Annotated in this window: 50 protein-coding genes, 1 rRNA gene and 1 pseudogene (1 of these 52 only partly in view); 14 read left to right on the top strand and 38 right to left on the bottom strand. The window is 73.3% G+C overall.

Features of this window, described 5'->3' with window-relative positions:
* From AB0M99_RS08075 to AB0M99_RS08065, 3 genes are all read right to left on the bottom strand, one after another.
* On the bottom strand, window positions 1-735 hold the 5' portion of the coding sequence (locus AB0M99_RS08075; protein WP_365917835.1) for a S1 family peptidase. The gene continues 150 nt to the left of window position 1, outside the view; only the first 735 of its 885 coding nucleotides appear in the window; the start codon lies at window positions 733-735; its stop codon lies off the left edge, out of view.
* A gap of 159 nt (window positions 736-894) precedes the next feature.
* Window positions 895-1,713, bottom strand: coding sequence for a DUF1684 domain-containing protein (locus tag AB0M99_RS08070; protein WP_365917834.1), 819 nt, complete (start codon window positions 1,711-1,713; stop codon window positions 895-897).
* 78 nt (window positions 1,714-1,791) lie between these two features.
* Window positions 1,792-3,072, bottom strand: a complete 1,281-nt coding sequence (locus tag AB0M99_RS08065) for a DUF5685 family protein (RefSeq protein WP_365917833.1) — start codon at window positions 3,070-3,072, stop codon at window positions 1,792-1,794.
* Window positions 3,073-3,356: 284 nt separating this feature from the next.
* Here AB0M99_RS08065 and sepF point away from each other — a divergent pair, with 284 nt between their 5' ends.
* Window positions 3,357-3,806 carry a cell division protein SepF gene (gene sepF, locus AB0M99_RS08060; protein ID WP_365917832.1) on the top strand — a complete coding sequence of 150 codons (450 nt, stop codon included), beginning with the start codon at window positions 3,357-3,359 and terminating at the stop codon, window positions 3,804-3,806.
* Between the two features lie 43 nt (window positions 3,807-3,849).
* Here sepF and AB0M99_RS08055 read toward each other — a convergent pair whose 3' ends face one another.
* The gene (locus AB0M99_RS08055; protein WP_365917831.1) at window positions 3,850-5,019 is read right to left on the bottom strand and encodes an acyl-CoA dehydrogenase family protein; all 1,170 of its coding nucleotides are present in this window, start codon (window positions 5,017-5,019) and stop codon (window positions 3,850-3,852) included.
* Between the two features lie 125 nt (window positions 5,020-5,144).
* Between AB0M99_RS08055 and AB0M99_RS08050 the strand changes: the two genes are divergently transcribed.
* Window positions 5,145-6,557 (top strand): SMI1/KNR4 family protein, encoded by a 1,413-nt coding sequence (locus AB0M99_RS08050; protein WP_365917830.1) that lies wholly within the window; start codon window positions 5,145-5,147, stop codon window positions 6,555-6,557.
* Here AB0M99_RS08050 and AB0M99_RS08045 read toward each other — a convergent pair.
* Entirely contained in the window at window positions 6,531-8,174 is a 1,644-nt protein-coding gene (locus AB0M99_RS08045; RefSeq protein ID WP_365917829.1) for an MFS transporter, read from the bottom strand. The two genes, AB0M99_RS08050 and AB0M99_RS08045, sit on opposite strands and share 27 nt — an antisense overlap.
* Window positions 8,175-8,476: 302 nt before the next feature.
* Between AB0M99_RS08045 and AB0M99_RS08040 the strand changes: the two genes are divergently transcribed.
* Together AB0M99_RS08040 and AB0M99_RS08035 are read left to right on the top strand one after the other, a co-directional pair.
* A complete protein-coding gene (locus AB0M99_RS08040) occupies window positions 8,477-9,586 on the top strand; it encodes a glycosyltransferase family 39 protein (RefSeq protein ID WP_365917828.1) in 1,110 nt (369 codons plus the stop codon).
* 196 nt (window positions 9,587-9,782) lie between these two features.
* Window positions 9,783-10,826, top strand: coding sequence for a phosphatase PAP2 family protein (locus AB0M99_RS08035; protein ID WP_365917827.1), 1,044 nt, complete (start codon window positions 9,783-9,785; stop codon window positions 10,824-10,826).
* A 286-nt stretch (window positions 10,827-11,112) separates the two neighbouring features.
* Here the strand turns inward: AB0M99_RS08035 and AB0M99_RS08030 are convergent, their stop codons facing one another.
* On the bottom strand, window positions 11,113-12,093 hold the full coding sequence (locus tag AB0M99_RS08030; RefSeq protein ID WP_365917826.1) for a YafY family protein: 981 nt from the start codon (window positions 12,091-12,093) through the stop codon (window positions 11,113-11,115).
* A 188-nt stretch (window positions 12,094-12,281) separates the two neighbouring features.
* Window positions 12,282-12,974 (bottom strand): transglycosylase family protein, encoded by a 693-nt coding sequence (locus AB0M99_RS08025; protein ID WP_365917825.1) that lies wholly within the window; start codon window positions 12,972-12,974, stop codon window positions 12,282-12,284.
* A 297-nt stretch (window positions 12,975-13,271) separates the two neighbouring features.
* Here AB0M99_RS08025 and AB0M99_RS08020 point away from each other — a divergent pair, with 297 nt between their 5' ends.
* Window positions 13,272-14,087, top strand: a complete 816-nt coding sequence (locus AB0M99_RS08020; protein WP_365917824.1) for a hypothetical protein — start codon at window positions 13,272-13,274, stop codon at window positions 14,085-14,087.
* Window positions 14,088-14,296: 209 nt separating this feature from the next.
* On the top strand, window positions 14,297-14,662 hold the full coding sequence (locus AB0M99_RS08015) for a hypothetical protein (RefSeq protein WP_365917823.1): 366 nt from the start codon (window positions 14,297-14,299) through the stop codon (window positions 14,660-14,662).
* Window positions 14,663-14,697: 35 nt separating this feature from the next.
* On the opposite strand, the gene der is transcribed toward AB0M99_RS08015, so the two are convergent.
* The 5 genes from der to AB0M99_RS07990 form a co-directional block, all read right to left on the bottom strand.
* Window positions 14,698-16,161 (bottom strand): ribosome biogenesis GTPase Der, encoded by a 1,464-nt coding sequence (gene der / locus AB0M99_RS08010; protein WP_365917822.1) that lies wholly within the window; start codon window positions 16,159-16,161, stop codon window positions 14,698-14,700.
* A gap of 75 nt (window positions 16,162-16,236) precedes the next feature.
* Window positions 16,237-16,824: a lysophospholipid acyltransferase family protein gene (locus AB0M99_RS08005; protein ID WP_365918096.1), complete on the bottom strand. Its 588-nt coding sequence runs from the start codon at window positions 16,822-16,824 to the stop codon at window positions 16,237-16,239.
* A 56-nt stretch (window positions 16,825-16,880) separates the two neighbouring features.
* Window positions 16,881-17,579: a (d)CMP kinase gene (gene cmk / locus AB0M99_RS08000; RefSeq protein WP_365917821.1), complete on the bottom strand. Its 699-nt coding sequence runs from the start codon at window positions 17,577-17,579 to the stop codon at window positions 16,881-16,883.
* Between the two features lie 149 nt (window positions 17,580-17,728).
* Window positions 17,729-18,817 (bottom strand): prephenate dehydrogenase, encoded by a 1,089-nt coding sequence (locus AB0M99_RS07995; RefSeq protein ID WP_365917820.1) that lies wholly within the window; start codon window positions 18,815-18,817, stop codon window positions 17,729-17,731.
* Between the two features lie 146 nt (window positions 18,818-18,963).
* Entirely contained in the window at window positions 18,964-19,410 is a 447-nt protein-coding gene (locus AB0M99_RS07990; RefSeq protein ID WP_365917819.1) for a YidB family protein, read from the bottom strand.
* Between the two features lie 138 nt (window positions 19,411-19,548).
* Here AB0M99_RS07990 and AB0M99_RS07985 point away from each other — a divergent pair, with 138 nt between their 5' ends.
* From AB0M99_RS07985 to AB0M99_RS07975, 3 genes are all read left to right on the top strand, one after another.
* A complete protein-coding gene (locus AB0M99_RS07985; RefSeq protein ID WP_365917818.1) occupies window positions 19,549-19,890 on the top strand; it encodes a DUF952 domain-containing protein in 342 nt (113 codons plus the stop codon).
* Window positions 19,891-19,972: 82 nt separating this feature from the next.
* On the top strand, window positions 19,973-20,470 hold the full coding sequence (locus AB0M99_RS07980) for a Rieske (2Fe-2S) protein (protein WP_365917817.1): 498 nt from the start codon (window positions 19,973-19,975) through the stop codon (window positions 20,468-20,470).
* 28 nt (window positions 20,471-20,498) lie between these two features.
* On the top strand, window positions 20,499-21,230 hold the full coding sequence (locus AB0M99_RS07975; protein WP_365917816.1) for a nucleotidyltransferase domain-containing protein: 732 nt from the start codon (window positions 20,499-20,501) through the stop codon (window positions 21,228-21,230).
* Here AB0M99_RS07975 and AB0M99_RS07970 read toward each other — a convergent pair.
* The 14 genes from AB0M99_RS07970 to AB0M99_RS07905 all read right to left on the bottom strand — a co-directional run bounded on the left by AB0M99_RS07970 (window position 21,227) and on the right by AB0M99_RS07905 (window position 37,286).
* Complete coding sequence (locus AB0M99_RS07970) at window positions 21,227-21,982, bottom strand: nucleotidyltransferase domain-containing protein (RefSeq protein ID WP_365917815.1); 756 nt, start codon at window positions 21,980-21,982, stop codon at window positions 21,227-21,229. The genes AB0M99_RS07975 and AB0M99_RS07970 overlap by 4 nt on opposite strands.
* 3 nt (window positions 21,983-21,985) lie before the next feature.
* Window positions 21,986-23,002 carry an ADP-ribosylglycohydrolase family protein gene (locus AB0M99_RS07965; RefSeq protein ID WP_365917814.1) on the bottom strand — a complete coding sequence of 339 codons (1,017 nt, stop codon included), beginning with the start codon at window positions 23,000-23,002 and terminating at the stop codon, window positions 21,986-21,988.
* Entirely contained in the window at window positions 22,999-23,784 is a 786-nt protein-coding gene (locus AB0M99_RS07960) for an NUDIX domain-containing protein (RefSeq protein WP_365917813.1), read from the bottom strand. Before AB0M99_RS07960 ends, AB0M99_RS07965 begins: the two co-directional genes overlap by 4 nt.
* Window positions 23,781-24,884, bottom strand: a complete 1,104-nt coding sequence (locus tag AB0M99_RS07955) for an AAA family ATPase (RefSeq protein WP_365917812.1) — start codon at window positions 24,882-24,884, stop codon at window positions 23,781-23,783. Before AB0M99_RS07955 ends, AB0M99_RS07960 begins: the two co-directional genes overlap by 4 nt.
* The gene (gene pnuC / locus AB0M99_RS07950; protein WP_365917811.1) at window positions 24,881-25,489 is read right to left on the bottom strand and encodes a nicotinamide riboside transporter PnuC; all 609 of its coding nucleotides are present in this window, start codon (window positions 25,487-25,489) and stop codon (window positions 24,881-24,883) included. Before pnuC ends, AB0M99_RS07955 begins: the two co-directional genes overlap by 4 nt.
* Before the next feature lie 130 nt (window positions 25,490-25,619).
* Window positions 25,620-26,993 carry a pseudouridine synthase gene (locus AB0M99_RS07945; RefSeq protein ID WP_365917810.1) on the bottom strand — a complete coding sequence of 458 codons (1,374 nt, stop codon included), beginning with the start codon at window positions 26,991-26,993 and terminating at the stop codon, window positions 25,620-25,622.
* Complete coding sequence (scpB, locus tag AB0M99_RS07940) at window positions 26,993-27,619, bottom strand: SMC-Scp complex subunit ScpB (RefSeq protein WP_365917809.1); 627 nt, start codon at window positions 27,617-27,619, stop codon at window positions 26,993-26,995. The genes AB0M99_RS07945 and scpB overlap by 1 nt, the downstream gene beginning before the upstream one ends.
* Window positions 27,616-28,650: a segregation/condensation protein A gene (locus tag AB0M99_RS07935; RefSeq protein ID WP_365918094.1), complete on the bottom strand. Its 1,035-nt coding sequence runs from the start codon at window positions 28,648-28,650 to the stop codon at window positions 27,616-27,618. Before AB0M99_RS07935 ends, scpB begins: the two co-directional genes overlap by 4 nt.
* A gap of 820 nt (window positions 28,651-29,470) precedes the next feature.
* A complete protein-coding gene (locus AB0M99_RS07930; protein ID WP_365917808.1) occupies window positions 29,471-29,968 on the bottom strand; it encodes a hypothetical protein in 498 nt (165 codons plus the stop codon).
* A complete protein-coding gene (locus tag AB0M99_RS07925) occupies window positions 29,953-30,990 on the bottom strand; it encodes a ParA family protein (protein WP_267090049.1) in 1,038 nt (345 codons plus the stop codon). The genes AB0M99_RS07930 and AB0M99_RS07925 overlap by 16 nt, the downstream gene beginning before the upstream one ends.
* Before the next feature lie 449 nt (window positions 30,991-31,439).
* The gene (gene ald, locus AB0M99_RS07920; RefSeq protein WP_365917807.1) at window positions 31,440-32,555 is read right to left on the bottom strand and encodes an alanine dehydrogenase; all 1,116 of its coding nucleotides are present in this window, start codon (window positions 32,553-32,555) and stop codon (window positions 31,440-31,442) included.
* 152 nt (window positions 32,556-32,707) lie between these two features.
* Window positions 32,708-34,684, bottom strand: a complete 1,977-nt coding sequence (locus AB0M99_RS07915) for a tetratricopeptide repeat protein (RefSeq protein WP_365917806.1) — start codon at window positions 34,682-34,684, stop codon at window positions 32,708-32,710.
* A 219-nt stretch (window positions 34,685-34,903) separates the two neighbouring features.
* The gene (locus AB0M99_RS07910) at window positions 34,904-35,530 is read right to left on the bottom strand and encodes an NUDIX hydrolase (protein ID WP_365918092.1); all 627 of its coding nucleotides are present in this window, start codon (window positions 35,528-35,530) and stop codon (window positions 34,904-34,906) included.
* 103 nt (window positions 35,531-35,633) lie between these two features.
* Window positions 35,634-37,286 carry a CTP synthase gene (locus tag AB0M99_RS07905; RefSeq protein ID WP_365917805.1) on the bottom strand — a complete coding sequence of 551 codons (1,653 nt, stop codon included), beginning with the start codon at window positions 37,284-37,286 and terminating at the stop codon, window positions 35,634-35,636.
* 478 nt (window positions 37,287-37,764) lie between these two features.
* On the opposite strand from AB0M99_RS07905, the gene AB0M99_RS07900 reads away from it, so the two are divergent.
* The 3 genes from AB0M99_RS07900 to AB0M99_RS07890 all read left to right on the top strand — a co-directional run bounded on the left by AB0M99_RS07900 (window position 37,765) and on the right by AB0M99_RS07890 (window position 42,682).
* Window positions 37,765-39,570: a glycoside hydrolase family 15 protein gene (locus AB0M99_RS07900; protein WP_365918090.1), complete on the top strand. Its 1,806-nt coding sequence runs from the start codon at window positions 37,765-37,767 to the stop codon at window positions 39,568-39,570.
* Window positions 39,571-39,639: 69 nt separating this feature from the next.
* Window positions 39,640-41,022 (top strand): FAD-binding oxidoreductase, encoded by a 1,383-nt coding sequence (locus AB0M99_RS07895; RefSeq protein ID WP_365917804.1) that lies wholly within the window; start codon window positions 39,640-39,642, stop codon window positions 41,020-41,022.
* A gap of 22 nt (window positions 41,023-41,044) precedes the next feature.
* Complete coding sequence (locus tag AB0M99_RS07890; protein WP_365917803.1) at window positions 41,045-42,682, top strand: PucR family transcriptional regulator; 1,638 nt, start codon at window positions 41,045-41,047, stop codon at window positions 42,680-42,682.
* Window positions 42,683-42,825: 143 nt separating this feature from the next.
* Here AB0M99_RS07890 and AB0M99_RS07885 read toward each other — a convergent pair whose 3' ends face one another.
* The 5 genes from AB0M99_RS07885 to AB0M99_RS07865 form a co-directional block, all read right to left on the bottom strand.
* Window positions 42,826-43,944, bottom strand: a complete 1,119-nt coding sequence (locus AB0M99_RS07885) for a glycosyltransferase family 4 protein (RefSeq protein WP_365917802.1) — start codon at window positions 43,942-43,944, stop codon at window positions 42,826-42,828.
* A gap of 204 nt (window positions 43,945-44,148) precedes the next feature.
* Window positions 44,149-45,876: a DNA repair protein RecN gene (gene recN / locus AB0M99_RS07880; RefSeq protein ID WP_365918088.1), complete on the bottom strand. Its 1,728-nt coding sequence runs from the start codon at window positions 45,874-45,876 to the stop codon at window positions 44,149-44,151.
* 85 nt (window positions 45,877-45,961) lie between these two features.
* Window positions 45,962-46,879, bottom strand: coding sequence for an NAD kinase (locus AB0M99_RS07875; protein WP_365917801.1), 918 nt, complete (start codon window positions 46,877-46,879; stop codon window positions 45,962-45,964).
* A complete protein-coding gene (locus AB0M99_RS07870; protein ID WP_365917800.1) occupies window positions 46,876-47,691 on the bottom strand; it encodes a TlyA family RNA methyltransferase in 816 nt (271 codons plus the stop codon). Before AB0M99_RS07870 ends, AB0M99_RS07875 begins: the two co-directional genes overlap by 4 nt.
* 7 nt (window positions 47,692-47,698) lie before the next feature.
* Entirely contained in the window at window positions 47,699-47,995 is a 297-nt protein-coding gene (locus AB0M99_RS07865) for a hypothetical protein (RefSeq protein ID WP_365917799.1), read from the bottom strand.
* Between the two features lie 64 nt (window positions 47,996-48,059).
* On the opposite strand from AB0M99_RS07865, the gene AB0M99_RS07860 reads away from it, so the two are divergent.
* Window positions 48,060-48,407: an SCP2 sterol-binding domain-containing protein gene (locus AB0M99_RS07860; RefSeq protein ID WP_365917798.1), complete on the top strand. Its 348-nt coding sequence runs from the start codon at window positions 48,060-48,062 to the stop codon at window positions 48,405-48,407.
* Between the two features lie 21 nt (window positions 48,408-48,428).
* Here AB0M99_RS07860 and AB0M99_RS07855 read toward each other — a convergent pair whose 3' ends face one another.
* From AB0M99_RS07855 to AB0M99_RS07840, 4 genes are all read right to left on the bottom strand, one after another.
* Window positions 48,429-49,283: an ABC transporter ATP-binding protein gene (locus tag AB0M99_RS07855; protein ID WP_365917797.1), complete on the bottom strand. Its 855-nt coding sequence runs from the start codon at window positions 49,281-49,283 to the stop codon at window positions 48,429-48,431.
* Complete coding sequence (locus AB0M99_RS07850; protein WP_365917796.1) at window positions 49,280-50,341, bottom strand: iron chelate uptake ABC transporter family permease subunit; 1,062 nt, start codon at window positions 50,339-50,341, stop codon at window positions 49,280-49,282. Before AB0M99_RS07850 ends, AB0M99_RS07855 begins: the two co-directional genes overlap by 4 nt.
* On the bottom strand, window positions 50,338-51,384 hold the full coding sequence (locus AB0M99_RS07845; RefSeq protein WP_365917795.1) for an iron chelate uptake ABC transporter family permease subunit: 1,047 nt from the start codon (window positions 51,382-51,384) through the stop codon (window positions 50,338-50,340). Before AB0M99_RS07845 ends, AB0M99_RS07850 begins: the two co-directional genes overlap by 4 nt.
* Before the next feature lie 64 nt (window positions 51,385-51,448).
* On the bottom strand, window positions 51,449-52,480 hold the full coding sequence (locus tag AB0M99_RS07840; RefSeq protein ID WP_365917794.1) for an HAD hydrolase-like protein: 1,032 nt from the start codon (window positions 52,478-52,480) through the stop codon (window positions 51,449-51,451).
* Window positions 52,481-52,567: 87 nt separating this feature from the next.
* Between AB0M99_RS07840 and AB0M99_RS07835 the strand changes: the two genes are divergently transcribed.
* Complete coding sequence (locus tag AB0M99_RS07835; protein WP_365917793.1) at window positions 52,568-53,842, top strand: DUF1015 domain-containing protein; 1,275 nt, start codon at window positions 52,568-52,570, stop codon at window positions 53,840-53,842.
* 88 nt (window positions 53,843-53,930) lie between these two features.
* Here the strand turns inward: AB0M99_RS07835 and AB0M99_RS07830 are convergent, their stop codons facing one another.
* The 3 genes and pseudogenes from AB0M99_RS07830 to rrf form a co-directional block, all read right to left on the bottom strand.
* Window positions 53,931-54,758, bottom strand: coding sequence for a hypothetical protein (locus AB0M99_RS07830; RefSeq protein WP_365918086.1), 828 nt, complete (start codon window positions 54,756-54,758; stop codon window positions 53,931-53,933).
* A 153-nt stretch (window positions 54,759-54,911) separates the two neighbouring features.
* Window positions 54,912-56,165: pseudogene (locus tag AB0M99_RS07825) on the bottom strand (hypothetical protein); the annotation flags it as partial.
* A 171-nt stretch (window positions 56,166-56,336) separates the two neighbouring features.
* Window positions 56,337-56,453 (bottom strand): 5S ribosomal RNA (rrf, locus tag AB0M99_RS07820).
* Window positions 56,454-56,622: the final 169 nt, after the last annotated feature.

Genomic DNA, 56,622 nt, shown 5'->3' with positions numbered 1-56,622 from the left:
GGCGCAGACGTTGGTCTTGATCATGCCGTAGACGATGTCGCCGTTGCCGTAGTTGACGGTGGCGTTGAGGCCGGTCACCGAGCCGCTGTGGGTGCCGGTGGTGGAGCCGCGCCGCTTCACGGCCATGCCGGTGGTGGCGTTGACGGCGCTGGTGATGTCCTGGCTGCCGACGGTGCCCGGGGGCACCGGCGAGTTGCTGGCGTACTTGATCAGGCCGTAGTCGTTGGTGGGGAAGCTGGAGCCGGTGGTGGAGCCGAGCACGGTGGTGCGGGCGGAGTTGGTCCACCAGGTGCCCGCGCCGTCGGTGCAGTGCCCGGCGGTCAGGGCGTAGTAGTTGCTTCCGCTGCGCACGTTGAAGCCGAGCGAGCAGCGCCAGCCCGACGCGTAGATGGCGTCGCCGCCGGAGGCCAGCTTGGTGAGCTTGCCGGGGGTGCGCTCGATGCGCAGGGCCGCGGCGTCCGCTCCGGCCTCGCGGCGGATTCTCGCGAGGTCGGCGGCCGAGACGGTGGAGTCGGCGCTGACCACCAGGGTTCCGGTGGCGGGGTCGGTGTGCCAGGCGGTGCCCGCGACGTCGGCGCGCAGGACCGAGGCCCCTGCGGAGGCGAGGCGGGCGGCGCTGAAGCCCGCTCCCGGGGTGTCCCGGGCCGTGTCGTCGGCCTGCGCCGCGGCGGGGACGGCCAGGGCGGCCACCGCGGCCAGGCCGGTGGCCATCGCGAAGAGCCTGGTACGGGTCATGCGGTTGATGCTCACTTCTCGTCCTCCCGGTAGGGATCGGGGGCCCGGCGGTCGTGGGGGTGCCGGTGCCCGTGGGGGGCGGTCGGGGACGCGGCGGGCACGAGGCCTTTCGACGTGCCCCTGACAAACCCGAGAGACGCTGTCGGGAGTGTCCTGGCGTCAGATACCGGTCGCAAGGGCGGCTTTCAGCCGACGCTCGCCCGCGGCGATCTCGAACGGCAGGGTGTTCCCGGGGGGCGGGAATGGGCAGACGAAGTGATCCGCGAAGGCACAAGGGGGCAGCAGGATCCGGTTGAGGTCCACGGCGATCGACCCGTCTGCGGCCGGCACGCCGGGCTTGAGGAACCGGAAGCGGTAGCTGGAGCGGCCCCCGGTCGCGTCGCCGACGACCGCCCAGAGGCTGCCGTCCTCCTCGTCCACGGCCGCCTGGAGCCGGTGCTCGGCGCCCGCGAAGCCGAAGCTCAGCTCACCGCCGAGGCCGAGCCCGCGGGTTCGCCCGTCGGCGTTCTCCACCTGGACGGTCCGGTCCTCGGTGTACGGCCGGAAGCGACCCGGCAGCACGAAGGCCGGATCGTACGGGGTGGCCTCGATGCCCGCGAAGGCGGCGCGGGCATCGGAGGCGGGATCGAAGACGCGCACCGCCCACTCCCCCTCCCGCCGGATCACGGGGAGCCGTACGTCGCCGGCCGCGACCCGGGCATGCGAGGGCGGGGTCTCGTCGGCGGCGAGTACGACGTCACCGGTGAAGGGCGCGCCGTCCAGGCTGATGCCGTCCTCGGCGGCCGCGGTGAGGGCCACTCCCGCCCCGCTGGTGCGCCAGCGCCCCGGAACGGCCGGAATTCGACCTTCCGGGTAATCGGCGAGCCAGTGGGTGCCGATCAGCGCGAGGGGGCCGTAGGGGGCGGAAACGGCGGCCTCCCGGTGCTGGTGCCACTGCCGCCAGGCCGCGGCCGGGTCGTCGTCTGCGTCATCGCTCATGCCGCTCAACCCTTCCACACCGGCCCGGACGGGAACCTTCCCGTACCCCGTCCGGACCTGTGGACGCCTGACGTAGCCTCAGCAGCCGTCGCAGGGACAGCAGCAGCAGTCGCCGCAGCCGCAGTCGCAGCCCCCGCAGTCGCAGTTGTCGCACCACGGCTGCTTCTTCTCCCGGGACCACGGCCCCTCGTGCTCGGCGCAGCACAGCTGGCAGGTGCAGAACAGCCCGAGGGCCACGGCGCAGCCGGCGAGCAGCCCGCGGCGGGGCTTCTGCGGGGGCATCCAGCCGCCTCCGCCACCGCCACCACCGCCGCCCGGCCCCATGGGCGGTGGCGGCATCCCGGGCCCGCCGGGGGCGTACGGGGGGTTCGGGGCGTACGGGTTGCCGTTCCCGCTGCCGTACGCCGTGCCGTACGCGGGGCCCGCGCCCGGTGCGTCGTAGCCCTGCGGCGGCGGTCCGAAGCCCCCCGCCGAGGCGGTGGCGCCGTGCCCGTGCGCGCAGCTGCCGGTCCCGAAGGCACGGTCCACGGAGGTGCGCAGCTCGTGCACCAGCAGCCGGTGGGCGAGGCCCGCGTCCGCGAACTCCACCTCGCGCAGCGCGAGCCGGATGCCGTGGAGGGCGTCGTCGCACAGCCGCCGGGCCTCGGCGAGCGTGGTCCCGGTGGCGGTCAGCGGGTTCCAGGCCCCGGCGGCGCGGTCCGCGGCCCGGTCCTCGACCGCGTCCAGCAGGTGTGCCAGGCGCCCGAAGTAGCGGCCCGCCTCGGCCAGCGCGGGGGCGTTGCCCGGCCGGCCGGCGAGGGTCGCGGTATGCGCGAACGCGGCGGCCGTCGCGGTCTCGGTGGGCTCGGTGACGACGAGCACGGGCGTGCCGGGGCCGGCCAGGGTCTCGATGCCCGGCTGCCGGTCCACGGCGTCGACGAGCACCGCCGTGTCGAAGCCGAGCGAGGCACCGGTACGGGCGCCCGCGCGGTCCCAGCCCCGGGCCACCCGGCGCGCGGCGGCGGCGATCGGGGCGCGGGCCAACAGCCCGTCCCGGTCGGCCACGTGGTCCCGTACCTTCGCGGAGGCCAGCACGAGCGAGACGGCGGCCGCGAGCCGCGCACCCTCGCCGTTCGCCACCGCGGCGGTCCGCATGCCGCGCAGCGGGCAGGGACCCGCGGTGCGCCGGGAGCCGGCCGCCGGACCCGACTGAGCCTCCGTCAGAACCGAGACGAGCAGCCCGTCGTAGTTGGTGACGATCCGGGCGAACTGGCCGTGATCGCCCCTAAGTGCCAGGCAGAGCCCGCACAGATGGGCCATCCACTCCGCCTTGAACCGCTCTCCCAGCCGGTGCGTGCAGGGTCTGACGATGCCGAACAATCCACTTCCCCCGTGTGTCATACGCGTACTCGACGGGCATCGTATCGAGCCGGGTCCTTCACTCGTACGTCCCCGTCGGTCACCCGTACGGCAGCAGTGGTCGTATTTTCACTCAGTCAGCAGTGGTACCCACCAGGATCCTTGACGGTGCAACGGATGTTCTGCACCAGTACCGTCACGAAACCCCTGCGCGGCGGCTATCCACTTGGCGCGTTGTCAGCATCATGGACGACGATAGGGACGCGGAAGAGAAGACAGACTGACCGCGATGAAAGGAGGCGTCCATGGGTTCGGTGCGCAAGGCGAGTGCCTGGCTGGGTCTCGTGGAGGACAGCGACGACGAGCGTTACTACGACGACGACTACGCGGAGGCCCCGCAGGGCTCGGTGGTCGGCCCCGGCGAGCAGTGGGTCACCGACCCGCGCGTCAAGGTTGCGTCGGAGTCCGCCGTCGAGCAGGGCCGTCGGATCGCGACGGTCACCCCGGACGGCTTCCGTGACGCCCGCGGCATCGGCGAGCTGTTCCGCGAGGGCGTCCCGGTCATCGTAAACCTGTCGTCCATGGACCCGGGCGACGCGAAGCGCGTGGTCGACTTCGCGGCCGGACTGACCTTCGGACTGCGCGGTTCGATCGAGCGGGTGGCGACCAGGGTCTTCCTGCTGACCCCGGCCGACACCCAGATCGTGAGCGGCGAGCCCGGCGGCCGCTCGCGCGACTTCTTCAACCAGAGCTGAGCAGGGCCCTCACCGGCCCCCCGGTCCTCCCGGTGCCCCGTGCCTAACGGAAGGCGTCGAGCCCGGTGAGCGCCTTGCCCAGCACCAATTGGTGCATCTCGACGGTGCCCTCGTAGGTGAGGACCGATTCGAGGTTCGTGGCGTGCCGCATGACGGGGTATTCCAGGGAGATCCCGTTGGCGCCGAGGATGGTCCGCGCGGTGCGGCAGATCTCGATGGCCTCACGGACGTTGTTGAGCTTGCCGAAACTGATCTGCTCGGGCCGCAAGGTGCCCGCGTCCATCCGCCGGCCCAGGTGGTGGGCGAGCAGGATGCCCTTGTGGAGCTCCAGCGCCATGTCCGCGAGCTTGGCCTGGGTGAGCTGGAAGCCGCCGATGGGCCTGCCGAACTGCTCGCGCGTCCTCGCGTAGCCGAGCGCGGCCTCGAAGCTCGCGCGCGCCGCGCCCATGGACCCCCAGATGATCCCGTACCGCGCGTGGCTGAGGCAGCCGAGCGGCCCCTTGAGCCCCGTGACCCCCGGGAGCACCGCGTCCGCGGGCAGTCGTACGTCGTCCAGCACCAGCTCGCTCGTCACCGAGGCGCGCAGCGACCACTTGTGCTTGATCTCCGGCGCGGAGAAGCCGGCGGTGTCCGTGGGCACGGCGAAGCCGCGGATCCCCTCGTCCGTCTGCGCCCACACCACGGCGACGGACGCGACGCTGCCGTTGGTGATCCACATCTTGCGGCCGTTGAGCACCCAGTCGCCGCCGTCGCGCTTCGCGTACGTGCGCATGGCGGCCGGGTCGGAGCCCACGTCGGGCTCGGTGAGCCCGAAGCAGCCGATCAGCTCGCCGGCCGCCATGCCGGGCAGCCAGCGCTGCTTCTGCTCCTCCGAGCCGTACTTCCAGATCGCGTACATGGCGAGCGACCCCTGTACGGACACCAGGGACCGGATCCCGGAGTCGGCGGCCTCCAGCTCCAGGCAGGCGAGGCCGTACTGGACGGCGCTGGCGCCCGCGCAGCCGTAGCCGGTCAGGGACATCCCGAGCGCGCCGATCGAGCCGAGCTCGCGGGCCAGCTCGCGGATGGCGGGGAGCTCGCCGCTCTCGTACCACTCGGCGATGTGCGGCAGCACGCGGTCGGCGGCCCAGCCGCGGACGGTGTCGCGGATGGCGAGGTCCTCGGGGCTGAGGAGCTCGTCGAGCCCGAGCGGATCGGTGGGAACGAAGGACACGGGGGCCTCCCGGCGGGCCTGAGGGCGAAACCTAGCGGTGCAAGTTTGGCCCCGGCCCCGCCGCGGGTCCACCCCGGCCCCCGGGCGGGGCGGGCGTTGTCGGCGGGGCCGCGTACGGTCGGCGCATGGTTGGTCAAGAGGACCCCTCGGTGTCGGTGTTGGCGTTCGAGACCTGGCGGCCCGTGCTGCGGCTCCTGCTGGCCGGGGACACCGGCGGGCGGGGCGGGGCGGCGGGGCGCGTCGGCCGCCACGGCTGGAGTCCGGCCCTGCCCCAGGACGGGGCCGCGGCGGAGCCGGCCGCGGCGCAGGAGATACCGCGGGCACTCGCGCGTGCCGGGGTCGGGGACATCGCCTACAGCGCCGAGCTCCGGCCGGACGGCAGGGCCGCTCTCTGCCTGGTCCGGCCCGGCCCTGCGGTGGAAGCGGCCGTGGGCCGCGCGGACCTCGGGGTGCTCGTCCTGGTCGAGGGTGCCCGGAGCGGGCCCTGGCGGCACCTTCCCGAAGCGTTGCCCGGGACACCGACAGCCCCGTCGGCAGACCTGGAACTGCTGGAGCGCACGCTCCGCGAGTGGCTGCCCGAGGACAGCGTCGGCGCAACGCCGGAGGATTTCTCCACCGCCGAGGCGCGGCTGGGCGTCACGCTGTCCGAGGAACTGAAGGTGCTCTACCGGGTGGCGCCCCGGTGGGAGGACTGGTGCGACGACGAGGAGGCGACGGAGCGGGTCAACACGGCGGTCGGCTGCGAGTTCTCCGCGCTGGAGCACTTGTACTGCATCGACGGCGAGGCCCGGTCCGCCGGCTGGGGGTGGTCCCCCGGCACCCCGGAGCCCGCGGCCACCCCGCCCGGCGCCGCGGTGCGGAACCTGGCCGGCTCGCCGGGCTGGATCGCCTTCGGAACCAACGGCGGCGACGAGTACGCGGTCGACCTGACTCCCGGCCCGGGCGGATACACCGGGCAGGTCATCCTGGTCGACCACGAACAGCGCGTCGGCGCCGAACCGGTGGCCGACTCCCTCACCGACTTCGTTCTGGGACGGCTGAAGGAGGAGGGCCGAGGCCACCCCGGCGACCGGCTCCCGGTCGTGGCCAGGGTCGGCGGCGGAAACCTCGGGACCGTCGGCGCCGCCGCCCACCCCGCCCTGGAAGTCCTGGCCATCGGCGTGTCGGACGGCCCGCCGGTCAGCCTCGCCCCCCTCGCGGGACTGCCGCGCCTGCGCACCCTGACCGCCGCTGCGGGCACGCTGGCCGATCCCCTGGAGGTCGCCGGGCTCCGCGGGCTGGAGTTCCTGGAACTCGGGGTGCGGGACTGGCGCGTCCTCCTGGACGCCGGCGCCGTCCCGCGCACCCTGCTGGCCGCCGCCGTCGAGGCCCGGGACGGGGACCACCTCGCGGCCGTCGACGTCGCCGACGAGATCCTGGCCCTCTGGGACCGGCCCCGGACGGTCCGGACGCTCGTCGAGGGCGATCTCGGGCGCCCGGCACAGCCGGAGCCGCGCAGCCGGACGGCCGGGTCAGCCGACGGCGGGGGCGCGCTCTGAGGTCGCCTGCGCGGGGAGCCGTACGGGCTCGTTCCCGGCGGGCTCGGCCTCCGTCGGCTCCGCGCACTCCATGACGCGCGGAAGCTTCAGTGCCATCACCGCGCCTGCGAGCAGCAGCCCCGCGCTGACCACCAGCGTCACGTGCAGCCCCTGCACGAACGAGTGCCGGGCGGCCGCGTACAGCGACTCCCCCGCCGGACCGCCCAGGTGCGCGGCGACCTGGTAGGCCTCGCCGAGGGAGTTCGCGGCCCGCGCCGAATCCGCCGGGGAGACCCCCGCCACGTGCGCGAGCCCCGGCGCGTAGGCCGCGTTCATGACGCTGCCGAGCAGTGCGATGCCCATGCCCGCGCCCAGCTGGTACGAGGTCTCGCCGATCGAGGCCGCTCCGCCGGCGGTGGCCGCCGGGGCCTCGCTCAGCATCGACTCGTACGCCGCGAACAGCGTGGTCTGCAGCCCGAAGCCGAGCAGGATGAACCCGACCGTCAGCAGTACGGGCCGGTCCTGCTGCCCCATGAAGGTCAGCAGGAGCACGGCGCCGGCGGTCAGTACGAAGCCCAGCGACACCATCGTGCGCGGCCCGATCCGCGCCAGCGTGTAGGACCCGGTGGCCCCGGCGGCCATGGCGGCGAAGGTGAGCGGCAGCAGCCGCAGACCGGTCTCCAGCGGGCTGAGGTGCAGCACCAGCTGGAGGTACTGCACGGCGATCAGCTCCAGGCCGACCAGCGCCAGCATGGCGAGCACGATGCAGCCGACGGACGTCGTGAAGGCGGCGCGGGAGAACATCCGCATGTCGATCAGCGGATGCGGACGCCGCTTCTGCCGCCGGACGAACAGGATCAGCAGCGCCGCCCCGAGCGCCAGCGGGAGCAGCGCCTCGGCGTCGGCCAGCTGCCGCTCCGCGCCGAGCCGCTTCACCCCGAGGACCGCGCCGAGCACGCCGCCCGCGGCCATGAGCGCGCCGAGCACGTCCCACGGCCCGTCGCATGAGCCCTTGGACTCGGGCAGCAGCCAGCGTCCGAGCGGCAGGATCAGCGCCATCAGCGGGATGTTGATGAGGAAGACCGAACCCCACCAGAAGTGCTGGACCAGGAAGCCTCCGAGGACCGGGCCGCCGGCCGCGCCGATGGCGGCGACGGCGGTCCAGATGCCGATGGCGAGGGCCCGCTCGCGCCGGTCGGGGAAGACCTGGCGCAGGATCGAGAGGGTGGCCGGCATGATCATCGCGCCGCCGACGCCGAGCAGGGCGCGGGCTGCGATGAGTACCTGGGCGTTGTCGGCCAGGGCGGCCAGGGCGGAGGCGGCGCCGAAGAGCGCGTAGCCGAGGAGGAGGATCCGGCGGCGGCCGACACGGTCGCCGAGGGTGCCGAAGAGGATCAGGAGGGCGGCGCAGACCAGCGGGTAGGCGTCGACGATCCACAGGAGCTCGATCGAGCCAGGGCGCAGGTCCTCGGTGACGGACGGGACGGCGACGTGGAGGATCGTCGCGTCGAGTGCGACGAGGACCAGGCTGACGCACAGGACCGCCAGGACGACCCAGCGGTTGGCCCCGCCGGAGGCCGCGCCGAGCCGCTGCCAGAGGGAAGGGCTCCTGTCGCCGGCCATGTTCGTCCCCGACATGCATGTACCTCCCAGGTGATCCCTCGCACTCGGCGGACCAGCGTCTTTGTGGGGCCACGGGGTGTTCCGTGTGCGGTGTGGCGTCCTACGGGGTCCGGCATCGACACGCGAGTGAAGAGTCAGCGTACGCGAGTTCGGCTGTCCGACACGTGGCCAAGCTCTCATCCCGGCACCGGCCGCCGTGTGGTGTACGCCACTCCCCGCACCTCGCCTTCCCCCCGCCCTTCCCCGGAGTGCACGCGCGCTCACGCCCGGTGGTTCCCGGCCACGCGCGCACGCCCCCGCCATCGATAATCATGCCCGTGAAAGATCTTGGATTTCGCCGGGCCGCGCCCGCCCTGGCCGTCTTCGCGGCGGTCCGGCTGCTCGGGCTGGCCGTGCTCGGCGTGTGGGGAGCGGCCGCCGGCAGCAGCCCGCACACGCTGCTCTCCGCCCGCTGGGACTCGCTCTGGTACGCCCGCATCGCCGCCGAGGGGTACGGGTACGAGGTGGCCCTGCCCAACGGGGACGTCCACTCCAACCTCGCCTTCTTCCCGCTGCTGCCCTGGCTGGAGCGGCTGGTGTCGGCGGCGACCGGGCTGTCCCACGGCTCGGCCGGCCTGGTGGTGTCCGCGGTCGCCGGGCTCGCCGCGGCCTGGGGGATCTTCGCCGTCACCGATCTCCTGCACGGCCGGCGGGCCGGGGTCTTCGCCGTCGCGGTCTGGGCCGCGCTGCCCGTCGCCGTCGTGCAGTCCATGGCGTACAGCGAGTCGCTGTTCACCGCGCTCGCGGCCTGGGCCCTGTACGGGGTCCTGCGCAGGCACTGGATCACCGCGGGACTGCTCGCGGCCGGGGCGGGGCTGACCCGCCCGGTCGGGGCCGCGGTCGTCGCGGCGCTCTGGGTGGCCGTCGTACTGGCCCGGCGGCGCGGGGAACGGTCCTGGCGGGCGGTGGCCGGGGCGCTGCTGGCCCCGACGGGCGCGGCGGCGTACGTCCTGTGGGTCGGCGCGCGCACCGGCGGCGGGCTGCTGGGGTACCTGGACGTGCAGGGCGGCTGGGGCAACGGCTTCGACGGAGGCTGGGCCTTCGCCCGGTTCATCGGGGACAAGCTGGCCTCCTCCGCCTTCCTCGCCGGGCTCGGACTGATCGCGGGCGTCGCCCTGGTGCTGTGGCTGTACGGGCTGTGCGTGCGGCGGCGCCAGCCGGCGCCGCTCCTCGTCTACTGCGGGATCGTGGTGGCGCTGGCGCTGTGCGCGTCCGGGTACTTCGGCTCCAAGCCCCGCCTGCTGCTGCCCGCCTTCCCGCTGCTGCTGCCGGCGGCGGTGGCGCTGGCCCGGTGGCGGACGGGCCGCGCGGTCGCCGTACTGGGCGCGGCGGCCCTCGCCTCGGCGGTCTACGGGGCGTTCTGGCTGAACGGCTCGGGCCCGCCGTAAGGAGGGTGATTGACCTGCACCGATAAAGCCTGGCTAAGTCTTCGGGAAATGTCCGGGGCAATGGATCGGCACCGCTCCAACTAATGGCCGAATACCAGGAATTAAGTACTGTGTGAGACCCACTCCACATCACATGGTCATCACAAAGCCCGCGATTCGACCGGGCCGACCATCGGCGCGCGGTAACGTCGATTGAGTGCGTACTGATCAAATCCTGACCCGTCTGGAGCGGGTGTTCGCCCGGCTCGACCGGGAACCAGAGCGACCGGCTCATCTGCAAACACCGCGGATGAGCCGGCACCGCGTCGTGCTCCTCGGGTCAACTCTGGCCTTCTACATCGCGATCGTGGTGGCCGTACTGACCACGTCCTGGCTCGTCCGTCTGGACTGGCAGGTCATGTTCTTCCGGCCCTACGAGCAGTGGCCGCAGCTGCACGCCTTCCTCGACTACCTCGTCGTCCTGGGCCAGCGCGGACCCACCGCGGTCATGGTCGCCGCCTGGCTCGGGTGGCGCTCCTGGCGGCAGCACACCCTCCGCCCGCTGATCACCCTCGGCGTGGCGCTGCTGCTCCTCAACATCACGGTCGGCGCCGTGAAGCTCGGCCTCGGCCGGCTCGGCCCGCACTACGCCACCGAGATCGGCTCCGCCGAGCTCTTCGCGGGCGGCGATATATTCCCTTCCGGCCACACCGCCAACGCCGTCGTGACCTGGGGAATCCTGGCTTACCTGGCCTCCACCGTGGTCACCCGGCGCGTGCTGTCCGTGGTCTCCGCGGTGGTCTCGCTCAGCGTCGGGGCCACGACCGTGTACCTCGGCACCCACTGGGTGAGCGACGTCCTGCTCGGCTGGTCCGCCGGTCTGCTGGTCCTGCTCGCGCTGCCCTGGTGCGAGCCGCTCATCTCCGCGATCGAGGCCCGCGTCTTCGGCCTGCGCGAGCAGCTGCGCCGCCGGATGGAGGCCGGGCAGGTGCCCGAGCCGCTCACCGGCGTACTCGTACCGCTGCTCTCGGCGGGCGGAAAGTGGCAGTTCCAGGGCCCGGCGGCGCCCGCGGAGCCCGCGGAGCAGCCGGCCCCGGCCTCCGGGCACGCCCCGGCGCCCCGGCCCGCCGCGCACATCCCGTCCCGCCCGCACCTGATCCGGTCCGAGCGCACCCCGCTCACCCCGACGGGCAGCCGCCGCCCGGCCCACGGCGAGCGGGCCGCCGCCCGCGCCGCCGCCCGGCCGGTGGCCGGGGGCTAGCCGGGGCGGTACGCGCCACGCACGCACGCGCGTACCGACGGACGACAACGGCGGGCCCGGTCTTCGACCGGGCCCGCCGTTGTCGTTCATATGGCCGGAACGTCAGCCGTACGCCCGGAGGTTCGTCCGTCCCGGGTCACGCTTGTGTCACGGATTGTCGACAGTTGTTTGACGGTGGAGTTCGGGTGGAGCCATTTCTCTCCGCCCCGCGACACGCCCGGCGGAAATTCTCTTCGGAATTCCCGCACAGGGCCCCTGAATTCGGTTCCGAACCCCCTCCGGTTCCTTACAACTCCTTCACCTCGCGGGGCTCCAGAGCCCGGCCGAGAAGATCCCTGGCGGCCCTGATACGGTCCGTCAGCTCAACGGGTTCGACGACTTCGAACTCACAGCCGATCATCATGATGTGAATCACAAGAACGTCGAGGTTCACCGCCCCGGTGCGCAGGATGCAGCTCTCCTCGTCGACCGGTTCCAGGATCCCGTCGCTCGGTCCGACGATCTGCGCGGCCTCCTGCGCGGGCACCCTCAGCCGTACGGCGGCCTTCGTCGCGTACACCCGCTGGGAGACCCCCTCGGAGACGTACGCGGCCAGGTCCTCGGCCGGCGCCGGGCGCGGGGTGAACCGCGGGCCGTGCGGCGGCCTCGGCTCGATGCGGTCGGCCCGGAAGGTCCGCCAGGCCCCGCGGTCGAGGTCCCAGGCGACGAGGTACCAGCGGCGCTCGGTGCACACGAGCCGGTGCGGCTCGACCGTACGGCGGGTGACCGCGCCCCCGTGGTCCCGGTACCCGAACCGCAGCCGCTCGCTGTCGCGGCACACGGTGGCCAGCTCGGTCAGCACGGCGGGGTCGACGGCGGACCGCTGCGCGCCGCGCAGCATCGGCACGGTGAACCGGTTGAGCGCGGAGACCCTGCCGCGCAGCCGGGAGGGCAGCACCTGCTCCAGCTTGGCGAGGGCCCGCACCGAGGCCTCCCCGATCCCCTCGACCCCGTTCCCGGCGGCCGTGCGCAGGCCTACGGCCACGGCGACGGCCTCGTCGTCGTCGAGGAGCAGCGGCGGCAGCTCGGCCCCGGCCCCGAGCTGGTACCCGCCGCCGGTCCCGGGGCTGGCGTTCACCGGGTACCCGAGCTCGCGGAGCCGGTCCACGTCGCGCCGCACGGTCCGCGGCGTGACCCCGAGCCGCTCGGCGAGATCGGAACCGGTCCACTCCCGGTGGGCCTGCAATAGGGACAACAGGCGCAGCAACCGCGCGGAGGTCTCAAGCATGCGGCCCAGTCTGCCGTGTCGGCGCCCTCGCTTCGCCCGCCCCCGAACCCCCGCGCGGCCTGCACCATTCCAGCCCCGCCGGCGTTCGAGGCGCGGGGTCCGGGGCGGAGCCCCAGCGGGTTCCGGGCGGAGCCCGGGGAACGGTGGAAGGGCGGGTAGGGGACGGCTCCGCGCAGCGGCGGCCCGCGCTACGGGGCCGCGGGAGCCGGCTCCGCGGGGGTCGGGCTCGCGGGAGCCGGGACCGGGGCGGGCCCGGCGGGCACAGGCACAGGCGGCGGGACGGGCACGGGCACGGGCACCGGCTCCGGCTTGGGCACGGCCGGCAGCGCGAGGAACGTCCCCACCACCAGCACCTCCGGCCGCGGCCCGACCACCCCCCGATTCGCCTCGTACAGCGCCTGCCAACCCCCCACCACCCGGTGCCTCCGCGCGATCCCCGCCAGCGTGTCCCCCCGCCGCACCACGTGCATCCGCCCCGCGAGCCCGTACCGCTTCGCGCACACCGGCCACGCCTCCCACCCCTGCTTGCCCAGCAGTTCCTCCGCCACCCGGATCTGCTGCTCCCGGCTCGCGAGGTCCGCCCGCCGGGCGTACGCGAGGCCGCCGTGCTCCTCCCAGGTCGGCTGCCAGAACTGCAGCCCCCCGTAGAAGCCGTTGCCGGTGTTCACCGCCCACCGCCCGCCGCTCTCGCAGTCGGCCACGCAGTCCCACGGCCATTGCCCGTCCGGCCCGCAGTCCCCCGTGTGCCGGGCGCTCACCCCCGGCGAGCCCGGCGACGGCGGCGGCGGGGCGACGGCCGGTGCGGCGGCCGCGGCCACCGCACCCGGCCCGAGGACGAACACCAACGCGGCAACGGCAGCCGGGATCCCGAGGTTGCGCATCGCGTCACGCTACGCAGCGCACCGCGGCCCCCCGCCCCGCCACTCCGCACACCGCCGCGCCCCACCCGCTCGGCCCACGCCGCCGCCCACCCCAAACGGCCATCTCCGGACATCAACTGCGCACAACCAAAAAACAGTTGGCAGGAAAACAAAGCCGCAGTCCCACCGTTCACCCCTGTGGGTGCCCGGTTCGATTCCGTTCCCTCAAACGGCGTGACCCCGGCAGCCGCTCCCCCGTTGAGCCCGGCGAGCCGGGACACCCCCGGCCCCCGCACGCCTAGTCCGAGGAGCCACCCCGTGCCGCGCATGCTCGACGTCAGTGATGAGGTACGTGCCGAGATCGGCGACGAAGAGGCCGAACGGCTGCTCGTCGGCGACGGGTCCCCCGGCAGCTACGACTGCACCTCCTGCCGCACCCCGGGCGACTCCGAGCGCGAGCAGACCAGCACCGTGCTGTTCGTCGGGGACGAGACCGCCGTCCTCGCGTTCGCCCACGCAGGCTGCATCCCCTCGCAGGTCGTCGCCGTCTCCGAGGAGCAGCTCCAGGGCGCCGTACGCTCCATCACCGGCTACAGCCCGGCCGCCACCCCGGCCGGCCCCGGCGGCGACTCGCCGAAGTCCGTCCCCGGCGGCCAGGCCGTCCTCGGCATCACCAGCGGGCTCGTCCTGATCGGCGGGGAGCTGCACCCGGCCCTGGTCGTCGAGCCGACCGCGGCCATCGCCCGCCCCGGCACCACCGGCCCCGGCGACGACTTCCTGCCGCTCCTCATCGAGCAGGGCTTCGTCCCGGTCACCGACACCGGTGAGCTGCCGTCCCCGCTGAACGGCTGGTCGGTCCTGCTCGCCGCCGGCCAGCTGCACGCCGTGCTCCAGCCCGGCACCGAGGGCAGCGGCCCGGTCGCCTGGTGGCAGGCGCACCAGGCGCTGTCGGTCACCGACGGCTGGCGGGCCGCCGTCAACAAGACCCAGCGCGTCCTGATCTACGCCGCCCCGGTCGGCTCCATCGGGCAGCAGCCCCGCGAGGACCTGCTCCGCGACGCCCTGGACAAGGCCGCGGCCGACGGCAAGCTCGTGGCCGCCTCGATGCCGCTGGCGGGTACCCCGGGCGCCTGACGCCCTTCCGCCCCGCAAACGGCCGTCCGCCCCCCGCAGAGGGGGCCGGGCGGCGTGCGCCGGGGGTGTGCGGTCCGTCCCGCACACCCCCGGCGATCTGCGTTTTCCGCCCGGTCACCCCGCATCCGCAGAGCCCCGGGTTCGTTGGCTGATACGTGCATTCATACGACGTCTCCCGCGCCCCGTCCTATCCGAGCACCGTCCCCCCGATGCGCCCCGCACGGGACCGGGACAGCGCTCCGGCCGCCTCGCACACCCCGATCTACGACACGCTGTACTCGGAGTACCTGCGCGCCTTCCGGGCGCTGCCGGGCGACCGTACGGGCGAGGAGGACCTCGGGTTCACGGCGTTCTCGTACGGCGGCGCGGGCGGCGGTCTGTACGGCGGCGCGGGGAGCTCGTACGGCAGCGGCTGGAACGGTTCCGCATGGCAGCAGACGGACACCTGGCAGCCCGCGTACACCCCGCAGCCGCAGCCCGTGTACTCGTACGCATACGCCGGCGGGCGGCAGCACCAGACCGGGATGCAGCACATCCCGGCGGCCCTGCCGCCCGCTCCGCGCCGGGGCTACTGACCCCGGCGCCCGGTGGCGCGAACGCCGCCGTACTTCTACTTCTTCTTCTTGTACTGCGCACCGCGCTTCTCGCGCACCCGCACCGAGATGTGGATCGGGGTGCCCTCGAAGCCGAACTCCTCGCGCAGGCGGCGCTCGATGAAGCGCCGGTAGCCGTGCTCCAGGAAGCCGGAGGCGAAGAGGACGAAGCGCGGCGGCTTGCTTCCGGCCTGGGTGCCGAAGAGGATGCGGGGCTGCTTGCCGCCGCGGATCGGGTGCGGGTGGGCGGCGACGACCTCGCCGAGGAAGGCGTTCAGCCGGCCGGTGGGAACGCGCGTCTCCCAGCCCGCGAGGGCGGTCTCGATCGCCGGGACCAGCTTCTCCATGTGGCGGCCGGTGAGCGCCGAGACGTTCACCCGCGGGGCCCAGGAGACCTGCTGCATCTCGGTCTCGATCTCGCGCTCGAGGTAGTAGCGGCGCTCCTCGTCGAGCTCGTCCCACTTGTTGTACGCGATCACGATGGCGCGGCCCGACTCGACGGCCATGGTGATGATGCGCTGGTCCTGGACGCTGATGCTCTCGGTCGTGTCGATCAGGATGACCGCGACCTCCGCCTTCTCGACGGCGGCGGCCGTGCGCAGCGAGGCGTAGTAGTCGGCGCCCTGCTGGAGGTGCACCTTCTTGCGGATGCCCGCGGTGTCGACGAACTTCCAGGTGATGCCGCCGAGCTCGATCAGCTCGTCGACCGGGTCGCGGGTGGTGCCGGCCAGCTCGTTGACGACGACACGGTCCTCCTTCGCGACCTTGTTGAGCAGCGAGGACTTGCCCACGTTCGGGCGGCCGATCAGCGCGATGCGGCGCGGGCCGCCGGGGGCGACGCCGCCGAAGGTCTGCTCGGGGGCCTCGGGCAGGGCCTCCAGGACGGCGTCCAGCATGTCGCCGGTGCCGCGGCCGTGCAGCGAGGAGACGGGGTGCGGGAAGCCGAGGCCCAGCGACCACAGGGAGGCCGCGTCGGACTCGCCGCTCTGGCCGTCGACCTTGTTGGCGCACAGCACGACGGGCTTGCCGGCCCGGCGCAGCAGCTTGACGACGGCCTCGTCGGTGTCGGTGGCGCCGACCTTGGCGTCCACGACGAAGACGACCGCGTCGGCGGTCTCGATGGCGTACTCGGCCTGGGCGGCGACGGAGGCGTCGATGCCGAGGACGTCCTGCTCCCAGCCGCCGGTGTCGACGACCTTGAAGCGCCGCCCGGCCCACTCGGCCTCGTAGGTGACGCGGTCGCGGGTGACTCCCGGCTTGTCCTCGACGACGGCCTCGCGGCGGCCGATGATGCGGTTCACCAGGGTCGACTTGCCGACGTTCGGGCGGCCGACGACGGCGAGTACGGGAAGCGGGCCGTGACCCGCCTCCTCGATCGCGCCTTCGACATCCTCGATGTCGAAGCCTTCCTCCGCGGCGAGCTCCATGAACTCCGCGTACTCGGCGTCGCCAAGTGCTCCGTGGTCGTGCTGGTCGTTCATGAAGTCCGTTCCTCGTCGTTCGTGGTGATCGGTGGCACCCGCGCAGCGCGGTTCCACTACTAGGTCAAGTCTCGCTCAGCGCCCGGTGAGGCGCTTGGCGTCGGCCAGGTGGGCGGTCAGCCGCTCCTGGATGCGTACGGTGGCCTGGTCGAGCGCGGTACGGGTGCGGCGGCCACTGCCGTCCCCGGCGTCGAAGGCGTCGCCGAAGACGACGTCCACCCGGCTCTTCAGCGGCGGCAGCGCCTTGACCAGCCGGCCCCGGCGCTCGGTGCTGCCCAGGACCGCGACGGGCACGATGGGCGCGCCGCTGCGGACCGCGAAGTACGCGAGGCCCGCGCGCAGCGAGGCGAAGTCGCCCTCGCCCCGGGTGCCCTCGGGGAAGATGCCCAGGGCTCCTCCATTGTCGAGCACGCCGAGGGCGCGGCCTATCGCGCCGCGGTCGGCGCCGCCGCGGTCGACCTTGACCTGCCCGATCCCTTCGAGGAAGGGGCCGAGGGGACCGACGAATGCTTCCTTCTTGATCAGGAAGTGCAGGGGCCGGGGGGCGGTGCCCATGAGCATGGGCCCGTCGATGTTGTGCGAGTGGTTCACAGCCAGGATGACGGGGCCGGAGGCGGGCACCTTCCAGGCCCCCAGCACACGCGGCTTCCACAGCCCGTACATGAGCCCGATGCCGATCCGCCGGCCGACCGCCGCACCCTTGAGGGAGGGCGTATCGCTCACTTGCGGCCCGCCCGCTTCTCTTCCACGAGCGTCACGACGCACTCGATCACCTGGTCGAGCGTGAGCTCGGTGGTGTCCACCTCGACGGCGTCGTCGGCCTTGGCCAGCGGGGAGGTCTTGCGCCCCGAGTCGGCGGCGTCCCGCTTGATCAGCGCCTCCTTGGTGGCCGCGAGGTCCGCGGCCTCCTTGCCGCGGAGCTCTCCGCTGCGGCGGGCGGCGCGGGCCTCGGCGGAGGCCGTCAGGAAGACCTTCAGGTCGGCGTCGGGCAGCACGGTGGTGCCGATGTCCCGGCCTTCGACGACGATCCCGCCGGCCGCCGCGGCCGCGATGGAGCGCTGCAGCTCGGTGATCCGGGTGCGGACCTCGGGGACGGCGCTGACCGCGCTGACCTTGGAGGTGACCTCCTGGGTCCGGATGGGGCCCGCGGCGTCCTCGCCGTCGACGGTGATGGTGGGCGCGGCCGGATCGGTGCCGGACACGATGGCGGGCTTGCCGGCGGCCACGGCGATCGCGTGCGGGTCGTCGGTGTCGACGCCGTTGTTGATCATCCACCAGGTGATGGCCCGGTACTGGGCGCCGGTGTCCAGGTAGCGCAGCCCGAGCTTGGCGGCCACGGCCTTGGAGGTGCTGGACTTGCCCGTGCCGGAGGGACCGTCGATGGCGACGATCACGGCGGACGGAGCTGCGGTTTCCACGGTGCGGGCACCTTCCTGGTTGCGCGTACGTGTCCGGGCGCGCCAAAGCGCCCCTCCCCAAGGTTACCGGCCCCCGGGAGCCCCGGTCCCCGCCCGTGCCCGCCGGCCCGCGGCAGCGCCGCCCGGGCACGGGCGGGCGCCGCCCCGGGCTACTGCTGGCGCAGCGCCCAGCCGCGCTCCTGCAGCGTGGCCGTGAGCCCGGCCACGGCGCGGGGCTCCACCATCAGCTGCACGAGGCCGGCCTGCTGGCCCGTGGCGTGCTCGATCCGCACGTCCTCGATGTTGACGCCGGCCCGGCCCGCGTCGGCGAAGATCCGCGCCAGCTCGCCCGGCTGGTCGCTGATGAGCACGGCGACCGTCTCGTACACGGTGGGCGCCGCGCCGTGCTTGCCCGGCACGCGCACCCGGCCCGCGTTGCCGCGCCGCAGCACGTCCTCGATCCCGGCGGCGCCGCCGCGGCGCTTGTCCTCGTCGGCCGACTGCAGGCCGCGCAGGGCCTGCACCGTCTCGTCCAGGTCCGCGGCGATCCCGGCCAGGACGTCCGCCACCGGGCCCGGGTTCGCCGACAGGATCTCCACCCACATCCGGGGGTCGGACGCCGCGATCCGCGTCACGTCGCGGATGCCCTGCCCGCACAGCCGGACCGCGGTCTCGTCGGCCTCCTCCAGGCGTGCGGCGACCATGCTGGAGACGAGCTGCGGGGTGTGGGAGACCAGCGCGACCGCCCGGTCGTGCGCGTCGGCGTCCATCACGACCGGTACGGCCCGGCAGAGCGAGACCAGCTCCAGCGCGAGGTTCAGCACCTCGTGGTCGGTGTCCCGGGTGGGCGTGAGCACCCAGGGGCGGCCCTCGAACAGGTCCGCCGTCGCCGCGAGCGGCCCGGACCGCTCCTTGCCCGCCATCGGGTGGGTTCCGATGTACGCCGTCACGTCCACGCCGAGCTCCGCCAGCTCGCGCCGCGGGCCGCCCTTGACGCTGGCCACGTCCACGTACGCCCGCGCCAGGCCGCGCCCGATCGCGTCGGCGAGGGCCCGGGCCACGTGGGCGGGCGGTACGGCGATGATCGCGAGGTCCACCGTGCCCTCGTACGGCTCGTCCGTGCCGGCCCCGAGCGCGGCGGCGGTGTGGGCCTGCGCCGGGTCGTGGTCGACCAGGTGCACGGTGATCCCGCGGCCGGACAGGGCGAGCGCCGCGGAGGTGCCGATCAGTCCGGTTCCGATGACGACGGCGGTTCTCACGGGGTGCTCCAGGGGTGCGTGACGGCGGGGCCTGACTCAGGGTAGCCAGAGCGCACGGTACGAGGGCCCGGCGGCCCGTCCGGTGGGACGGCGCGGCCGGGCCCTCGCGATGCGGCCGGAGCCGGAGCGGCGGAGCTGCCGGGCGGCTACAGGCGCTGCTGCTTGATGATGTCCTCCAGGGAACCGCTGGGCAGCGATCCGTCGGGGGTCAGCTTGTCCACCGCCTGCGGCAGGGCCCGGGCGATCTCGTCGGCGGCCTTCTCGGGGCTGACGCCCGCCTGCTCGGCGACCTGCTGCAGGGTGTCGGCCGGCAGCGCACCGGCGATCTCGGCGCCGCTGACCGACTTGTTCTCGCCCGTGCCGACCCAGGACTGGGTCTGGTCGGCCAGGCCCGACTTGGTCAACATGTCCAGCAGCCCGCCGAGCGGGTTGTTCCCGCCGCCTCCGGCCGCCTGGGCGCCGCCCGCGCCGCCGCCCAGCAGGGCGCCGAGCAGGGAGCCGAGGATGTTGCCGCCGCCACCGGCGCCGCCCTGGCCGCCCTGGCCGCCGCCGAGGAGGCCGCCCAGAAGGGAGCCGAGGTCGTTACCCGCCATGGTCATGCCTTTCGCAGAGGGACCGGGCCGCGCGGCAGGCGCCGTACCCGGCTTCGAGACACGGACAATGTCACCCAGACCGGACAGTGCCGCCACTTGGCGCAGCCCTTCGGCGCCCGCTGCGGTAGAACGAACGGCATGATCTTCCACCTCGTACCGCTCACCGACTGGACCGCCGAACCCGAGCTCCCGTACGCCCCGCCCTCGCTCCCCGCCGAGGGCTTCGTGCACTGCTCGGCGGACCGGCCGACGGCGCTGGCCATCGCCGACGCGTACTACGCCGAGGTGCCGGGCACCCTGCTGGCCCTGGAGCTCGACGAGCGCGCCCTGACGTCCGAGGTCCGCCGCGAGGGTGAATCCGGCGACCGCTACCCGCACGTCCACGGGCCGTTGAACCGGGACGCCGTGATCGACGTGTGGGAGGTCGTACGGACTCCGGGCAGCCCCGCGGAACTGATCCCTTGGCGGCCCGCCACGTGAAACCGTGTGGCGGGCTTCACCTGGAGCCCCGCCACACGCCAGGATGCTCCACGCCATCCCGGCACTCGAGCGAGGAGCCCTCATGACCGATGCAAGCCGTACGAGCGAAGCCGCGCCCACCGCCCGGCGCACGGTACTCGCGGTGGGCGCCGCCGCCCTGGCGGGCGGTGCGCTGACCGCGTGCGGCGGCGGCGAGAAGAAGCCGACGAACGAGGGCGGCAGCGCGGCCACCCCCCAGGGCTCCGCGTCCCTGGCGGCTTCCGCTTCGGCATCGGCCCCGGCTGCGGGGGGCAAGGTCCTGCTGAAGTCCTCGGCGGTGCCGGTCGGCGGCGGCACGGTCCTCAAGGAGGAGAAGCTGGTCGTCACCCAGCCGACGGCCGGCTCCTTCCGCTGCTTCACGGCGGTGTGCCCGCACCAGGGCTGCCTCGTGAACAAGGTGGAGAACGGCACCATCGACTGCCCCTGCCACGGCAGCAAGTTCGAGGTCGCGGACGGTGCGGTGGCCCACGGCCCGGCCACCCGCCCGCTGGCCGAGAAGAAGATCACGGTCGCCGCGGACGGCAACATTTCGCTCGCGTAGCCGTGCCGCGGCCGCCTACCCTCCCCGGATGAACGAACGAACGTCCGAGACCCCGTCAGCCCCCGCCGCGGGCCTCGCTCTGGTGCGGGACCACACGGTCTACGCGTGTGTGATGGGTTCGCGGGCGTTCGGGCTGGCGACGGGGGCGAGCGACACCGACCGGCGCGGTGTCTACCTCGCCCCGACGCCGCTGTTCTGGCGCTTCGAGAAGCCGCCGACGCATGTGGACGGGCCGCGCGAGGAGGAGTTCTCCTGGGAGCTGGAACGCTTCTGCGAGCTCGCCCTGCGCGCCAACCCGAACATCCTGGAGTGCCTGCACTCCCCGCTGGTCGAACGCCTGACCCCGGTCGGCGAGGAACTCCTCTCGCTGCGCGAGGCGTTCCTCTCCCGCTCGGCCCACACCACCTTCACCCGGTACGCGGTCTCCCAGCGCGGCAAACTCCTCTCGGACCTCCGCAACCACGGCGTCCCGCGCTGGAAGCACGCCATGCACCTGCTGCGGCTGCTCCTGTCCTGCCGCGACCTGCTGCGCACGGGCCGCCTCACCCTCGATGCCGGCGCCCACCGCGACCGCCTGCTGGCGGTCAGGCGCGGCGAGCTCTCCTGGCCCGAGGTCGACGCCTGGATGACCCGCCTCACCGCGGAGTGCGACACCGCCCTGACCACCACCCCGCTCCCCGCCGACCCCGACCGCCCCCGCGTGGAGGACTTCCTCCTCCGCACCCGCCTCGCCTCGGCCAGGGCCACGGCCGGGTCCTAGTGCCGGCCGCGCCTGCGGACGACGAAGTCGTCGAGCGCGTCGTACGCCGACCCGTGCCCGGGCAGCGCCGAGCCGTCCTGGGCCGCGTCCAGCACCCCGTGCAGGGCCTCGAAGTCCTGCCGCACCCGCGCCGCGTCGACGCCCGCGGCCGATCCGTGCTCGGCCGCGACCTTTGCCTCGATCAGCCCCGCCAGATGGCCCGGAGCCTCCGGCACCGCGTCCAAGAGGCTCGGCAGGTGCGCCTGCACCTCGCCCGCGCGCATGAGGTGGATACCGGTGAGCAGCGCCCGGAACGCGTACAGCAGCGGCTTCAGTTCCGCCGTCTTCCCGAAGAGCCGCCACTGCGTGTTCGCGAAGCCGCGGTAGTGGTGCGCGTGGTGGGAGGTCAGCACTCCCGGCGCCAGTGCCACCAGCTCCTGGTGGGCCGCAGTCGTGTGGACCACCAGCGGGGACAGCAGCTGCTCCAGGACGTAGCCGTTGCGGTTCAGCATCAGGCGCACGAATTTGCGCAGGTCGTGCGTGACGAGGTCCATTTCGGTGCCGTCGTGGTCCCACATCCGGCTGCGGGTCTCCTCCGGGTCGCGCAGGCCCAGGAGGGCCGACGCCGGGAGCAGGTGGGCCCCGCGGAGGTCGACGTCGGAGTCATGGGACGGGAATCCGTACAGGTGGGCGCCCGACACCGTGGCGAACAGCAGCGGGTCGGGCTGCTCCGCCACGATGGGGGTCAGGTCGAGGCTCTGGACGTTCAGCACGGCTCACGCGTCCCAGAGGGTGCCGAAGGCGAGGAGTTCGTCGCGGTACTCGATGCGGTGCGTCCAGGCGTGGGGCCAGGCGTCCGCGCCGAGGTGGGCGCCCGCGAAGGCGCCGGCCAGGCAGGCGAGGGAGTCGGAGTCGCCGCGGGTGCAGGCGGCCCGGCGCAGGGCGAGGAGCGGCTCCTCGGGGAAGAGCAGGAAGCACTGCAGGGCCGTGGCGAGGGCCTCTTCGGCGATCCAGCCGTCGCCGGTCGTCAGGCAGGGGTCCGTCTCCGGCGAGGGGCTGCGCAGGGCAGCCGTGAGCCGGTCCAGGACGGCCAGGCACTCGTCCCAGCCGCGTGCGATGAAGGACTGCGGCGAGGCGTCGGACGTCGACCGCGTCCACAGGTCGCCGAGCCAGCGCTCGTGGTAGCGGGTGCGGTTCTCCAGCGCGTACGAGCGCAGCTGCCCGACCAGGCCCGTCACCTCGGTCCCCGCCGCCAGCAGGTGCACGGCCCGCGCCGTGAGGTCGGAGGCTGCGAGCGCCGTCGGGTGGCCGTGGGTGAGGGCCGACTGGAGCTGGGCCGCGCCGGCCCGCTCCTCGTCCGTCCAGCCGGGCACCAGCCCGACCGGCGCCACCCGCATGTTCGCGCCGCAGCCCTTGGAGCCGATCTGGCTGGCGTCGCGCCAGTCGCGTTCGGGCAGGTTCAGGAGGCTGCAGGCCTTCAGGCAGGTGTTCCCCGGCGCCCGGTTGTTCTCCGGCGAGTGGTACCAGTCGACGAACTCCTCCCGGACCGGCCGGGTGAGGCGCAGCGGGCCGACGGGGCCCCGCTCCGCGGCCGTGCGCATGCCGCGGGCCAGCGCCAGCGTCATCTGGGTGTCGTCGGTGACTATCGCCGGCCGGGGCAGTTCCATCTCGCGCCACGGGCCCGTCTTCGCGAGGATCGACGGCACGTCGTTGAACTCGGTCGGGAAGCCGAGGGCGTCCCCCAGCGCGAGGCCGGTCATGGCACCCGTCGCCGCTCGCTTGGCGGTCGTCATGGTCGGTTTCCTTCCGTAGGGCGGAGCAGGGGCGGGTGGAGCGCGTTCGCGGGCCCGGGCCGGTACAGCGCGGCCGGTTTGCCGCGGCCTCCGGTGAGGCGGGCGGCGCCGGGCACGGCCTCGACGAAGCCGGGCGTGGCCAGGACCTTGCGCCGGAAGTTGGGCCGGTCCAGGACGGTGTCCCAGACGGTCTCGTAGACGCTCTGGAGCTCCCCGAGGGTGAACTCGGGCGGGCAGAAGGCGGTGGCCAGGCAGGTGTACTCCAGCTTCGCGCCCACCCGTTCGCGGGCGTCGGCCAGGATCGCGGCGTGGTCGAAGGCCAGCCGGCCCACCGGCCCGGCCGCCCCGGCGCCGGCCTCGCCCACCGGGGTCCAGCGGGCCTGGGCGGCGTCCCCGCCGCCCCCGGCCGCCGGGTCCGGCATGTCGGGGACCAGTGCCGCGAAGGCCACCGAGACGACCCGCATCCGGGGGTCGCGGTCCGGATCGCTGTAGGTGCGCAGTTGTTCCAGGTGCAGGGCCGCGACCACCTCCGGCGCCAGGCCCGTCTCCTCGGCGAGTTCGCGGCGCGCCGCCGTCTCCGCGGACTCCCGGGGCAGGACGAAGCCGCCGGGCAGCGCCCAGGCGCCGGCGTAGGGCTCCTGGCCGCGCCGGATCAGCAGTACGTGCAGCGCGCCCCCGCGCACGGTGAAGACGGCGAGGTCCACGGTCACGGCGAACGGCTCGAAGGCGTGCGGGTCGTAGGTGCGCGGGTCGTACGCGTGCGGGTCGTAGGGGGCGGTCACCGGCTGCGCTCCCGTACGTTCTCCGGCAGCGGATCGGCGAAGTGCCAGCCCTCGGCCAGCAGCGCGTCGACGGCGGCCGCGGCGGCCGCCAGCCTCGTCTCCCGGTCCCCCGTGACGACGGTGAAACGCCTGCCGGTCCGCTCCAGTTCCTCCCGGAACCGCCGCGTCATCGACGGCCGCAGCTGCGGTCCGTCGCGCAGCCCGTCGTCCTCGAAGGGCACGTCGGCGTGGTCCGTGAGCAGGTACAGGTCGCGCCGGGTCAGCTCCGCGATCTTCTCGACCTCGGCGTTGCGGCCGCCCGTGTACCGCTCGTGCCAGATGCCGGTGGCGAAGGAGTCGGTGTCGCAGAACAGCACGGGCGATCCCAGCCGGGCCGCCCGCTCCTCCTCCGCGTCCTGGCGCCGCGCGATCACCGGGAACTCCGCCGAGGCGAACGACACGTCCGCCCAGGACGCCTCCGGGTCCGCGGCGCGCGCCGCCGCCAGCTTCTCCTCGCTGTAGCGCCGCCCGTACTCCGCGACCCAGCCCGTCTTGGCCCACACCCCGCCGCGCCGGCGGTAGTGGGCGGCCAGGTCCCGGGACAGCGTGGTCGTCCCGGTCGACTCGGCGCCGAGTACGACGATCCTGCGGGTCAGGGAGGCCCGTACGGCCGGCCCCAGGTACTCCCAACACCCGGCCGGGTCCCGCCGCACGGCCGTGCCGGACACCGGGAACATGGTGCGCCGCGGGTCCACGCAGACCTCCTCGGCGCCGAACCGCCGGGCGAGCTCGGTGCCGTACTCCTCCGAGGTGAAGACGGCCTGGACCCGCCGGCCCACCGCGCGCCGGAAGATCGCCATGTGGGCCTCCCAGACCGCCGGGTCGTGCAGGTCGACCGGGATGTCGTCCACCGCTCCGACCACGTCCGCCCCGGGGTGCGCCTCGCGCATCCAGGCGACCCGGTCGGCGAGCGGCACCGATTCCACCGAGGCGGCGCACACCAGCACGGTGAGGCGTTCGCACTGGTCCTGGGCGGTGCGCACCAGGTGGTGGTGGCCGGCGTGCGGCGGGTAGAACTTGCCGAGGACCAGGCCGTGCCCGTAGCGCTTCCCGCCGCTCATGCCGTCGCCCCCACTGCCGTACGGGTCCCCGCGGCCGGCAGCATCCGCCGCCAGCCGACCAGCCCGGCCACGCACAGGGCGAGGAAGCCCGCGTAGAGCAGGGCGGTCAGGTAGAGCTCCTTGTGGGCGTAGAGCGGGATGTACACGAGGTCGGCGGCGATCCACAGCCACCAGGACTCGACGAGCTTGCGGCACTGGCCGTAGGTGGCCATGAGCGAGAGCCCGGTGGTGGCCGCGTCCCAGAAGGGGACGGTGGAGTCGGTGACCGCGCCGAGCAGCAGCGTGAGGCCGAGCACCCCCACCGCCCCGGCCGCGGCCAGCCAGGCCCATTCGGTGCGCGTGGTGCGGCGCACCGGCAGGGCTCCGGCGGTTCCCGGGCCACCCCCGTGGGTCCAGGACCACCAGCCGTACGCGGCCAGGGCGATGAAGGCGATCTGGAGGCCGGCGTCGGCGTAGAGGCCGGCGCGGGTGAAGAGCACGATGAAGAAGACGTTGTTGGCGATGCCGATCGGCCAGTTGGCGATGTGCTGCCTGGCGACGAGCCACACGCACACGGCTCCGGTGGCGAACCCCAGCGCCTCCGTCCAGGTCGTTGTCCAGCCCATGACGGCCCCCATCCCCTCGGACTTTAATAGTCAAGGTGACTATAAACAGGGTTCGGGGTCCCGGACAAGGGAGAAGCCCGCAGTGCCCGGAGGCACTGCGGGCTTCTCGCACCGCGGGGTGGCGGACGGTCTACAGACCGACCTCGCGCATCAGCATGCCGACCTCGGTGTTGGTCAGGCGGCGCAGCCAGCCGGACTTCTGGTCGCCGAGCTCGATCGGCCCGAAGGAGGTCCGGACGAGCTTCTCGACCGGGAAGCCGGCCTCGGCCATCATGCGGCGGACGATGTGCTTGCGGCCCTCGTGGAGGGTCACCTCGACCAGGTAGTTCTTGCCGACCTGGTCGACGACGCGGAAGTGGTCGGCGCGGGCGTAGCCGTCCTCCAGCTCGATGCCGTCCTTGAGCTGCTTGCCGATGTCGCGCGGCAGCGGGCCGGTGATCGCGGCGACGTAGGTCTTCTTCACGCCGTACTTCGGGTGCGTGAGGCGGTGGGCCAGCTCACCGTGGTTGGTGAGGAGGATGATGCCCTCGGTCTCGGTGTCGAGCCGGCCGACGTGGAAGAGGCGCGTCTCACGGTTGGTGACGTAGTCGCCCAGGCACTGGCGGCCGTCCGGGTCCTCCATGGTGGAGACGACGCCGGCGGGCTTGTTCAGCGCGAAGAACAGGTACGACTGGGTGGCAACGGTCAGGCCGTCCACCTTGATCTCGTCCTTCGGCTGGACGCGCTTGCCCTGCTCCAGCACGATCTCGCCGTTGACCTCGACACGGGCCTGCTCGATGAGCTCCTCGCACGCGCGGCGCGAGCCCATGCCGGCGCGGGCGAGCACCTTCTGGAGGCGCTCGCCTTCCTGCTCGGCGCCCGGGAAGGTCTTCGGGGTCTTGATCACGGGCTTGTCGGCGTACCGGTCGCGCACGCGCTCCTCGATGCGCGCGTCCAGCTCGCGGGGGCGCGACTGGCCGCTGCGGCTGCCGGGACCGCGGCGCGGGCCGCCGGCCCCGCCGATGCCGGGGGTCTTGGAGGGCTTGGGGCCGCCCTTGGCACCACCGCGCGCCGCCGCGCCGCGGGCACCGCCGCCACCGGCCTTGGGGCCGCTGCGGCCGCTGCGCTCGCCCTCGGGGCCCACGTCGTAGCGACGCTCCTCGGGGCGGGGGTTGCGGATGCGGGGGGCCGGCTCGCGGTCGCGGTCGCCGCCCTGGTAGCCGCCACCGCCGCCGCCCTGGTAGCCGCCGGAGGAGCTGCCGCCGCGGTAGCCACCGCCGCCGCCGGAAGAGCCGCCACCGCGGTAGCCGCCGCCACCGGAGGAGCTCCCGCCGCGGTAGCCGCCGCCGGAGGAGCTGCCCCCGCGCGAACCGCCGCCGGAGCTGCCGCCTCGCGAACCGCCGCCGGAGCTGCCGCCTCGCGAACCGCCGCCGGAGGAGCTGCCGCCGCGGGAGCCGCCGCGACCGCCACCACCGCCGCCGCCGCTGTTCCTGTTACCGCCGCCGTTGTTGCCGCTGCTTCGCATCAAAGTTCCGTCGTCTTGTCGTCTTCATCGGTATCCGGTGCATCCGGATCGAACGACGGAACACCCTCTTGCGTCTCGGCTTCGATCGCGTCCGCCTCGGGGAGGAAGGGCGCGAGCTCCGGGAGCTCGTCCAGGCCGCGCAGGCCCATCCGCTCCAGAAAGTAGTTCGTCGTCCTGTACAGGATCGCACCTGTTTCGGGTTCCGTCCCCGCCTCCTCCACCAGAGCGCGCTGCAGGAGGGTCCGCATGACCCCGTCGCAGTTGACTCCGCGGACCGCCGAGACCCTGGACCGGCTGACCGGCTGGCGGTACGCGACCACCGCCAGCGTCTCCAGCGCGGCCTGGGTCAGCCGGGCCTGCTGGCCGTCCAGTACGAAGCGCTCCACCGCCGCGGAATACTCCGCGCGGGTGTAGAAGCGCCATCCGCCGGCGACGAGCCGCAGCTCGAAGCCGCGCCCCGAGGCCGCGTACTCGTCGGCGAGCTCCAGCAGCGCGTCCGCCACCTCGCGCGGGGTCCGCTCCAGCACCTTGGCGAGGTGCGCCTCGGTCGCGGGCTCGTCCACGACCATGAGGACGGCTTCCAGGGCGGGCTTCAGCGCGAGGGCCGCCACCGCGGTCTCCGTCATTCCTTGACCTCCACGATCCGGTCGAACTCGTCGGTCACCGTCGGCATCCCGTCGCCGTCCCCGCCGCTCCAGCGCACGGTGAGCGTCTGCAGGGCCTCCTCCTGGTCGAGGACCACGGCCTTCTCCCGGTAGAGCTCCAGGAGGGCCAGGAAGCGTGCGACGACGGTGAGGGTGTCCTCGGTGTCCTCCGTGAGCTCCTGGAAGGTCGCCTCGCCGCGCGCCTTGAGGATCGCTACGACGAGACCGGCCTGCTCCCGCACGCTGACCAGGGGGGCGTGGATGTGGTCGACGTACACCTGCGGCTTGGCGCGGGGCTGCATGGCCTTCGCCGCCAGCCGGGCGAAGCCCTCCGCGCCGATGCTGATGACCACCTCGGGCAGCAGTTCGGCGTGGTGGGGCTCCAGCCCCACGGTCCGCGGGTAGCGCTTGCCCTCGGACTCCGCGCGGGCCTCGAAGAGCTCGGCGATCTGCTTGTACGCCCGGTACTGGAGCAGTCGCGCGAAGAGCAGGTCCCGCGCCTCCAGCAGGGCCAGGTCGGCCTCGTCCTCGACCTCTGCGGCGGGCAGCAGCCGGGCGGCCTTCAGATCGAGCAGGGTGGCGGCGACGACCAGGAACTCGGTGGTCTGGTCGAGGTCCCAGTCGGGCCCCATGGCGCGGATGTGCGCCATGAACTCGTCGGTGACCTTGGAGAGCGCGACCTCGGTGACGTCGAGCTTGTGCCGGGAGATCAGCTGCAACAGCAGGTCGAAGGGTCCCTCGAAGTTGGCGAGCCGCAGGGTGAACCGCCCGTCGCCTCCGGCGGCACCCTCGACTGCGGCGGACCCCGCGGGGCCGTCCTGTACCGCCGCCGCGGGGGACGCGGGTGCCGCGGGAACGTACGGGGGCGCGGCGGGCCCCGCAGGGCCTTCCTGGACCGACGCCGCCGGGGACGCGGGGGGTTCCGGGGCCATGCCGGGCCCCACGGGGTCCTCCTGGACCGACGCGGATGCGGCGGGAGCGTGCAGGGCGTCGGGCCCCTCGGAGCCGGACAGGGGCCCGCTCGGCGCCGCAGCACCCTCCGGGGGCGTCCCGGGCTCCTCCGGGGCCGGTGCGGACTCCCGCGGCGCGGCGGACGCCTCCGGTACCGGTACGGGCCCCTCTGAGGCCGGTGCGGGCTCCCGCGGCGCGGCAGGCGCCTCCGGTACCTGTAGGGGCTCCTCCCGGACCGGTACGGGCTCCTCCCGGACCGGTACAGGCTCCTCCCGGACCGGTACGGGCTCCTCCCGGACCTGTACGGGCTCCTCCCGGACCGGTACAGGCTGCTCCCGGGCCGGTACGGGCTCCTGCGGCGCGGCGGGCGGTACCGGTACGGGCTCCCGAGGCGCGGCGGGCGCCTCCGGTACCGGTACAGGCTGCTCCCGGGCCGGTACCGGCTCCCGCGGCGCGGCGGGTGCCTCCGGGCCCGCCGCGGCACGCTCGGCGGGGTCCGCCGGTGCGGCGGGGGTGCCCGGGCCCCGGCCCAGTACTCGTCGGCGGGTCGGGCGGCCGGGTTCGGCGGGAGAGGGCATCGGGGTCCAGGGTGGTGCGGGAAAGGCTCGGCTGTCCGGCCAAGGCTGCCACGCGGCCGCGCCGCCGTCCGCACCGCCACTCCTGGCGCCCCGCCCCGGACCCCCGCGCCTCGCAGCCGGCATCAGCCGGCATCAGCCGGGAACCAGCCCCGCCAGGGGCACCTCCCAGCGGTAGCCGGGGGAGTTCGAGGCGCGGGTCCGGGCAGAGCCCGCGGTACCGCTCGGCGCTCGCGGGCCCGCACCGCGCCCCGCGCCGGACACCGCCGGACGGAGTCAGGCGCGGCCCGCGCCGAGGAACAAGGGCTCAGCGGCCGCGCAGCCGGCGGACCAGGATGCTCGCGTCACCGCGGGACTCCAGGTCCGCCAGGACCACGGCCACCGCCTCGCGGACGATGCGGCCCCGGTCCACCGCCAGGCCGTGCTCCCCGCGCAGCACCAGCCGCGCGTGTTCCAGGTCCATGAGCTCCTCCGCGGAGACGTAGACCGTGATCTTCTCGTCGTGCCGCTCGCGCCCGCTCGGCCGCCGGTTCGCCCCGCGGCCCTGCCCCTTCCCCCGCCGGGGAGCGGGGGCCGAGGCACCGGAACCTTCCTGCGGCCGCCGCTGCGCGCCGACCGAGCCCTCCGTACCGGCCTCAGCCTCCCGGCTGCGGCCCTCCCCCGCCGTGCCCTCCGCCGACGCCGCCGCGTGCTCCGCGGCGGGCGACTCGTCCGTGCCGCGCCGCGGCGAGGACGACTGGAGCGCCATCCCCCCGGTCGTACGGAAGAGTTCGTCGGCTCCGGGCAGACTCACTCGGCGGGACACCGGGCGAGCACCTCCCTGGCCAACTGGCGATAGGCGGCGGCACCGACGGAGTTGGAGGCGTACGTGGTGATCGGCTCACCGGCGACCGTGGTCTCCGGGAAGCGCACCGTGCGGCCGATGACCGTGTGGTAGACGTGGTCGTCGAAGGCCTCGACGACGCGCGCCAGCACCTCGCGGCTGTGCACCGTACGGGAGTCGTACATCGTGGCGAGGATGCCGTCGAGCTCCAGCTCGGGGTTCAGCCGCTCCTGCACCTTCTCGATGGTCTCGGTCAGCAGCGCCACACCGCGCAGCGCGAAGAACTCGCACTCCAGGGGGACGATGACCTTGTGAGCCGCCGTCAGGGCGTTCACGGTCAGCAGACCGAGCGAGGGCTGACAGTCGATCACGATGTAGTCGTAGTCGGCCATCAGGGGCTTGAGGGCCCGCTGGAGGGTCGACTCGCGCGCGACCTCGCTGACCAACTGCACTTCGGCAGCGGACAGGTCGATGTTGCTCGGCAGCAGGTCCATGTTCGGAACCGCGGTCTTGAGCAGCACCTCGTCGGCCGACATCCCCCGCTCCATGAGCAGGTTGTAGACCGTCAGGTCGAGTTCCATCGGATTCACGCCGAGACCCACGGACAGCGCGCCCTGCGGGTCGAAGTCGACGAGCAGCACGCGGCGCCCGTACTCGGCGAGTGCGGCACCCAGGTTGATGGTCGACGTGGTCTTGCCCACGCCGCCCTTCTGGTTGCACATCGCGATGATCTTCGCCGGACCGTGGTCGGTCAGCGGACCCGGGATCGGGAAGTACGGCAGCGGCCGTCCGGTCGGGCCGATCCGCTCCCGGCGCTGACGGGCAGCGTCGGGGGCGAGAGTGGCCGCGTACTCGGGGTCGGGCTCGTACTCCGCGTCCGGGTCGTAGAAGTGCCCCTCGGGCACATTGTCATAGTCGGCGAAACCAGTGGGCTTTTCGCCGCTCAGGTCGCCGGCCCTGGAGTTCACGTCTAGGCCGTCCATGCTCTTTTGGGGCGTCGTCATGTGCTGGTGGTTTGCGAAGGTGCGGACTGCGACGGAGCCGACAGCTTCGAGCCCGGCAGGGCCTTGGCCCCGCGCAGCCGTCTCTGCTCGACCACCCCCAGGAGCAAATGTCGACTCATTCACAAGTCGTCTTACCTCCTCGGACGTGACCAGGACACTTATCGATAGGTCAGCGTGGCACCATGCCGACGGTTGGCGACTCTATGGCGTGTCACCGCTCAGCGGCAACACAATCCGTCGGACCCGGCACGATGTGTCGGCAACCGAACACCTCTCTGTCAAGGGCGTCCGAGCTGTCGCCGCGAAGTTTCGCGGGTGTGCGAAAGGGTTAAAGGGTTACGTTCGAGGCGAGTTGAGCCGCCCCCGCGGGCCCTCCGCAAACGCGTCCGGCCGGACCTTGCGGGCAAGGTCCGGCCGGATACGTGAGATTGACGTCAGTCGTTGACGTCTCAGCCGAGCAGCGTGCTCAGCTCAAGGGTCTCGAGGCCGTGGGCCTCGGCGACCGGGCCGTAAACGACCTGGCCGTCATGGGTGTTGAGGCCCAGCGCGAGCGCGGGGTCGCGACGCAGCGCCTCGGCCCAGCCGAGGTTCGCGAGCTGCACGATGTAGGGCAGCGTGGCGTTGGTGAGCGCGTAGGTGGAGGTGTTCGGCACCGCGCCCGGCATGTTGGCGACGCAGTAGAAGACCGAGTTGTGGACCTGGAAGGTCGGCTCGGCGTGGGTGGTCGGACGGGAGTCCTCGAAGCAGCCGCCCTGGTCGATCGCAATGTCGACAAGGACACTTCCGGGCTTCATCTTGGCGACGAGCTCGTTGGTGACCAGCTTCGGGGCCTTCGCACCCGGGATCAGCACCGCGCCGATGACGAGGTCGGCCTCGACGACGGCCTTCTCCAGCTCGTAGGCGTTGGAGACGATCGTCTTGATCTTCGTACCGAAGATCTTGTCGGCCTCGCGGAGCTTGTTGATGTCGCGGTCCAGCAGGGTCACGTGGAAGCCCATGCCGACGGCGATCTGCACGGCGTTCCAGCCGGAGACGCCGCCGCCGATGACGACGCACTCACCGGCGTGGGTGCCGGGGACGCCGCCCGGGAGGACGCCGCGGCCGCCGACCGAGCGCATCAGGTGGTACGCGCCGACCTGCGGGGCCAGCCGGCCCGCGACCTCGGACATCGGGGCGAGCAGCGGGAGCGCGCGGTTGGCGAGCTCGACCGTCTCGTACGCGATGGCGGTGGTGCCGGACTCCAGCAGGGCGTCCGTGCACTCGCGGGAGGCCGCCAGGTGCAGGTAGGTGAAGAGGGTCTGGTCCTTGCGGAGGCGGTGGTACTCCTCCGCGATGGGCTCCTTGACCTTCAGCAGCAGGTCCGCGGTCGCCCAGACCTCGTCGGCGGTGCCGAGGATCTCGGCGCCGGCGGAGACGTACTCCGCGTCCGTGATCGAGGAGCCCACACCGGCGTTCTGCTCGATGAAGACCTGGTGGCCGTTGCGGACCAGCTCATGCACGCCGGCGGGCGTGATGGCGACCCGGAACTCGTTGTTCTTGACCTCGCGGGGGATGCCGACCTTCATCGTGGCTCACGGTCCTTGGCTCAGGGGATGTTTCGGGGTACTTCCATACATACCCGTTCACAAGAACGCGCAACGGGATGCACCAGGGGATGACCTGGTGAAGCCAGTCTAATGAAGGATGAGTCGCTGTCTAGCCTTGCAAAGCAATAATCTCAGTCGGAACCACTACGGATTTCGCAGGCTGCGGGGTCGTCTCCCAACAATCTGTCGGCCGCGGACCGGTGCAGCCTCGCGGCCCCCGGGTCGCCCAGCCGGTCGAGCGTGTCGGCCAGGCGCACCTGCAGTGCGGCCTGGAGCCGCAGGTCTCCGGCCTTGCGCGCCAGCTCCACCGCCTCCCGGCAGGTGTGCAGGGATTCCTCGGGCCGCCCGGCGTACTCCTGGACGCGCGCCATCTCGCTCAACGCCTTGGCCTGGCCCGGCACATCGGCCAGCTTCCGGTAGCCCGCGGCGGCGGCCCGCCAGCTGCGCAGCGCGTCCCCGTACCGGCCCGCGTAGGTGTGCACGTTCCCGAGCCGTCCGTACAGCCGCGCCTCGTCCCCGCGCTCGCCCCTGGCCAGGGCCTGGGACAGGGCCCGGCCGAACCAGTCGGAGGCCCGGTGCCAGTCCGCCAGCTCCTGGTACGCGCCGCCTACGGATTCCATCGCGCGGCCCGTCGCGTACGGGTCCTTCGCCGCCTTTCCGGCGACCAGCGCGGCCCGGTAGCGCTCCAGCGCCTCCTGCGTCCGGCCGGTCGCGGCGTCCAGGTCGGCCAGGTTCAGCAGGGCGGCGGCCTGCTCGCGGTGCAGGTCGCGCCGCTCGGCGACGTCCAGGACCAGCCGGTGCAGCCCGTACAGCTCGGGAGCCGCCTCGGCGGTCCCGCGATGCTCCGCCAGCGCCCGTACGAGGGCCGCGACCAGCCGGCGGGCCAGTGTGTCCAGCGCGCCGTCGGCCACCGCGAGCGCTGCGGCCGCGGAGAGCGCAGGCAGGCGGGTGTCCAGCCAGGTGGCGGCGGCCCGCCGGTCGGGGAAGCGCAGGGCGCGCGGCAGCCCGTCCAGGCGCTCCCGTACGAGGTCGGCGTCCTCGCCGTCCGCGGCTTCGGCCATGGCCCGGCAGGAGGTGAGCAGCCGTACGGTGCGCTCCAGCATCCGGGCCCGCGCCAGCTGGACCTCGGCGGGGCGCTCCTTGGCCTCCAGCAGGGCCTGGAGCAGCGGCGCGAGGCAGCCGGGCAGCATGAACAGCCCGTCCTGCGCGCTGTGTACGAGGCCCAGCGCGGCGAAGTCCTCCAGCGTGGACTGCGCGGCGGCCACGGAGCACCCGGCGAGCGCGGAGGCGGTGTGCGAGTCGACGACCCCGGCCGGCGCCAGGGGCAGCAACCGGAGGGTCCGCTGGGCGGGCTGCGGCAGGGACTCGTAGACGAACCGGAAGCCCCGGCCGAGCGGGCCGCTGAGGCCCGGGGGCATGTCGTGGAGCTGTTTGGCCACGTCGGCGACGGAGGCCTTGGGGTGGGCGGCGAGCCAGCCGCCGACCAGGCTGAGCACGGCGGGCTGGCCTCCGCACTCCTCGGCGAGGGCCTCGGCGGCGCGGGGGTCGGCGGTGACGCGGATGTCGCCGATGCGGTGGACGAGCATCCGCACCGCGGAGGGCGTGTCCAGCCCTCCGAGGGTGCAGGGCCGGACATCCGGAATCCCGGTGAGGGGTCCTTCGGCGGTCACGAGGACGAGGCACTCGGGGGTGTCGGGCAGCAGCGCGTCGACCTGGTGCGGGTCGGCGGCGTCGTCGATCAGGATGATCGCCCGCCGCCCCTGGAGCGCGGTGCGCAGGGCGGAGCTGAGCTCGTCCTCCCCGGCGCCGGGCGGGGTCGGCTCCCCGAGCCCCTCCAGCAGGGTGCGGACGGCCCGCTCGGTGGCCACGGTCTCCCCGCCGGGAGTGGTGAGGCGGGTCCTGAGCACGCCGTCGGGGTAGTCCTCGGCGATCTCGCGGACGAACGCCTCGGCGAGGGCGGTGCGCCCCGACCCCGGCCGGCCGGCGACGAGGAGCACCCTCGCGCGGGGCGCCTTGGCCTTGCGGCCGGAGAGGGTGTCGAGCCCGGTCCTCGCGATGTCCTCGCGCAGCTCCTTGAGCTCACGCCGCCGCCCGACGAAATCCGCCACGATCCGCTCCTCTCCCTGCCTTCGGGTTGCGAGCGTAGTTCACGCAGAGCGACGGCCCGGGTGGAGCGCGGCGGGCAAATCGCCCGATCGGATCAGCGGATGGTCACATCAGAACCCTCGTCCGGCGCCCGGACCCGGTCCCGGGCCCCGGCCGGGCCGCGACGGGCCCCGGAACCCCGGAACCCCGGAACCCCGGGCCCCCGCCCCGGCCTCCGGCGGCTACGCCTCGTACGGGCGGGCCGGCCACGGGGCCTGGGCGGGGCGCAGGCTGTCCACGCCGCCGGCGGCAAGGGCGGCGGAGAGCGCCAGGACCCCCGTCACCAGACCCGGGTTGCCGATCCGGCCGGCCAGGACCCCGGCCACCAGTTCCGCGAGCGGAACCCGGGCGAACTGCATGTCCGACTCCTCGTCCGACACCGCGTAGCGCTCCCCCTCCGCCTCCGCGAGGTCCCGCGCCAGGAAGATCCGGATCGCCTCGTCGGAGCCGCCCGGCGACGCGAAGAAGTCCACCAGCACCCGCCAGTCCTCGGCCTTGACGTGCGCCTCCTCGTACAGCTCCCGCTGGGCCGCGTGCAGCGGGTTCTCCCCCTGTACGTCGAGCAGCCCGGCCGGCAGCTCCCACAGGCGGTGCCGCACGGGGTGCCTGAACTGGTTGAGGACCAGCACCCGCTGCTGCTCGTCGAGGGCGAGCACGCACACCGACCCCGGGTGCACCTGGTAGTCGCGCCGCACCACGGACTCGTCCGGCATCCGCACCTGGTCCGAGCGGACCGCCGTCTTCGCGCCCTGGAACGGGGTCTGCGAGCCGACGACCTCCCACGACTCCGGTGTGTCGACGATGCGGATGCCGTTGTCGTTGTTGCCCAAGGCCATGACCGGTACCTTCCCCGAAAACAGACAGCCGGGGCACGATCCGTGCCCCGGCTGCCTACGTTATGCGGTCAGGCGTTCACTTCGCGGCCTGCTGCCGCTCCACCGCCGCCTTGACCAGCCCGGCGAAGAGCGGGTGCGGGCGCGTGGGGCGCGAGCGCAGCTCCGGGTGGGCCTGGGTGGCCACCAGGTAGGGGTGCACCTCGCGCGGGTACTCGACGTACTCGACGAGCTTGTTGTCCGGGGAGGTACCGGAGAAGACGAGGCCCGCCTTCTTCTCCAGCTCGCCGCGGTAGGCGTTGTTGACCTCGTAGCGGTGGCGGTGGCGCTCGTCCACGTACGCCTGGTCGCCGTAGACCTCACGGACGATCGAGCCCTCGGCGAGCTTCGCCGGGTACATGCCCAGGCGCATGGTGCCGCCCAGGTCGCCCGCGCCCTCGACGAAGGCCAGCTGCTCCTCCATCGTGGAGATCACCGGGTGCGGGGTGGAGGCGTCGAACTCGGTGGAGTTCGCGTCCTCGATGCCCGCGAGGTTGCGCGCGGCCTCGATGACCACGCACTGCAGGCCCAGGCACAGGCCGAGCAGCGGGATCCTGTTCTCGCGGGCGAAGGTGATCGCGCCGACCTTGCCGTTGACACCGCGGTCGCCGAAGCCGCCCGGCACGCAGATCGCGTCCACGTCGCCGAGCACCTCGGCGGCACCGGCCGGGGTCTTGCAGTCGTCGGAGGTGACCCACTTGATCTGGACGCGGGCCTTGTTGGCGAAACCGCCGGCGCGCAGCGCCTCGGTCACCGACAGGTACGCGTCGGGCAGGTCGATGTACTTGCCGACGAGCGCGACCTTGACCTCGTGGTCGGGGTTGTGGACCCGGTCCAGCAGGTCCTCCCAGACCGTCCAGTCCACGTCGCGGAAGGGCAGGTCGAGCTTGCGGACGACGTACGCGTCCAGGCCCTCGGTGTGCAGCACCTTCGGGATGTCGTAGATCGACTTGGCGTCGATCGCCGCCACCACGGCCGCCTCGTCCACGTCGCACATCAGCGAGATCTTGCGCTTGATGGAGGTGGGGACGTCGCGGTCGGCGCGCAGCACGATCGCGTCGGGCTGGATGCCGATGTTGCGCAGGGCCGCGACCGAGTGCTGGGTCGGCTTGGTCTTGAGCTCGCCGGAGGGGCCGATGTAGGGCAGCAGCGAGATGTGCACGACGAAGACGTTGTCGCGGCCGACCTCGTGGCGGACCTGGCGGACGGTCTCCAGGAACGGCAGGGACTCGATGTCGCCGACCGTGCCGCCGACCTCGGTGATGACGACGTCGACGTCCTCGGTCGCCATGCGGCGGATGCGGTGCTTGATCTCGTTGGTGATGTGCGGGATGACCTGCACGGTGTCACCGAGGTACTCGCCGCGCCGCTCCTTGGCGATGACCTGCGAGTAGACCTGGCCGGTGGTGACGTTGGCCGAGCCGTCGAGGTCGACGTCGAGGAAGCGCTCGTAGTGGCCGATGTCCAGGTCGGTCTCGGCGCCGTCGTTGGTGACGAACACCTCGCCGTGCTGGAACGGGTTCATGGTGCCGGGGTCGACGTTCAGGTACGGGTCGAGCTTCTGCATCGTGACCCGAAGACCGCGCGCCTTCAGCAGCGCACCCAGGCTGGAGGCCGTCAGGCCCTTGCCGAGGGAGGAAGCGACACCCCCGGTGACGAAGATGTGCTTGGTCGTCATGGATTTGGGCGGCATCGCCAAGAGGGGGCTCCCGTGGTCGCGAGGTGAGGTGCGTCCGGCGCCGGCCACCGTCGATCCGAAGGGTCTCTGGGGGCGCCGAAGCTGCGGTTTCGGGGCTCCTGATTCGCACAGGCAGACCACCGGTCCACGGGGTACCAGCCTATCAGCGCCCGGGAGGGTCCGCCTCCGGCGACGCGGCGCGGCCGTCCTCCGCGAGCCCCGCCCGGCGGCCTCCCCGCCCGTCCCACGGGCATCGTCCCAGCTCACCCGTTTAGCCGAGTCTCATTGTTCCAAGACTTAAGGGGATCACTAGGGTGCCGTCATATCCTGCTCGGATATCGCTCACATCACCGCCGAGCAGTCCACCGGACGGCGTAACCCGCCGCCTGGCGGAATCATGGGCTCACGCGGCGATCCACATCACAGGAGACCGCGCAACCGCGCAATGCAAGCGCCCTTCGGGGCGGTCGTGGCTGTTCGACTGGAGAGCAACGTGTCCGGGCGCATCGAGGATTACGCACTGATCGGGGACATGCAGACCGCGGCTTTGGTCTGCCGGGACGGGGCGGTGGACTGGCTGTGCCTGCCACGGTTCGACTCCCATGCCGTCTTCGCGAGCATTCTCGGCACCGAGGATCACGGGTTCTGGAGGATCGGCCCGGCGTTCCCGGCCGGCGCCGAGGCCCCGCGAGCCGACCGCCGCAGGTACCGCGGAGACTCGCTGGTGCTGGAGTCGGAGTGGGACACACCGCGCGGGACCGTGCGGGTGATCGACTTCATGCCGCCCCGCGAGAACCACGCGCCGCAGCTCATCCGCATCGTGGAGGGCGTCAGCGGACGCGTCCCGATGCGCTCCGCGCTGCGCATGCGGTTCAGTTACGGGCGGGTCGTGCCCTGGGTGCACAAGGTGGACGGCCGTACCGTCGCCGTGGCCGGCCCCGACTCGGTCTGGCTGGACACCGAGGCGCAGACGTACGGCAAGGACCTGACGACCTACTCCGACTTCACCGTCGGCCCCGGTGACCGGATGGCCTTCTGCATCAGCTGGCAGCCCTCGCACAAGGGGCAGCCGCAGCCGCCGGAGGCGGAGGAGGCCCTGGAGGCCACCACCGAGTTCTGGCGCGACTGGGTCGAGCAGTGCACGTACCACGGCCCCTACCGGGAGGCGGTGGTCCGCTCCCTGATCACCCTCAAGGCCCTCACCTACGCCCCCACGGGCGGGATCGTCGCGGCGCCGACGACCTCCCTCCCGGAGGAGATCGGCGGCGTGCGGAACTGGGACTACCGGTACACCTGGCTGCGCGACGCGGCCATCACCCTGTCCTCGCTGCTGCGCACCGGCTACCGCGAGGAGGCCCGCGCCTGGCGCGAGTGGCTCCTGCGCGCGGTGGCCGGCGACCCCGAGAACCTGCAGATCATGTACGGGATCGCCGGCGAGCGGGAGCTCGGCGAGACCGAGCTGGACTGGCTGCCGGGGTACGAGAACTCGCGCCCGGTCCGCGTCGGCAACGGCGCCGCCGGCCAGCTCCAGCTCGACGTGTACGGCGAGGTCACCGAGGCCCTGCACCTGGGCCACATGACGGGCCTGGCGCGCAGCGACTACGCCTCGCTGCTCCAGCTCAAGCTGATCCGCTACCTGGAGACGCACTGGGACCAGCCGGACGAGGGCATCTGGGAGGTGCGCGGCCCGCGCCGCCACTTCGTGCACTCCAAGGTGATGGCCTGGGTGGCGGTGGACCGCACGATCAAGCTGATCGAGAGCGGCGACGCGGACGGCCCGCTGGAGCGGTGGCGCGAGCTGCGGGACGAGATCCACCAGGACGTGTGCGAGAAGGGCTACGACAAGGAGCGCAACACCTTCACCCAGTCCTACGGGTCGAAGGAGCTGGACGCCTCCCTGCTGCTGATTCCGCAGATGGGCTTCCTGCCCCCGGACGACAAGCGGGTGATCGGCACCATCGAGGCGATCCAGCGCGAGCTGTCGACCCCCGACGGGTTCATCCTGCGCTACCCGACGGCGGGCGAGGAGGCGGGCGTGGACGGCCTGGAGGGCGACGAAGGGGCCTTCCTGGCGTGTTCGTTCTGGATGGCCGACGACCTGGCGATGATCGGCCGCGTCGACGAGGCGCGCCGGCTCTTCGAGAAGCTGCTGTCGCTCCGCAACGACCTGGGGCTGCTGGCCGAGGAGTGGGACCCCAAGCTCCAGCGGCAGGTCGGCAACTTCCCGCAGGCCTTCAGCCACGTTCCGCTGATCGACACGGCGCTGCGGCTCACGGCGAGCGGGGCGTACGGAGGCTGACGCGCCCGCCGGGCCGGGCCCGCCTACGCTGGAAGGGTCCTATGCCCTTCCCGGGAAGGGGGGGTAGCCATGGCACCCCTCTCGAAGGCGGGCACGGCCCTTGCCGCGCTCCGCGAGGATCTGGCCGGCGACGTCTTCGCCCCGGAGGACCCGGGGTACGACGAGGCGCGCACGATCTTCAACGCCATGATCGACCGCAGGCCGGCCGTCCTCGCCCAGTGCGAGAGCGAGGCGGACGTGGTCACCACCGTGCGCTTCGCCCGTGAGCTGGACCTGCCGGTCGCGGTGCGCGGCGGCGGCCACAGCGTGGCCGGGATGTCCCTCAACGACGGCGGCGTGGTCGTGGACATGCGCCGGATGCACGAGGTCACGGTGCACCCCGGGGCGAAGGCCGTACGCGTCTCGGGCGGCGCGGTGATGAGCCACCTGGACCGCGCGTGCCAGCCGTACGACCTGGCGTCCACCGGCGGCCGGGTCTCCACCACCGGCGTCGCGGGTTTCGTGCTGGGCGGCGGCTCGGGCTGGCTGGACCGCACGTTCGGGCTGGCCGTGGACGGGCTGCTCGGCGTGGACCTGGTCACCGCCGACGGCAGCACGCTCACGGCGACCGCCGAGGACCATCCCGAGCTGTTCTGGGCGTTGCACGGCGGCGGCGGGAACTTCGGGGTCGCGACCTCACTGACGCTGCGCCTGCACGAGCTGCCGGCGATGTCGATGGCGATGGTGCTCTACCTGCCGGAGCGCGGCCCCGAGGTGACCCGGACGTACCGGGACCTGATCGAGGCGGGGCCCGTGGAGGCCAACGGCGCGGTCATCTACATGACCGGGCCGCCGGAGGAGTTCGTACCGCCGCACCTGGTGGGGAGGCTGCTGGCGGGCGCGCTGCTGACGTACGCGGGGCCCGAGGAGCAGATGCGCAAGCTCGCGGAGCCGCTGCTGGCGATCCCGCACGAGGCGGAGGTCGTCACGGCCATCCCCTACGCCGACCTCCAGTGCATGATGGACGACCCGCCGGGCATGCGGAACTACTGGTCGGCGGAGTACCTGACGGGGCTGCCCGACGAGCTGGTGGAGGTGTTCTGCGCCCGGGCCGGTTCGATGCCGGTACCGACCGGGACCCAGCACGTGCTCTTCCCGCTGGGCGGGGCCATCGCGGACGGGCCCGCGGAGTTCCCGATTCCGTACCGGGACGCGGCCTGGGCCACGCACCCGTTCGGCATCTGGGAGGACCCGGCCGACGACGACCGGGGCAGGCAGTGGGTCAAGGACGTACGGGCGGACGTGCAGCCGTGGAGCACGGGCGCGGTCTACCTCAACTTCACCGGGGACGAGGGTCCGGACCGCGTGGCGGCGGGTCTCGGCGAGGCGAACCTCCAGCGGCTGAGGGCCGTGAAACGGGGGTACGACCCGGACAACGTCTTCCGCTTCAACCACAACATCAAGCCGGCCTGACCCCCTGATAGCGTCCCGCGATATGGACGACCAGGGCGGCGGGCAGGGCGGGATCACGGTTCAGCGGGCACTGGAGCTGCCGGGGCTGCGCAGCGGGCTGCCGGAGGTGGTGGCCTGCGCCGACCGGCTGGGCCGCACCGTGCGCTGGGTGCACGCCGGCGAGGTCCCCAACATCGCCTCCCTGCTCAAGGGCGGCGAGCTGCTGCTGACCACGGGCCTCGGCCTCGGCACCCGGCCCGCCGAACAGCGCGCGTTCGTACGCCGGCTCGCGGACCGGGGCATCGCCGCGCTCGTGGTCGAACTGGGCCCGCGCTTCACCCGCCTGCCCGCCACGATCGTGGAGACGGCCCGGACGGCCGGGCTGCCGCTGGTCCAACTGCACCGGGAGGTGCCCTTCGTCACCGTGACGGAGGAGGTCCACACCGAGATCGTCAACGGTCACTACGCCCTGCTCCAGCGCGCCGAGGAAGTCCACCGGCGCTGTACGGAGGCCCTGCTCGGCGGCGGCGGGATCCCGCAAGTGCTGCGGATCCTGGCCGACTTCACGGCGAACCCGGTCTTCCTGGAGACCCCGGACGGGCAACTGCTGTACGCCGCCGGCCCGGTCTCGGGAGAGGCGGCCGCGGACCCGCTCCAGGTGTGGGAGGGCCTGCGCGGGCCGCGCGAGGCGCAGCCGTCGGCCAACACCGCGGTGATCGACGTCCCCGGCGGCGGCCACGGCACGGGCTCGGTCCGCGCCCGCGTGGTGCTGGTCGGCGTCTCGGCGCCGCTGCTGCCCGTGCACAGGATGGCGGCCGAGCGGACGGCGGGCGTGCTGGCGGTGGTGATGATGCAGGCCCGCCAGGAGGAGGAGCTGGCGGCGCGCGGCCGCGGCGACTTCCTGACCGACCTGGCGGAGGGCCGCATCTCGGCGGAGGACGCGCCGGCGCAGGCGCGCGTCCTGGGCTTCAAGCCCGGCGCGGGGCCACTGCTGCCGGTGGTCATGCGGCTGTCCTCGGAGCTGGGCCCGTCGGGGAACTGGGCGGTCCTGGCCCGCGCGGTGCTGGAGGAACTGGCGTCGGTCGGGGTGCCGGTCCTGCTGGGCGTGCGACCGGTGGAGGGCCGGGTCCCGCTGCTGGTCTCGCTGCGTACGGAGTCGGAGCGCACGGCGGTGGCGGACCGGGTCGCGGTCGCGCTGCGGGCCGGCGTCGAGCGAGCCGGCCTGGACCGGGCCGCCGCCCCGCCGGCGGTGGTCGTCGGCGTCGCGGGCGGCTGGGCGGCCGCCTCCGCGGGCCTGCGCCACGCGGCGGAGACCGCCACCGCCGCGCACGGGCTCCCGGCCCGCCCCTGGTACGACGCCCGGCGCCTCGACATCGACCTGCTGCTCTGGCGCCTGCGCGAACACCCCGACCTGGCGGCCTTCGTGGACCGCGCGATCGGTGCGCTGCGGGTGCACGACACGACCTCGCGGCCGCCGCTGCTGCCGACGTTGGAGACGTACCTGGCCCATGCGGGGCGCAAGGCCGAGACGGCCCGTGAGCTGCACCTCAACCGCCAGACCCTGTACAACCGGCTGGCCCGCATCTCGGAACTCCTGGGCACGGACCTGGACGACCCGGAGACGGTCCTCTCCCTGAGCCTGGCGCTGCGCGCGCGCCGCCACGCGCCTTCTCCTTCTTGACGCGTTCCTCGGCCCGCTGCGCCGGACTCCGTCCGTCGGGCCTCGGCGGGGCCGGGGGCGCGGGTCCGGGGGCCGGCCCCCGGCAGCGGGGGCGCAGAGGCGCAGCCGGCCGCGGCGGCGTCGGGCCGGTCAACCGCCGGAGGCTAGCGGCGGCGGTTCGTCAGTTCGTCGTACACCGACAGGACCTGCGCCACCGTGTCGTCCTCCGACGGCCACGTCGCGGCCTGGACGCGCCCCGCCGCGGCCAGGGCCGCACGGCGGTCCGGGTCCGCGAGCAGCCCCGAGACGGCCTCGGCCAGCGCGGCCGGATCCCCGTACGGGACCAGTACGGCCGCGTCCCCGACCAGCTCCGGCACTCCCCCGACCCGCGTGGCCACCAGGGCCACCCCGGCCCGCAGGGCCGCCTGCGCGAGCAGCGACCGCGCCTCCCACCGGCTCGGCAGCACCGCGACATCCGCCGCCGCGAGCAGCTGCGCCGCATCCCGGCGCCGCCCCAGCAGCCGCACCGGCAGCGCCTCCGCCTCGATCCGGCGCGCGAGTTCGCCCCGCATCGGGCCCTCCCCCGCGATCACCAGCAGCGGGAGCGGATCCAGTGCCCGCCAGGCCCGTGCCGCGTCCAGGAGTACGGAGTACCCGCGCCGCGGCACCAGGCTGCCGACGGCGATCAGCAGCGGCCGCTCCATCGAGCCCAGTTCCGCCCGCGCCTTCCCCGGATCCGCGGCCGCCGCCCCGGCGGCGGCGCCGGCCGGCAGTGCCGTCGGGGCCAGCCGGGCGTCCCGCGCCCCGCGCAGCCGCGCCAGGTCCACCTGGTCCGGCGAGGAGCCCAGTACGACGGCGGCGGCCCGCGCCACGTGCCGCTCCAGCAGCCGGCCCAGCCGGCCGACCGCTCCGGCGGCCGCGGGGCCGCCGCCGTGCCAGGTCACCACCAGCGGTACCCGGCGCCCGCGCAGCGCCAGCGCCGCCCGCATCCCGGCCCGTACGCCGTGCGCGTGCACCACGTCGGCTCCGGCGCACGCGACCCGCAGCGCGCTCACGGCATCGGGCAGGAAGTCCGCCCCGGCGCCGGTGAAGTCGTACTCCCCCTCCGCCGCGACGGGGGCGCACACGGTGACCCCCACGCCCCGGGCGGCGAGCCCGGTCGCGAGCGACCGCACGTGCGCGCTGCTGCCCGCGCCCGTACCGCCGAGGACCTGGACGGTACGGAGCGGTGGCCGCCCGTACGGCTGCGCGGGGACGGGGTCGGAGACCGGGGAGCTGCTCACGGGCCGAAGCTCCAGGGTGAGGGAGGCAGAGACGTCGCCCAGAATGCCATTCCGCACGCGCGTTCCGGGACCATACGGGTGCGGATGCCGTACGAGATACCGCTCCGCACCCCCGAGCCTCACCCACACGGGCTAGCCTCACGTCACCCGGAAGACGCCGGAGGCCCGGGACGCCCGTGCGCCCCGGGCCTCCGGCCGGTCGGTTCACGCGTCCGCGCGCGCCGCCGCGAGGAGTTCCTCGGCGTGGGCCCGGGCGGAGACCGAGTCCTCGTGCCCGGCCAGCATGCGCGACAGCTCGCGGATCCGGTCCTCGCCCTCCAGGACGGTGACCCCGCTGCGGGTCACCGATCCGTCGTTGGTCTTCTCCACCAGCAGCTGCCGGTCCGCGAAGGCCGCCACCTGCGGCAGGTGCGTGACGACCACGACCTGCGCCGACTTGGCGAGCTTCGCGAGCCGTCGGCCCACCTCGACCGCCGCCTTGCCGCCGACGCCGGCGTCGACCTCGTCGAAGAGGTACGTCGGCACCGGGTCGGACCCCGCGAAGACGACCTCCACCGCCAGCATCACGCGGGAGAGCTCACCGCCCGACGCGCCCTTGGCGATCGGCCGGGGCTGGGCGCCCGGGTGCGGGGCCAGGAGCAGTTCCACCTCGTCGGTGCCCGAGGGCCCGTACGCGACGGGGCGGCCGTCCACCTCGACCCCTTCGGGGTCCTCCGCCTGCCGGATGTCGATCGTGACCCGTGCGTGCGGCATCGCCAGCGAGGCCAGCTCGTCCGTCACCGCCGATGCGAAGCGGGTCGCCGCCTCGACCCGGGCATCGGTCAACGCCTGGGCCAGCAGCGAGAGTTCCGCCCGCAGTCCGTCGCGTTCTGCGGTGAGCTCCCCGATCCGCTCGTCGTCGCCGTCCAGCTCCAGCAGTCGCGCCGATCCGCGCTCGGCCCATTCCAGTACGGATCCCAGCCCCTGCGCCGGGTCCCCGTACTTGCGCATGAGCTGGGTGAGGGCGGCCCGGCGCTCCTCTACGGCCGCCAGCCGCAGCGGGTCGGCGTCCAGGTCGTCGGCGTACCCGGCCAGTTCCCCGGCCACGTCCGCGAGCAGGATCCCCAGCTCGCCGATCCGCTCGGCGAGCGCGCCGAGGGCCGGGTCGTGGGAGCGTACGGATTCCAGTGCCCGGTGCGCGCCCGCGACGAGGGTGTTGGCGTCGACGCCCTCCGGGTCCTCGGGGTTGCCGGCCAGCGCGGCGTGCGCGACCTGCGCGGCCGAGGCCAGGGACTCGGCGTGGCCCAGGCGCTCCGCCTCGGCCGCGAGTTCGGTGTCCTCGCCGGCCACCGGTTCCACGGCCGCGACCTCGTCGAGCCCGAAGCGCAGCAGGTCCGCCTCCTGGGCCCGCTCCCGGGCCCGGGTGGTGATCTCCTCCAGCTCCACGGCGACGGCGCGCAGCCGCCGGTAGGCGGAGGCGTACTTCTCCAGGGGGACGGCGACCGCGTCGCCGGCGTACCGGTCGAGGGCCTGGCGCTGCCGGGCGGGACGCAGCAGGCCCTGCTGGTCGGTCTGCCCGTGTACGGCGACCAGGTCGTCGGCGAGTTCGCCGAGCAGTCCGACGGGTACGGAGCGGCCGCCGACGTGGGCGCGCGAGCGCCCCTCGGCGGACACGGTCCGGCTGATCAGCAGGGCGCCGTCGTCGAGCTCGGCCCCCGCCTCCTCGGCCCGTACGGCCGCGGGCGCGTCGGGGCGCATGACGATGCGGCCCTCGACGACCGCCGCCTTGGCGCCGATCCGTACCAGGGCCGGGTCGGCGCGACCGCCGAGCAGCAGCCCGAGGCTGGTGACGACCATCGTCTTGCCCGCGCCGGTCTCGCCGGTCACCGCGGTGAAACCGGGCGACAGCTCGACCACCGCGTCGTCGATGACCCCGAGCGACCGTATCCGCATCTCCTCAAGCACGGGACGACGATACCGAGGTTTCACGGGTGCCATGTGACGTCACCCATCCGATCCAGTCGAACAGTCGCACTAATTAGTGCGGGGCCCCGCGCCACCCGGACACCGGCAGCGCGAATTTCGCGACGAGCCGGTCCGTGAACGAGGCGTGGTGCAGCCGGGCGAGCCGCACCGGCACCGCCCCCCGCCGGACCTCCACCCGCGCCCCGGCCGGCAGCTCCAGCATCCGCCGCCCGTCGCACCACAGCACCCCGTGCGGGGTCCCGGTCTGCACCTCGACCGCCAGCACCGAGTCCGGCGAGGTCACCAGCGGCTTGGCGAACAGCGCGTGCGCACTGATCGGCACCATCAGCAGCGCCTCCACCTCCGGCCACACCACCGGCCCGCCCGCCGAGAAGGCGTACGCCGTGGAGCCCGTCGGAGTCGCGCAGACGATCCCGTCGCAGCCGAAGCCCGACACCGGGCGCCCGTCGATCTCCAGGACCACCTCCAGCATCCGCTCGGGGGAGACCTTCTGGACCGCGGCCTCGTTCAGCGCCCAGTCCCGGTGGACCACGTCTCCGTTGGTCCGCACGACCACGTCGAGGGTCATCCGCTCCTCGACCTCGTACGCCCGCGTCACCACCCGGTCCACGACCTTGTCCAGGTCGTCCCGCTCGGCCTCCGCGAGGAAGCCCACCCGGCCCAGGTTGACGCCCAGCATCGGCACCCCCGAGCCGCGCGCGAACTCCGCGCCGCGCAGCAGGGTCCCGTCGCCGCCGAGCACGATCAGCAGCTCACAGCCGACGAGCACCTCCGGGGTGCACTCGTCCACCAGCTCCACCTCGGGCGGCAGCGGCAGGTCCACCGCCTCGGCCCGCAGCACCCGTACGCCCAGCCCGCTCTTCAGCAGACCCTGTACCACCAGCTCGGCACTGCGGATGGCCGCCGGCCGCCCGGTGTGCGCGAGCAGGAAGACGGTCCGCCCCACCCCTGAAGCTGATGAATCTGTCACTGCGGCCCCTCCGCCACTGCACGGTCAACATCCGCCGGGTCGAGTGCCGGTGCCCCCGCCCGCAGCCAAAGAAAGTACTCGACGTTCCCCGACGGGCCGGGCAACGGGCTCGCCGTCACCCCGAGCACCCCCAGGCCCAGCTTCCACGCCTGCGCCGCGACGTCCCGTACGGCTTCGGCCCGCAGCTCCGGGCTGCGGACCACTCCGCCGCTGCCGAGGCGGTCCTTGCCCACCTCGAACTGCGGCTTGACCATCAGCACCAGGTCCGCGTCGGGCGCGCAGCACCGTACGAGCGCCGGCAGGACCAGGCCGATGGAGATGAAGGACAGGTCGCCGACGACCAGGTCGACCGGGAGCCCGTCGAGCAGCTCCACCGTCAGTTCACGGACGTTCGTGCGGTCCTTGACCGTGACCCGGTCGTCGCTCTGCAGCGACCACGCGAGCTGCCCGTAGCCGACGTCGACGGCCATCACGTGGGCCACCCCGGCGCGCAGCAGTACGTCGGTGAACCCGCCGGTGGAGGCCCCGGCGTCCAGCGCCCGGCGGCCCTCGACGAGCAGCCCCTGCGGCTGGAAGGCGGCCAGCGCGCCCGCGAGCTTGTGGCCGCCCCGGGAGACGTAGTCGGGGTCGCTGTCGTCCTTGAGGACGACCAGGGCCGCGCTGGTCTCGACCTGGGTGGCCGGCTTGGTCGCGGTGGCGCCCCCGACGGTCACCCGGCCGGCGGCGATCAGCTGGGCCGCGTGCTCGCGCGAGCGGGCCATGCTGCGGCGTACCAGTTCGGCGTCCAGACGGCGGCGTGCCACTCCTGCCACGTTGGGTTCAGCTCCTGTTTTCGTACGGACGAGGTCCGGGTGATGCGGATGGTACGGGTGGCGCGTCCAGCGCGGTCAGCGCGTCACGCAGCCCCCTGTGCACATCCTCGTACACCCCGACGTGTCCGTCCGCCGCGAGGTGGTCGGCGTCCGCCAGCCGCTCCAGGTGCGCGTCCACCCCGGCGTGCCCGGTGGGCGTGCGTACGACACCCAGCGCGGCGGGCCCGGCGGGCTCGGCGGCGGCCTCCGCCGAGGCCTCTTCCGCGGCCGTCTCCCCGGGTGCGTCGCACGCTTCGTCGGTCATGCCCTGACGCTACCCCGAAGCGCCCCACGACCACGCACGGCTCTGCGGTACGGTCGTGATCACGATGGCTACGATCGAGGAGTGCCGCGAAGCACTCGACCGACTCTCAGACAACCTGGCACGGGCGGAAGGCGACGTGCGCGGTGCGACCGCGCTCGACCGCTCCCTCAGCTGCCACATCACCGACCTGGACCGGACGTTCACGGGCCGCCTCGACGGAGGCCGGATCCGGGTGGGCGCCGTGGCCCCGGGGCCACCGCCGACGAAGGCCGAGATCCGGCTCGCGATGAGCGGCGACGACCTGGTCGCGCTGGTCGCGGGCGAGCTGAAGTTCGCCAAGGCCTGGGCCTCCGGCCGGGTCAGGCTGGAGGCCGGCTTCCGCGACCTGCTGCGCCTCAAGAGCCTCCTCTGAGGCTCAGGCGACGACTGGGGCTCAGGCGACGACCTTCGTACGGGCCGCCCGCGCGGCGGGGATCACCAGCGGGGTCCCCGTCTGCGGGTCGTCGATGATCTGGCAGCGCAGTCCGAAGACCTCCTCCACCAGCTCCGCCGTGACCACCTCGGCCGGCGGGCCCTCCGCGACGACCTTCCCGCCGCGCATCGCGATCAGGTGCGTGGCGTAGCGGGCCGCGTGGTTGAGGTCGTGCAGCACGGCGACCAGGGTCCGCCCCTGGCTCTCGTGCAGTTCCGCGCACAGGTCCAGCACGTCGATCTGGTGCTGGATGTCCAGGTAGGTCGTCGGCTCGTCCAGCAGCAGCAGCGGCGTCTGCTGGGCCAGGGCCATCGCGATCCACACGCGCTGGCGCTGGCCGCCCGACAGTTCGTCCACGGCCCGGTCGGCGAGCTCGGCGACCCCGGTGGAGGCCATCGACTCGTTCACGATCCGCTCGTCCTCCGCGGACCACTGGCGCAGCAGCCCCTGGTGCGGGTACCGGCCGCGGGAGACCAGGTCGGCGACCGTGATGCCGTCCGGCGCGATCGAGGACTGCGGCAGCAGGCCCAGCGTCCTGGCGACCTTCTTCGCGGGCATCGACCCGATGGCCTGCCCGTCGAGCAGCACCCGCCCGGCGGACGGCTTCAGCATCCGCGACAGGGCGCGCAGCAGCGTGGACTTGCCGCAGGCGTTGGGACCGACGATCACCGTGAAGGAGTTGTCCGGAACCTCCACCGACAGGTTCTCGGCGATGACCCGCTGGTCGTAGGCCAGGGTCACGTTCTCCGCGGTCAGCCGCTGCACTTGCGTACTCCTCAGTTCCTGACGGGTCGCAGCCCGATCTGTCGCGCTCATATACGTCCCGCCTTGCGCTCGGTGACGAGCAGCCAGAGCAGGTAGACACCGCCGACCAGCCCGGTCACCACGCCCACCGGAAGCTGGTCGGAGCCGAAGGCCCGCTGCGAGCCCCAGTCGGACACCAGCAGCAGCACGGCGCCCATCAGGGCGGCGGTCAGCAGGCCGGCCCCCGGCGACCGGGTCAGCCGCCGGGCCAGCTGCGGCGCGGCCAGCGCGACGAAGCTGATGGGTCCGGCCGCGGCGCTCGCCGCGGTGGTGAGCAGGATCGCCGCCACCATCAGCAGCAGCCGGGTCCGCTCCACCCGCACCCCGAGCGCGTACGCGGCGTCGTCACCCATCTCCATCATCCGCAGGGCCCTGCTCTGCCCCAGGATCAGCGGGAAGAGCACCGCGCAGGCCGCCAGCAGCGGCCACACCTGCGCCCAGTCCCGGCCGGCCAGCGAGCCGGTCAGCCAGACCGTCGCGCGGGTGGCATCGAAGAGCTGCGCCTTCGTCAGCAGGTACTGGATGACGGCGATGAGCATCGCGGAGGCGCCGATGCCGACCAGGACCAGCCGGTAGCCCTGGATCCCCTGCTTGTAGGCGAGCAGGTAGACGGCCAGGCCGGCCAGCAGACCGCCCACGAGCGCGCCCACCGCCACCTCGCCGGCGCTGCCCTTGAACAGGACGATGACGACGAGCGCGCCGACCGCCGAGCCGTAGCCGAAGCCGAGCATGTCCGGGGAGCCGAGCGGATTGCGGGACACGGACTGGAAGACGGCCCCGGACATCCCGAGGGACGCGCCGACCAGCAGCGCCACCAGGACCCGCGGCATCCGCAGGTCGTTGATGATGAAGTCGTGCGCGGGAGTCCCGTTGCCCAGCAGGGTCCGCACGACGTCCATCGGGGCGATCTCGAAGTCGCCGGTGCCTATGAGCAGTACGGCCAGCACCAGGGCGGCGACCGCGAGCAGCAGTCCGACGGCCAGCGCGCGCCGCTCGACGCGCAGGGACACCCCGCCGGGCAGGTGGAGCGGCCGGGGCCCACGGCGGGCCGCGGCGAGTTTCACGGTCACAGCTGGGCCATCCTCTTGCGCCGGACGAGGTAGATGAAGACGGGGCCGCCGACGAGCGCGGTCACGATGCCGACCTGGAGCTCGGCGGGGCGGGTGATGACCCGGCCGATGACGTCGGCGCCGAGCAGCAGCACGGGCGACAGGACCGCCGAGTACGCGAGCACCCAGCGCATGTCCGGCCCGGTGATCACCCGTACCAGGTGCGGGATCATCAGGCCGACGAAGATGATGGGCCCGCAGGCGGCGGTCGCCGCCCCGCAGAGCAGGGTGATGGCGACCATCGCGCCGATCCGGGTCCGCGTCAGATGGGCGCCGAGCGCCCGCGCCGTGTCGTCCCCCATGGCCATCGCGTTGAGCGGCCGGCCGAGCGCCAGCGCCAGCACGGCTCCGACCAGCAGGAACGGAGCGACCTGTCGGACGGTGTCCATGTTGGCCGAGGCCAGCGAACCCACCGTCCAGAAGCGGAGCTTGTCCAGCGCCTTGCTGTCCATCAGCTGCACGGCGTTGATGTAGCCGACCAGGGCCGCGCTGGCGGCCGTACCGGCGAGGGCGAGCCGCACCGGCGTCGCGGTGCGGCTGCCGCCGAGGACGTACACGACGACCGAGACGACGGCGGCGCCGAGGAAGGCCCACCACACGAACTCGTTCAGGGAGTTCACGCCGAAGAAGCTGATCGCGGAGACGACGGCCGCCGCGGCGCCCGCGTTGACGCCGAGGATGCCGGGCTCGGCCAGCGGGTTGCGGGTCAGCGCCTGCATCACCGCGCCCGAGAGGCCGAGGCCCAGGCCGACGAGCAGCCCGAGGAGGGTGCGCGGGACGCGCAGGTCCCGCACGACCACGTCGGAGGGTGTCCCCGAATAGTCGAACAGGCCGTGCCAGACCTCCCCGAGGGGTATCTGTTTGGCACCGACGGCGATGCTCGCCACCGCGATCAGGGCCAGCACCGCGAAGGCGGCCAGCAGACCGGCGGCACGCGCGGCGTGCCGTGAGCGGGTGGGGGCGCCCGGCGCCGCGCTCTGTTCAGGAGGACTCTCGACCAACACGAAAGTTAGGTTAGCCTACCCTGCACCTGCATGGATCACCCGAACGGCCCCACCGTCACACCACCTACAGGCCCAGCCTGGCCAGCGCCTTCCCCGCGTCCAGCCCGCACGCCCCGTCACCCGCGTGCGTCCAGGCCGCCGCGCACAGCGCCCGCAGCCCGTCCAGTGGATCCCCCTCGCCCCGCAGCTCCAGTACGCCGTCCAGCGCGGCCGCCGTCCAGCCCCCGCAGCGGAAGCCGTCCGCGGCCGCCACCACCTCCGGCTGACCGGTCAGCAGCCCGCGCAGATCCCGGTCCACGTACGTCGGCCGGTGCCTCGGCTCGGCGCGCAGCACCTCCTCCGCGTCCGCGATCCCGGTCAGCACCAGCAGCGAGTCCACCTCGCCGTTGAAGGCCCCCTCGATGTCCGTGTCCAGCCGGTCCCCCACCACCAGCGGCCGCTCGGCCCCGGTCCGCAGCACCGTCTCCCGGTGCATCGGGGGCAGCGGCTTGCCCGCCACCTGCGGCTCGGCGCCCGTCGCGATGCGCACGACCTCCACCGCGGCGCCGTTGCCCGGCCCGATCCCCCGCGCACCGGGAATCGTCAGGTCGGTGTTCGACGCGTACCACGGCACCCCGCGGTTCACCGCGTACGCGGCCTCCGCGAACCGGCCCCACGGCAGGTCCGGCCCCCCGTAGCCCTGGGCGACCGCGGCGAGCCCCTCCTCGTCCGCCGACTCCACCGGCACCAGCCCGCGCTCGCGCAGCGCGACCCGCAGCCCCTCGCCGCCGATCACCAGCACCTTCGACCCGGCCGGCACCTGCTCCGAGATCAGCCGGGCAACCGCCTGCGCCGAGGTGATCACCTCGCCCGCCTCGGTCGGGATCCCCAGCTCGCTCAGGTGCTCCGCCACGGAGCCCGGCGTACGCAGCGCATTGTTCGTCACGTACGCGAGGTGCATCCCACCGGCCCGGGCCACGGCGAGCGACTCCACCGCGTGCGCGATGGCCCGGCCACCCGCGTAGACCACGCCGTCGAGGTCCAACAGAGCCGTGTCGTACGCCTGGTGCAAGCTCCGCTCGCTCCCCGCGGGGCTGGTCCTGCTCTGCCGGGTCATCGTGTCAGCTCCTCATAGGATCGATCTTGTCCGGTTTCCGTACTCCCCGATCATCCCGCATGGCGAGACCGGTCTTACCATGCACCAATGACCACTTCTGGCACCGCGGACCATGGACTCCGCCTGATCCCGTTCCATGGCCTGCGCTACGTCCCCGAGCGCGTCGGCAGCCTGGCCGCCGTCACCTCGCCGCCGTACGACGTGGTCGTGCGCCCCGACGGACTCAACCACCTCGAGTCCGCCGACCCGCACAACATCGTCCGCCTGATCCTCCCGCAGGCCGATACCCCCGCCGCGCGCAACGAACAGGCCGCGCACACCCTGCACGACTGGCTCGCCGAGGGCGTCCTCAGCACCGACGAAGCACCCGCGCTCTACGTGTACGAACAGCGCCGGGCCGGCCTCCTCCAGCGCGGCCTCATCGGCGCCCTCGCCCTGTCCGCGGCGGACGCCGGCATCGTCCTGCCCCACGAGGACGTCATGCCGGACGTGGTCACCGACCGGGCCGGCCTGATGCGGGCCACCTCGGCCAATCTCGAACCCCTCCTGCTGACCTACCTCGGCGGCAGCGACCCCGACGCGGGAGCGGCCGCGGTCGTCGAGCGGACCGCCCGACGCGAGCCCCTCCTGTCGACGACCACCGAGGACGGCTTCCAGCACCGGCTGTGGTCCATCACCGACCCCGCCGAGCTGGCTGCCGTCACGGCGGATCTCGGCCGCCGCCAGGCCCTCATCGCCGACGGCCACCACCGCTGGGCGACGTACCTGCGCCTCCAGGAGGAGCACCCGTCCCCCACTCCGTGGGACTTCGGCCTGGTCCTCCTCGTCGACACCGCCCGCTACCCGCTCCAGGTCCGCGCCATCCACCGGATGCTGCGCCGCCTCCCGGTCGCGAAAGCCCTGGCCGCCGTCGAGGGCCACTTCCGGGTCCGTCGGGTCGACGGCCCGCTGCCGCTGGCCATGGAGGCCCTGGAGGACGCCGCGGAGCGGGGCAACGCCTTCCTGCTCACCGGCGACGGCACCTTCCACCTGGTCACCGATCCCGACCCGGCCCTGATCGAGCGCACCGTCCGCCGCGACCGGCCCGAGGCGTGGCGCCGACTGGACGCCACCGTGCTGCACGCCACGCTGCTGGACGCGCTGTGGAACGTGCCCGACGCACCGGACCACATCTCGTACATCCACGACACCGAGGCGACCGTCGCGATGGCCGAGCGCAACGGCGGCACCGCGGTCCTGATGCATCCCGTACGCGAGGAAGTGGTCCGGGACCTGGCCCGCCAGGGTGTGACGATGCCCCGCAAGTCCACGTCCTTCGGACCGAAACCGGCCACCGGCCTGGTCCTGCGCAGCCTGGACTGACCCGCTCGCCCGGCGAGCGGCCCCGGACATGAGAAAGGGCGGTACCCCGACCGGGGTACCGCCCTTTCTCAGTCACTCACTGACGCGCTCAGGCCTTGTCGCGGCCCTTGTCGTCCTCGTCCACGACGACGATCTCGTCGGTGAGATCGATGTCCGACTCGTATTCCTCGTCGTCCTCGTCGTAGTACTCGGCGACGTCGGAGGCACGCTCGGCGGCGAGAACCTCGGGGTCGTCCGAGTCGTCGTCGTCATCCTCGTCGTCGTCCTCGTCGACGAGGGGCTCGTCGTCCTCCAGGCCGGCACCGGCGTCGACGAACTCGACACCGTCCAGCTCGGCGAGGCGGTCGGAGGCGTCCGTGGCCCCGTCCTTGTCGGCCTCGAGGGTCTTCGCGAACCACTCGCGCGCCTCGTCCTCACGACCGGCCGCCAGCAGGGCGTCGGCGTAGGCGTACCGCAGGCGCGCGGTCCACGGCTGCACGGAGTTGGAGGCCAGCTCCGGGCTCTGCAGGGTCACGATGGCGGCGTCGAGCTCGCCCATGTCCCGGCGGGCACCGGCGGCGACCAGACGCATCTCGACCTGGCCGGCCTTGTCCAGCTTCTGCACCTCGGGCTCGCCGGCCATGGCCAGCGCCCGCTCCGGACGGCCGAGGCCGCGCTCGCAGTCGGCCATGACGGGCCACAGCTCGACGGAACCGGTCATCCGCTTGGCGGCGCGGAACTCCGCGAGCGCCTCGCTGTACTTCTGCGTGGCGTACGCGGCGAAGCCGGCGGCCTCGCGCACGGCGGCCACGCGGGAGGCCAGCCGCAGGGCGATGCGCGAGTACGCGTACGCCTGCTCCGGCTCCTCGTCGATCAGCCGGGCGACCATGACCAGGTTCTTGGAGACTTCCTCGGCCAGACCCTTCGGCAGGCTCAGCAGCTCCTGGCGAACGTCGGAGTCGATCTCGAAGCCGGTGACGTCCTCGTCGATCGGAAGCCGCTTGACCGGGTCCCGGTCGCGGTCGGCACGGAAGTCGCGGTCGCCACCACGGTCATCACGACCGCCACGGTACCCACCACGATCGCCGCCACGGTCGTCACGACGGGGGTACGACGGACGGTCGCCCCCACGGTCGTCACGGCGCGGGTAGCTGGGACGGTCCCCGCCACGGTCGTCACGACCGCCGCGGAAGCCGCCACGGTCGTCATCACGACGGGGGTAGCTCGGACGGTCCCCACCCCGGTCATCACGACGCGGGTAGGACGGACGGTCCCCGCCACGGTCGTCACGACCGCCACGGAACCCACCGCGGTCGTCATCACGACGGGGGTAGCTCGGACGGTCGCCACCGCGGTCGTCACGACGCGGGAAGCTCGGGCGGTCGTTGTCCCGACGGAACCCACCACCGGAGGGACGGTCACCACGGTCGTCACGACGCGGGTAGGACGGACGGTCCCCGCCACGGTCGTCACGACCGCCACGGAACCCACCGCGGTCGTCATCACGACGGGGGTACGAGGGACGGTCCCCACCACGGTCATCACGACGCGGGAAGCTCGGGCGGTCGCCACCACGGTCGTCACGGCGGAAGCCGCCGCCACCACCGGTGGGACGGCCACCGCGGTCGTCATCGCGACGCGGGTAGCTGGGACGGTCCCCACCCCGGTCATCACGACGCGGGTAGGACGGACGGTCCCCGCCACGGTCGTCACGACCGCCACGGAAGCCGCCACGGTCGTCATCACGACGGGGGTAGCTCGGACGGTCGCCACCGCGGTCGTCACGACGCGGGAAGCTCGGGCGGTCGTTGTCCCGACGGAACCCACCACCGGAGGGACGGTCACCACGGTCGTCACGACGCGGGTAGGACGGGCGGTCGCCACCACGGTCGTCACGACCGCCACGGAACCCACCGCGGTCGTCATCACGACGCGGGAAGCTGGGACGGTCCCCACCACGGTCGTCACGGCGGAAGCCGCCGCCACCACCGGTGGGACGGCCACCGCGGTCGTCATCGCGACGCGGGTACGACGGACGGTCGCCACCACGGTCGTCGCGGCCACGGAAACCGCCGCGGTCGCCACCGCCACCCGTGGGACGGCCACCGCGGTCGTCGTCACGGCGGGGGTAGCTGGGGCGGTCGCCACCGCGGTCGTCACGACCACGGAATCCGCCGCCGGCACCGGCGGGACGGCCGCCACGGTCGTCACGGCGGAAGCCGCCGCCACCGGTCGGTCGGCCACCACGGTCATCGCGACGGAACGGCGGACGGTCGCCGCCACGGTCGTCACGGCCCCCTCGGTAGCCGCCCCTGTCACCGCCGTCGTTGCGCCGAGGCTCGCGCTCCGGACGATCGTCGGGAGAGTTGGACATGGGTGTGACTCCTGTCTTCGGGGTACCGCTAGTCATTCTCGCGCAACCAACCCATGGCCGCGCTTCGGCGTAAAGAGGTGAAAAACAAAAAGGACCCTTGGTCCAGCGTTGAACGCTGGACCAAGGGTCCTTTGAAAGATTGTTCGGCGGCGTCCTACTCTCCCACAGGGTCCCCCCTGCAGTACCATCGGCGCTGAAAGGCTTAGCTTCCGGGTTCGGAATGTAACCGGGCGTTTCCCTAACGCTATGACCACCGAAACCCTATCGGTTTCGAGCGAACAAGCACACTTTGTAGTTATGTTCTAGCTCAAGAAACCAGCAACTGTTCGTTGCTTCAGAACTAACACAGTGGACGCGAGCAACTGAGGACAAGCCCTCGGCCTATTAGTACCAGTCAGCTCCACCCGTTACCGGGCTTCCACATCTG

Source organism: Streptomyces sp. NPDC051183 (genome assembly GCF_040682455.1).
Lineage (GTDB): Bacteria > Actinomycetota > Actinomycetes > Streptomycetales > Streptomycetaceae > Streptomyces.
This window is presented reverse-complemented; position numbering and strand designations above follow the sequence as displayed.

What these genes read in the sequence shown, in the direction of transcription:
- AB0M99_RS08070 (WP_365917834.1), bottom strand. Translation starts at nt 1,713, where the DNA reads ATGAGCGATGACGCAGACGACGACCCGGCCGCGGCCTGGCGGCAGTGG.
- sepF (WP_365917832.1), top strand. Translation starts at nt 3,357, where the DNA reads ATGGGTTCGGTGCGCAAGGCGAGTGCCTGGCTGGGTCTCGTGGAGGAC.
- AB0M99_RS08050 (WP_365917830.1), top strand. Translation starts at nt 5,145, where the DNA reads ATGGTTGGTCAAGAGGACCCCTCGGTGTCGGTGTTGGCGTTCGAGACC.
- AB0M99_RS08045 (WP_365917829.1), bottom strand. Translation starts at nt 8,174, where the DNA reads ATGTCGGGGACGAACATGGCCGGCGACAGGAGCCCTTCCCTCTGGCAG.
- AB0M99_RS08030 (WP_365917826.1), bottom strand. Translation starts at nt 12,093, where the DNA reads ATGCTTGAGACCTCCGCGCGGTTGCTGCGCCTGTTGTCCCTATTGCAG.
- AB0M99_RS08025 (WP_365917825.1), bottom strand. Translation starts at nt 12,974, where the DNA reads ATGCGCAACCTCGGGATCCCGGCTGCCGTTGCCGCGTTGGTGTTCGTC.
- AB0M99_RS08015 (WP_365917823.1), top strand. Translation starts at nt 14,297, where the DNA reads ATGCGCCCCGCACGGGACCGGGACAGCGCTCCGGCCGCCTCGCACACC.
- der (WP_365917822.1), bottom strand. Translation starts at nt 16,161, where the DNA reads ATGAACGACCAGCACGACCACGGAGCACTTGGCGACGCCGAGTACGCG.
- AB0M99_RS08005 (WP_365918096.1), bottom strand. Translation starts at nt 16,824, where the DNA reads ATGTACGGGCTGTGGAAGCCGCGTGTGCTGGGGGCCTGGAAGGTGCCC.
- AB0M99_RS07990 (WP_365917819.1), bottom strand. Translation starts at nt 19,410, where the DNA reads ATGGCGGGTAACGACCTCGGCTCCCTTCTGGGCGGCCTCCTCGGCGGC.
- AB0M99_RS07985 (WP_365917818.1), top strand. Translation starts at nt 19,549, where the DNA reads ATGATCTTCCACCTCGTACCGCTCACCGACTGGACCGCCGAACCCGAG.
- AB0M99_RS07980 (WP_365917817.1), top strand. Translation starts at nt 19,973, where the DNA reads ATGACCGATGCAAGCCGTACGAGCGAAGCCGCGCCCACCGCCCGGCGC.
- AB0M99_RS07975 (WP_365917816.1), top strand. Translation starts at nt 20,499, where the DNA reads ATGAACGAACGAACGTCCGAGACCCCGTCAGCCCCCGCCGCGGGCCTC.
- AB0M99_RS07965 (WP_365917814.1), bottom strand. Translation starts at nt 23,002, where the DNA reads ATGACGACCGCCAAGCGAGCGGCGACGGGTGCCATGACCGGCCTCGCG.
- AB0M99_RS07955 (WP_365917812.1), bottom strand. Translation starts at nt 24,884, where the DNA reads ATGAGCGGCGGGAAGCGCTACGGGCACGGCCTGGTCCTCGGCAAGTTC.
- pnuC (WP_365917811.1), bottom strand. Translation starts at nt 25,489, where the DNA reads ATGGGCTGGACAACGACCTGGACGGAGGCGCTGGGGTTCGCCACCGGA.
- AB0M99_RS07945 (WP_365917810.1), bottom strand. Translation starts at nt 26,993, where the DNA reads ATGCGAAGCAGCGGCAACAACGGCGGCGGTAACAGGAACAGCGGCGGC.
- scpB (WP_365917809.1), bottom strand. Translation starts at nt 27,619, where the DNA reads ATGACGGAGACCGCGGTGGCGGCCCTCGCGCTGAAGCCCGCCCTGGAA.
- AB0M99_RS07925 (WP_267090049.1), bottom strand. Translation starts at nt 30,990, where the DNA reads ATGACGACGCCCCAAAAGAGCATGGACGGCCTAGACGTGAACTCCAGG.
- ald (WP_365917807.1), bottom strand. Translation starts at nt 32,555, where the DNA reads ATGAAGGTCGGCATCCCCCGCGAGGTCAAGAACAACGAGTTCCGGGTC.
- AB0M99_RS07905 (WP_365917805.1), bottom strand. Translation starts at nt 37,286, where the DNA reads ATGCCGCCCAAATCCATGACGACCAAGCACATCTTCGTCACCGGGGGT.
- AB0M99_RS07895 (WP_365917804.1), top strand. Translation starts at nt 39,640, where the DNA reads ATGGCACCCCTCTCGAAGGCGGGCACGGCCCTTGCCGCGCTCCGCGAG.
- AB0M99_RS07890 (WP_365917803.1), top strand. Translation starts at nt 41,045, where the DNA reads ATGGACGACCAGGGCGGCGGGCAGGGCGGGATCACGGTTCAGCGGGCA.
- recN (WP_365918088.1), bottom strand. Translation starts at nt 45,876, where the DNA reads ATGCGGATACGGTCGCTCGGGGTCATCGACGACGCGGTGGTCGAGCTG.
- AB0M99_RS07865 (WP_365917799.1), bottom strand. Translation starts at nt 47,995, where the DNA reads ATGACCGACGAAGCGTGCGACGCACCCGGGGAGACGGCCGCGGAAGAG.
- AB0M99_RS07860 (WP_365917798.1), top strand. Translation starts at nt 48,060, where the DNA reads ATGGCTACGATCGAGGAGTGCCGCGAAGCACTCGACCGACTCTCAGAC.
- AB0M99_RS07855 (WP_365917797.1), bottom strand. Translation starts at nt 49,283, where the DNA reads ATGAGCGCGACAGATCGGGCTGCGACCCGTCAGGAACTGAGGAGTACG.
- AB0M99_RS07840 (WP_365917794.1), bottom strand. Translation starts at nt 52,480, where the DNA reads ATGACCCGGCAGAGCAGGACCAGCCCCGCGGGGAGCGAGCGGAGCTTG.
- AB0M99_RS07835 (WP_365917793.1), top strand. Translation starts at nt 52,568, where the DNA reads ATGACCACTTCTGGCACCGCGGACCATGGACTCCGCCTGATCCCGTTC.